At 73.5% G+C, this 57,671-nt stretch carries 41 protein-coding genes, 1 tRNA gene, 1 other RNA gene and 1 pseudogene (1 of these 44 running past the window's edge); 14 read left to right on the plus strand and 30 right to left on the minus strand.

Annotation, left to right across the window (positions count from 1 at the left end; genetic code table 11):
- Window positions 1-100: pseudogene (locus ACWDAS_RS33930) on the plus strand (IS481 family transposase); the annotation flags it as partial.
- Here the strand turns inward: ACWDAS_RS33930 and ACWDAS_RS33935 are convergent.
- From ACWDAS_RS33935 to ACWDAS_RS33960, 6 genes are all read right to left on the minus strand, one after another.
- Complete coding sequence (locus ACWDAS_RS33935) at window positions 97-885, minus strand: S16 family serine protease (protein WP_450398575.1); 789 nt, start codon at window positions 883-885, stop codon at window positions 97-99. The pseudogene ACWDAS_RS33930 and the gene ACWDAS_RS33935 overlap by 4 nt on opposite strands.
- A 104-nt stretch (window positions 886-989) precedes the next feature.
- On the minus strand, window positions 990-1,655 hold the full coding sequence (locus ACWDAS_RS33940) for an IclR family transcriptional regulator (RefSeq protein ID WP_450398576.1): 666 nt from the start codon (window positions 1,653-1,655) through the stop codon (window positions 990-992).
- Window positions 1,656-1,982: 327 nt separating this feature from the next.
- Window positions 1,983-3,791, minus strand: coding sequence for a DEAD/DEAH box helicase (locus ACWDAS_RS33945; protein WP_450398578.1), 1,809 nt, complete (start codon window positions 3,789-3,791; stop codon window positions 1,983-1,985).
- Window positions 3,792-4,007: 216 nt separating this feature from the next.
- Window positions 4,008-4,400 (minus strand): type II toxin-antitoxin system death-on-curing family toxin, encoded by a 393-nt coding sequence (locus tag ACWDAS_RS33950; RefSeq protein WP_450398580.1) that lies wholly within the window; start codon window positions 4,398-4,400, stop codon window positions 4,008-4,010.
- A 7-nt stretch (window positions 4,401-4,407) separates the two neighbouring features.
- Window positions 4,408-4,608: a hypothetical protein gene (locus ACWDAS_RS33955; RefSeq protein ID WP_450398581.1), complete on the minus strand. Its 201-nt coding sequence runs from the start codon at window positions 4,606-4,608 to the stop codon at window positions 4,408-4,410.
- A 31-nt stretch (window positions 4,609-4,639) separates the two neighbouring features.
- Window positions 4,640-6,046, minus strand: coding sequence for an MFS transporter (locus ACWDAS_RS33960; protein ID WP_450398583.1), 1,407 nt, complete (start codon window positions 6,044-6,046; stop codon window positions 4,640-4,642).
- A gap of 101 nt (window positions 6,047-6,147) precedes the next feature.
- Between ACWDAS_RS33960 and ACWDAS_RS33965 the strand changes: the two genes are divergently transcribed.
- From ACWDAS_RS33965 to ACWDAS_RS33975, 3 genes are all read left to right on the plus strand, one after another.
- Entirely contained in the window at window positions 6,148-7,008 is an 861-nt protein-coding gene (locus tag ACWDAS_RS33965; RefSeq protein WP_450398585.1) for an alpha/beta fold hydrolase, read from the plus strand.
- 91 nt (window positions 7,009-7,099) lie between these two features.
- Window positions 7,100-7,174, plus strand: a tRNA-Cys gene (locus ACWDAS_RS33970).
- A gap of 253 nt (window positions 7,175-7,427) precedes the next feature.
- Complete coding sequence (locus ACWDAS_RS33975) at window positions 7,428-8,135, plus strand: hypothetical protein (protein ID WP_450398587.1); 708 nt, start codon at window positions 7,428-7,430, stop codon at window positions 8,133-8,135.
- 140 nt (window positions 8,136-8,275) lie between these two features.
- On the opposite strand, the gene ACWDAS_RS33980 is transcribed toward ACWDAS_RS33975, so the two are convergent.
- The 8 genes from ACWDAS_RS33980 to ACWDAS_RS34015 form a co-directional block, all read right to left on the minus strand.
- Window positions 8,276-9,136 carry a hypothetical protein gene (locus tag ACWDAS_RS33980; RefSeq protein ID WP_450398589.1) on the minus strand — a complete coding sequence of 287 codons (861 nt, stop codon included), beginning with the start codon at window positions 9,134-9,136 and terminating at the stop codon, window positions 8,276-8,278.
- Window positions 9,137-9,488: 352 nt separating this feature from the next.
- Window positions 9,489-11,825 (minus strand): xanthine dehydrogenase family protein molybdopterin-binding subunit, encoded by a 2,337-nt coding sequence (locus ACWDAS_RS33985; protein WP_450398591.1) that lies wholly within the window; start codon window positions 11,823-11,825, stop codon window positions 9,489-9,491.
- 61 nt (window positions 11,826-11,886) lie between these two features.
- Window positions 11,887-13,188, minus strand: coding sequence for a (2Fe-2S)-binding protein (locus ACWDAS_RS33990; RefSeq protein ID WP_450398593.1), 1,302 nt, complete (start codon window positions 13,186-13,188; stop codon window positions 11,887-11,889).
- Window positions 13,185-14,108 carry an FAD binding domain-containing protein gene (locus tag ACWDAS_RS33995; RefSeq protein WP_450398595.1) on the minus strand — a complete coding sequence of 308 codons (924 nt, stop codon included), beginning with the start codon at window positions 14,106-14,108 and terminating at the stop codon, window positions 13,185-13,187. Before ACWDAS_RS33995 ends, ACWDAS_RS33990 begins: the two co-directional genes overlap by 4 nt.
- Window positions 14,109-14,369: 261 nt before the next feature.
- Window positions 14,370-16,004 carry a beta-N-acetylhexosaminidase gene (locus tag ACWDAS_RS34000; protein ID WP_450398597.1) on the minus strand — a complete coding sequence of 545 codons (1,635 nt, stop codon included), beginning with the start codon at window positions 16,002-16,004 and terminating at the stop codon, window positions 14,370-14,372.
- 88 nt (window positions 16,005-16,092) lie between these two features.
- Window positions 16,093-17,256, minus strand: coding sequence for a hypothetical protein (locus ACWDAS_RS34005; protein ID WP_450398599.1), 1,164 nt, complete (start codon window positions 17,254-17,256; stop codon window positions 16,093-16,095).
- A 64-nt stretch (window positions 17,257-17,320) separates the two neighbouring features.
- The gene (locus tag ACWDAS_RS34010; RefSeq protein WP_450398600.1) at window positions 17,321-17,605 is read right to left on the minus strand and encodes a DUF3039 domain-containing protein; all 285 of its coding nucleotides are present in this window, start codon (window positions 17,603-17,605) and stop codon (window positions 17,321-17,323) included.
- A gap of 11 nt (window positions 17,606-17,616) precedes the next feature.
- Complete coding sequence (locus ACWDAS_RS34015) at window positions 17,617-18,195, minus strand: YqgE/AlgH family protein (protein ID WP_450398601.1); 579 nt, start codon at window positions 18,193-18,195, stop codon at window positions 17,617-17,619.
- Between the two features lie 253 nt (window positions 18,196-18,448).
- Between ACWDAS_RS34015 and murA the strand changes: the two genes are divergently transcribed.
- A complete protein-coding gene (murA, locus tag ACWDAS_RS34020) occupies window positions 18,449-19,783 on the plus strand; it encodes a UDP-N-acetylglucosamine 1-carboxyvinyltransferase (RefSeq protein WP_450398602.1) in 1,335 nt (444 codons plus the stop codon).
- Window positions 19,784-19,866: 83 nt separating this feature from the next.
- On the opposite strand, the gene ACWDAS_RS34025 is transcribed toward murA, so the two are convergent.
- The 6 genes from ACWDAS_RS34025 to ACWDAS_RS34050 form a co-directional block, all read right to left on the minus strand.
- Window positions 19,867-20,148, minus strand: coding sequence for an HU family DNA-binding protein (locus ACWDAS_RS34025; protein WP_018564081.1), 282 nt, complete (start codon window positions 20,146-20,148; stop codon window positions 19,867-19,869).
- 195 nt (window positions 20,149-20,343) lie between these two features.
- Entirely contained in the window at window positions 20,344-21,765 is a 1,422-nt protein-coding gene (locus ACWDAS_RS34030; RefSeq protein WP_450398604.1) for a malic enzyme-like NAD(P)-binding protein, read from the minus strand.
- Between the two features lie 363 nt (window positions 21,766-22,128).
- On the minus strand, window positions 22,129-24,402 hold the full coding sequence (locus ACWDAS_RS34035) for a UvrD-helicase domain-containing protein (RefSeq protein WP_450398605.1): 2,274 nt from the start codon (window positions 24,400-24,402) through the stop codon (window positions 22,129-22,131).
- A gap of 235 nt (window positions 24,403-24,637) precedes the next feature.
- Entirely contained in the window at window positions 24,638-25,777 is a 1,140-nt protein-coding gene (locus tag ACWDAS_RS34040) for a uroporphyrinogen-III synthase (RefSeq protein ID WP_450398607.1), read from the minus strand.
- 161 nt (window positions 25,778-25,938) lie between these two features.
- Window positions 25,939-27,330, minus strand: a complete 1,392-nt coding sequence (locus tag ACWDAS_RS34045; protein WP_450398608.1) for a nitrate/nitrite transporter — start codon at window positions 27,328-27,330, stop codon at window positions 25,939-25,941.
- Between the two features lie 104 nt (window positions 27,331-27,434).
- The gene (locus ACWDAS_RS34050) at window positions 27,435-28,424 is read right to left on the minus strand and encodes a LysR family transcriptional regulator (RefSeq protein WP_450398610.1); all 990 of its coding nucleotides are present in this window, start codon (window positions 28,422-28,424) and stop codon (window positions 27,435-27,437) included.
- Window positions 28,425-28,522: 98 nt separating this feature from the next.
- Between ACWDAS_RS34050 and ACWDAS_RS34055 the strand changes: the two genes are divergently transcribed.
- A complete protein-coding gene (locus ACWDAS_RS34055) occupies window positions 28,523-29,773 on the plus strand; it encodes an MFS transporter (RefSeq protein ID WP_450398611.1) in 1,251 nt (416 codons plus the stop codon).
- A gap of 139 nt (window positions 29,774-29,912) precedes the next feature.
- Here the strand turns inward: ACWDAS_RS34055 and ssrA are convergent.
- The 5 genes from ssrA to ftsE all read right to left on the minus strand — a co-directional run bounded on the left by ssrA (window position 29,913) and on the right by ftsE (window position 33,838).
- Window positions 29,913-30,299: a transfer-messenger RNA gene (gene ssrA / locus ACWDAS_RS34060) on the minus strand.
- Window positions 30,300-30,416: 117 nt separating this feature from the next.
- On the minus strand, window positions 30,417-30,899 hold the full coding sequence (smpB, locus tag ACWDAS_RS34065; protein ID WP_450398613.1) for an SsrA-binding protein SmpB: 483 nt from the start codon (window positions 30,897-30,899) through the stop codon (window positions 30,417-30,419).
- 54 nt (window positions 30,900-30,953) lie between these two features.
- A complete protein-coding gene (locus ACWDAS_RS34070; protein WP_450398615.1) occupies window positions 30,954-32,084 on the minus strand; it encodes a S41 family peptidase in 1,131 nt (376 codons plus the stop codon).
- Between the two features lie 103 nt (window positions 32,085-32,187).
- Complete coding sequence (ftsX, locus tag ACWDAS_RS34075; protein ID WP_450398617.1) at window positions 32,188-33,105, minus strand: permease-like cell division protein FtsX; 918 nt, start codon at window positions 33,103-33,105, stop codon at window positions 32,188-32,190.
- 43 nt (window positions 33,106-33,148) lie between these two features.
- Complete coding sequence (ftsE, locus tag ACWDAS_RS34080) at window positions 33,149-33,838, minus strand: cell division ATP-binding protein FtsE (RefSeq protein WP_319137190.1); 690 nt, start codon at window positions 33,836-33,838, stop codon at window positions 33,149-33,151.
- Between the two features lie 275 nt (window positions 33,839-34,113).
- Here ftsE and ACWDAS_RS34085 point away from each other — a divergent pair, with 275 nt between their 5' ends.
- Window positions 34,114-34,305 (plus strand): hypothetical protein, encoded by a 192-nt coding sequence (locus ACWDAS_RS34085; protein WP_326575680.1) that lies wholly within the window; start codon window positions 34,114-34,116, stop codon window positions 34,303-34,305.
- Between the two features lie 186 nt (window positions 34,306-34,491).
- On the opposite strand, the gene ACWDAS_RS34090 is transcribed toward ACWDAS_RS34085, so the two are convergent.
- From ACWDAS_RS34090 to ACWDAS_RS34105, 4 genes are all read right to left on the minus strand, one after another.
- Window positions 34,492-35,316 carry a hypothetical protein gene (locus tag ACWDAS_RS34090; RefSeq protein ID WP_450398619.1) on the minus strand — a complete coding sequence of 275 codons (825 nt, stop codon included), beginning with the start codon at window positions 35,314-35,316 and terminating at the stop codon, window positions 34,492-34,494.
- A gap of 310 nt (window positions 35,317-35,626) precedes the next feature.
- The gene (gene prfB / locus ACWDAS_RS34095) at window positions 35,627-36,745 is read right to left on the minus strand and encodes a peptide chain release factor 2 (protein WP_450398620.1); all 1,119 of its coding nucleotides are present in this window, start codon (window positions 36,743-36,745) and stop codon (window positions 35,627-35,629) included.
- 83 nt (window positions 36,746-36,828) lie between these two features.
- Entirely contained in the window at window positions 36,829-38,979 is a 2,151-nt protein-coding gene (locus ACWDAS_RS34100; protein ID WP_450398622.1) for a protein kinase domain-containing protein, read from the minus strand.
- A gap of 360 nt (window positions 38,980-39,339) precedes the next feature.
- A complete protein-coding gene (locus ACWDAS_RS34105; RefSeq protein ID WP_450398624.1) occupies window positions 39,340-41,109 on the minus strand; it encodes a protein kinase domain-containing protein in 1,770 nt (589 codons plus the stop codon).
- Window positions 41,110-41,475: 366 nt separating this feature from the next.
- On the opposite strand from ACWDAS_RS34105, the gene ACWDAS_RS34110 reads away from it, so the two are divergent.
- From ACWDAS_RS34110 to ACWDAS_RS34130, 5 genes are all read left to right on the plus strand, one after another.
- Window positions 41,476-44,559 (plus strand): FtsK/SpoIIIE domain-containing protein, encoded by a 3,084-nt coding sequence (locus ACWDAS_RS34110; RefSeq protein WP_450398626.1) that lies wholly within the window; start codon window positions 41,476-41,478, stop codon window positions 44,557-44,559.
- A 208-nt stretch (window positions 44,560-44,767) separates the two neighbouring features.
- Window positions 44,768-46,150 carry an ABC transporter substrate-binding protein gene (locus ACWDAS_RS34115; protein WP_450398628.1) on the plus strand — a complete coding sequence of 461 codons (1,383 nt, stop codon included), beginning with the start codon at window positions 44,768-44,770 and terminating at the stop codon, window positions 46,148-46,150.
- 9 nt (window positions 46,151-46,159) lie between these two features.
- The gene (locus ACWDAS_RS34120; RefSeq protein WP_450398630.1) at window positions 46,160-47,509 is read left to right on the plus strand and encodes a carbohydrate ABC transporter permease; all 1,350 of its coding nucleotides are present in this window, start codon (window positions 46,160-46,162) and stop codon (window positions 47,507-47,509) included.
- Complete coding sequence (locus tag ACWDAS_RS34125; RefSeq protein WP_450398631.1) at window positions 47,506-48,426, plus strand: carbohydrate ABC transporter permease; 921 nt, start codon at window positions 47,506-47,508, stop codon at window positions 48,424-48,426. Before ACWDAS_RS34120 ends, ACWDAS_RS34125 begins: the two co-directional genes overlap by 4 nt.
- A 114-nt stretch (window positions 48,427-48,540) precedes the next feature.
- A complete protein-coding gene (locus tag ACWDAS_RS34130) occupies window positions 48,541-50,754 on the plus strand; it encodes a bifunctional glycosyltransferase/CDP-glycerol:glycerophosphate glycerophosphotransferase (protein WP_450398633.1) in 2,214 nt (737 codons plus the stop codon).
- Here ACWDAS_RS34130 and ACWDAS_RS34135 read toward each other — a convergent pair whose 3' ends face one another.
- Entirely contained in the window at window positions 50,755-52,851 is a 2,097-nt protein-coding gene (locus ACWDAS_RS34135; protein WP_450398635.1) for a bifunctional glycosyltransferase/CDP-glycerol:glycerophosphate glycerophosphotransferase, read from the minus strand.
- A gap of 138 nt (window positions 52,852-52,989) precedes the next feature.
- Between ACWDAS_RS34135 and ACWDAS_RS34140 the strand changes: the two genes are divergently transcribed.
- Both ACWDAS_RS34140 and ACWDAS_RS34145 read left to right on the plus strand, forming a co-directional pair.
- Window positions 52,990-56,673, plus strand: coding sequence for a CDP-glycerol glycerophosphotransferase family protein (locus ACWDAS_RS34140; protein WP_450398637.1), 3,684 nt, complete (start codon window positions 52,990-52,992; stop codon window positions 56,671-56,673).
- A gap of 24 nt (window positions 56,674-56,697) precedes the next feature.
- Window positions 56,698-57,671, plus strand: the beginning of a protein-coding gene (locus ACWDAS_RS34145) for a bifunctional glycosyltransferase/CDP-glycerol:glycerophosphate glycerophosphotransferase (protein WP_450398639.1). The gene runs 1,321 nt beyond the window's last position; 974 of the gene's 2,295 nt are visible here — the first part of the coding sequence; the start codon lies at window positions 56,698-56,700; the stop codon falls past the right edge of the window.

Consider the following 57,671-nt stretch of genomic DNA (forward strand, 5'->3'; position numbering starts at 1 on the left):
AGACTTCCTCCACACCTACAACCACCACCGCTGCCACACCGCACTCGGCGGCCACCCACCGATCAGCCGCGTGAACAACGCTGCGGGTCAATACATCTAGCAGCTGGGGACCCTGCCGCCGCTGCCGAGCGCGTCCAGGGCGTCGATCGCGCCGTCGAGGGTGGTGACCGGCACCAGCCGCAGCCCCTTGGGGAGTTCGGCCCTGGCGTCGGAGCACTCGGCCTTCGGGACGAGGAAGACGGTCGCGCCGTCGCGCCGGGCGGCCTGCTCCTTGAGAGGGACACCGCCCACCGGGCCGACCTTTCCGCCGGCGGTGATCGTCCCCGTACCGGCGATCCTGCGGCCGCCGGTGAGGTCGCCGCCGCTGCCGTTGCCGTCGATCTTGTCGATGATGCCCAGGCTGAACATCAGGCCCGCGCTGGGGCCGCCGACGTCCGCCAGGTGGAGCGTGACCTTGACGTCCGAGGAGGACAGCCCCAGCTGCCGGAGGGCCGCGGCGGTGGCGGCCTGCTGGGACTCGGTCATCTCCGCCTGGTTGTGCTGCTCGATCTCCTTGACCGTGCCGCCGGTCGGATAGACCGCGTCGCGCGGCATCACGGCCTGGTCGGTGGCGAACCAGGCCTTGAGAACATCGCCGAAACGGACGACGGCGTCGGGGTTGGTCGCCGCGATGGTGGTCATCCGCAGCTGCCCCGACGTCGCGCGGGTCTCGGTGCCGGCGACCGTGATCACCGGCTTGCCCTGGTCCTTGCCGAGGACGTCGGCCGTCAGTCCGGGCACGACGATCGAGATCGGCAGCGGCGCGAACAGGGCCACCGCCAGCAGTGCGGCCACGAGGGCGGCGCAGACGGCGAGGGTCCGGTTCCGGGCGGAGGCGAAAGGCATGGGGTGAATGTAGTTCACCGCGGCGCCCCGGACGTGCCGGGCCCCGGGCGCCCCACTGCCGGGGCGACCGGCGGGACCGTCCTCGCGGCACCCCGGCCGGCCCGTCAGCGCAGCGCGTCGGCGACCTCCAGCGCCGCCTCGACGACCCGGGGGCCGACCCGTTCCGGTATCGCGTCGGCGAGCATCACCACGCCGACGCTGCCCTCTATGCCGGGCACACCCACCAGCGGCGCCGCGGCACCGCTCGCCCCGGCCTCCAGCTCGCCGTGGGTGAGGACGTAACCGGGGCCCTCCGCGCACCGCGGATCGGGCTCGTAAGGCTGCGTGTTGCGCCCGGCGAGGATCGCCCGGCCCGCGGCGCCGCGGTCCAGGGAGTGCCGGAAACCGGTGCGGTAGGCGACGTGGTAGTCGGTCCAGCTGGGCTCGACGACCGCCACGGCGAGCGCCTCGCTGCCGTCGACCAGGGTCAGGTGGGCGGTGGCGCCGATGTCCTCGGCGAGGGAGCGCAGGGCGGGGAGCGCGGCCTCGCGCAGCAGCGGGTGCACCTGGTGCGCCAGGCGCAGGACGCCGAGGCCGACCCGGGCGCGGCCGCCGAGGTCGCGGCGGACCAGGGAGTGCTGCTCCAGTGTGGCCAGGAGGCGGTAGACCACCGTACGGTTGACGCCCAGTTTCGCCGCCAGCTCGGTGACGGTCAGTCCGTGGTCGGTGTCGGCCAACAGCTTCAGGACCCGCAGGCCCCGATCGAGCGTCTGAGAGGTCTCCGCGGTCACGACGCCCCCTTCTCGTGTGAGTGGCGGCTCATCTCTCACGGCGGGAGCACTGCCGGTCCCGCGGCAGAGCGCGGAGAGGCCACCGGTCTGGCGGTACCGGCTGCGCCCCGAGGCTGCTCTGCCACGGCGCGTTGCGTGACCGGAACGGTAGCGATGCGTACCGCTCAGCGGAAGACTTCGTCCACAATCCGGTCACACGGATGAGGTAGCGGGGCCGCGCGGCGTAAATCCTTCGCCGAACGGCCTCCCACACCGCAAGATTCACAGTCGCGCTGACGTACCATCAGCACCCTGGCCGGGCCCTCCCGATGCCGGCGGCGGCAGCGCTCAGCGCATCCGGGTGGCCCACTCCTGGATCTTCTTGATGCGCTCGTTGAGCTGCCCCGCCGAGGCCTCCGCGCTCGGCGGGCCGCCGCACACCCGGCGCAACTCGTTGTGGATGACGCCGTGCGGCTTGCCGCTCTGGTGGTTGTACGCGGCCACCATCGTGTTGAGCTTCTTGCGCAGCTCCAGCAGTTCCTTGTGCGTGACGATCGGGCGCCGCTCTGCGGGCAGTTCCAGCAGGTCCGCCTCCGTGTCCGGCTTCTTCCTGCTGTGCGCGATCTGCCGGGCCTGCCGCTTCTGCAGCAGCAACTGCACCTGGTCCGGCTCCAGAAGGCCCGGAATGCCCAGGTAGTCCTGCTCCTCCTCGCTGCCCGGGTGCGCCTGCATGCCGAACTCGGCGCCGTCGTACAGCACCCGGTCGAAGACGGCGTCGGACTCCAGCGCCTCGAAGGGCAGCATGTCCTGCTCGCCGGTGTCCTCGTCCTGCTGCTTCTCGGCCTCCGCCAGCTCCTTCTCGGACTCCGCGTACGGGTCCTCCTCGCCCTCCTTCTTCGGCTTGTCCAGGGCGTGGTCGCGCTCCACCTCCATCTCGCCCGCGAAGCCGAGCAGCATGGGGATGGTCGGGAGGAAGACCGAGGCCGTCTCGCCCCGGCGGCGGGACCGCACGAAGCGGCCGACCGCCTGCGCGAAGAACAGCGGCGTGGAGATGGTGGTCGCGTAGACGCCGACGGCCAGCCGGGGGACGTCGACGCCCTCCGACACCATGCGGACCGCGACCATCCAGCGCGAGTCGTTCCCGCTGAACTCCTCGATGCGCGCCGAGGCCCCGGTGTCGTCGGAGAGGACGACGGTCGCCTTGTGCCCGGTGATCTCCCGGATCAGCTTGGCGTACGAGCGCGCCGAGTCCTGGTCGGTGGCGATCACCAGGGCGCCGGCGTCCGGGATCGACTTGCGGACCTCCGTCAGACGCTGGTCCGCCGCGCGCAGCACGTTCGGGATCCACTCACCGGTCGGCGCGAGCGCGGTCCGCCAGGCCTGGCCGATCGCGTCCTTGGTCATCGGCTCGCCGAGCCGTGCGGAGATCTCGTCGCCGGCCTTCGTCCGCCAGCGCATGTTGCCGCTGTAGGAGAGGAAGATCACAGGGCGCACGACACCGTCGGCGAGCGCGTTGCCGTAGCCGTAGGTGTAGTCGGCGGAGGACCGGCGGATGCCGTCGTTCCCCTCCTCGTACGTCACGAACGGGATGGGGTTGGTGTCCGACCGGAACGGCGTCCCGGTCAGCGCCAGGCGCCGGGTCGCCGGCTCGAACGCCTCCAGGCACGCCTCGCCCCACGACCGGCTGTCGCCCGCGTGGTGGATCTCGTCCAGGATCACCAGCGTCTTGCGCTGCTCGCAGCGGTTGCGGTGCAGCATCGGGCGTACGCCGACGCCGGCGTAGGTGACCGCGACCCCGTGGTACTCCTTGCCGACCGGCCCCGCGCTGTACTCCGGGTCCAGCTTGATGCCTATCCGGGCCGCCGCCTCCGCCCACTGCTTCTTCAGGTGCTCGGTGGGGGCGACGACGGTGATCTGCTGCACGAGGTGGTTGTGGAGCAGGTACGAGGCCAGGGTGAGCGCGAACGTCGTCTTGCCCGCGCCCGGGGTCGCGACGGCCAGGAAGTCACGCGGCTGGGTCGCGATGTACCGGTCGAGGGCACCCTGCTGCCAGGCGCGCAGCTTGCCGGCCGTGCCCCAGGGGGCGCGGCCGGGGAAGGCGGGCGACAGGTGGTGCGAGTGCGAGTTGCTTGCGCTGTGCGGGGCGGTGGTAGTCACGGTCTCCGGTGACGGGTCGGGTACGACAACCGTCACAGCCTACTGGCGCGGGGCGGGGCGTCCCGGAAGGAACGGGGCGCGTTCGTCGCGGTGCGACGGGGGTCACACCGGGGGTCCCGTGCGGGTGCGTTGGGGTTGCCGTTGGGGGTTTCCCCGCCCCCCGCAGGCGCAACGGAGCCGCACACAACCACCAGCCGCAAGGGGCACCCGGGGCCCCTACGGGCCGCACCCCGCGGCAAGCGCCGCCAGCGCAGCCCCGATCGCCGCCGGATCGGAAACCGCACCGGAGGCGACCCCCACGACCAGCTCATAGGCCGCGTCCTGGTCGGCCGACCGCAGGTCGACCCCGTTGAGGGCGAGGAACACCACCGCCGCGAGCCACGCGGTCCGCTTGTTCCCGTCGACCAGGGGGTGGTTCGCCGCGATCGCGTGCAGCAGCGCCCCCGCGCCCGCGAAGACGTCGTCCCCGTAGGCCTCGACGCCGAACATCCGCGCCCGCGGCCGGTGCACCGCCGACGCGAGCAGCCCGGGATCGCGCACCGCGGGCGGTTCGCCGCCGCACGCGAGGCGGGCGAGATCGGCAACCTCGGCGAATGTGAGATGGCGCACGGTCACGTCACTCCCCCAGCCTGCGCAGCAGGTCCGCGTGGGCGGCGGCGTACGCCTCCCCCGCGGCGCGGACGCGCGCGGCCTCGGCCGCCTCGTACGCCCGCACCGCCGTGCGCACGAACTCCGCGACGGGCACGCCGTGCGCGTCGGCGAGGTCGCTCAGGGACTCCCACTCGGTGTCGGTGAAGACGACGGTCAGCTCTTTCACACCGGGACGGTAACCCCCCGGCGCACGCGACTCACCCGGTTTTCGGGCGGAGCCGGGCCGCGACGCCCACGCCCGCGAGGGCGAGGACGGCCATCGGGAGGAAGACGGCCGTGAACGCGCCGGCCGCGCCGCCGAGGGCGGCGAACACGGTGCCTGCGGCCGCGACCAGGACGACGCTGGACAGGGCGTCGGAGACCTGGAGGGCAGCCGAGTTCGCCCCTGCCTCCGCCGGAGGCGAGAGCTTGAAGAGGATGACGCTGAGGGAGGAGATGACCAGGCCCGCACCCAGGCCGCCCACGGCCCAGGCGGCGGCCGCACTCCAGGCGGGGGCGGCGTCGAGGAGCGGCAGGGCGGCACCGGCGATCGCCGCGGCCATCAGGAACATGCCGAGGACGACCATGCGTTCGCGGTACGGCTCGAGGCGGGGGCGGCCCTGGATCCACGAGCCGATGCCCCAGGTGATGCCGCCGCCGGCCAGGGAGAGCCCGGCGAGGGTGGGCGACATGTGCCGCTGCGTGACGAGCATGAGCGGGACGAAGCTCTCGGCGCCGAGGAAGGTGCCGGAGGCCACACCGCGCAGCAGCACCACGGACGGCAGGCCGCGGGCCGAACGGAAGGTGCCGCGGGGCAGCAGCCGCAGCGCGGCCGGGACGACGAGCGCGGCACCCGCGGCAGCGAAGACCAGGGACAGCGGCCGCAGGTCCTGCCCGGCGTACTGGAGCAGGCCCGCGCCGGCCGAGACGGCGAACGCGAGGCGCAGCCGGCGCCCGTCGGGGGCCGCGCGGTCGTCCAGGGGCCGCTGGAGGGGCGTACGGCGCAGCGCGGGCAGGCCCGTCAGCAGCGGCAGCACGACCAGGACGGGGATGGCGAGGAAGACCCAGCGCCAGCCGAACTGCTCGGTGACCGTCCCGGCCACGAGCGGGCCGACGATGGAGGGCAGCACCCAGGACGCGGCGAAGGCCGCCATCACCGCGGGCCGCAGCCGTTCCGGGTAGGCGAGGCCGACGACGACGTACAGGGCGACGATGACGAGCCCGCCGCCGATGCCCTGCACGGCGCGGCCCAGCACGAAGGGCCACATGGACTGGGCGGTGCCGGAGACGACAAGGCCGGCGGCGAAGGCGCCGATGCCTGTGACGAGCGGCGCCAGCGGGCCGGTGCGGTCGCTCCACTGGCCGCTGATGACCATCGCGAACAGCGAGGTGGTGAAGTAACCGGAGAACGCGAAGGCGTACAGCGGCAGCCCGTCCAGCTCCCGCGCGGCGACCGGCATGGCGGTGCCGACGGCGGTGGCCTCGAAGGCGATGAGCAGGACGACGGAGACCATCGCGAGGGTCAGCGCGCGGTAGCGGCTGCCCAGAACGGTGTCGGTGTCCGATCCGGCGAGCGTTATGCCTGTATTGCCGGAAACCGGCTCGGTGTCTGCGGTGGTCACCACGACAGGGTAAGGGGTCAATCCCCGTCTTGCCCCTGGCACCCGGATCGGCCTTTCGGCCTAGGCCCAGGAGAAGGGAGCCCGGGCCGGGGAAGGCGTAGGCCATGCCGCACTACACGTCGTACGACGGAACCGAGATCGCCTACCAGGACCGGGGAGAGGGGCCGGTGCTGCTCGCGCTCGCCGGGGGGCCGGGACGGGACGCCGCCTATCTGGGCGACCTGGGCGGGCTGGACCGGGGCAGGCGCCTGGTCGTCCCGGACAGCCGGGGCACCGGCGGCACCCCGCCGGCCACGGACCCGCTCGCCTACTCCTTCCTGCGGCTCGCACAGGACGTGGAGGCCCTGCGCGAGCACCTGGGTCTGGAGCGCTTCGCGCTGCTCGCACACGACGCCTCGGCCGCGACCGCCCAGGCGTACGCCGCCGCCTACCCGGAGCGGCTCACACACCTCGTCCTGGTCACCCCCGGCTCCCGCCTGCAGGGCGAGCTCCCCGACGACGCCCGCGAGATCTTCGAGAGCCGGGTGGGCGAACCGTGGTGGCCGGACGCGGTCGCCGCCCTGGCCGAACTCGAGACCGCCGACGACCTCGGCCGGGTCCGCGCGCTGCTGCTCCAGGTCGCGCCGATGGCGTACGGCCGCTGGGACGAGCCCCAGCGCGCCCATGCGGCCGCCGAGGGGAGCCAGTTGCACCCGGTCCCCCGGGCCGGCTTCTGGCAGGGCGTCGACGAACCCGCCCGGCTCGCCGTGCTGGCGCGGCTGCGCGAGGTGGCCTGCCCGGTCCTGGTCATCACCGGCGACCGCGACGCGATCACCGGCATGCGCGCGGGCGAGGTCGTCGCGGCCTCCTTCCCGCACGCCCGCCTGCAACCGCTGCACGCCGTCGGGCACTTCCCGTGGGTCGACGAACCCGGGCTGTTCCGCCCGGTGGTGGAGGAGTTCCTCGCGTCCCCCGGCGGTTCGTGAACGGCGTATGGCAGTCCCGTTGCGGGCCCCCGGAAAGCGTTGACCCGCTCCTGGGGGTCCCGCCTATGGTCGGGGTACGTCAACGACGCAAGGCCGTGTGCCCGAGTGGTTCAGGGGCTCGACTGCAAATCGAGTTACGTGGGTTCGATTCCCGCCACGGCCTCCACTGCCCTGACCAGGCAACACCGAAGGGCGGCCCCCTGGAGGTGCCGCCCTTTGGCCGTCCGTCTCAGTTGACCTGTACGAGTGCGTCGGCCGCGCCGTCGTCGTCATCGTCCGGCCGGCCCGTCTCCTCACTGGTCGCGGGGGCACTCAGATCGCGACGGACGGATGCCTCAACCGCAACGCCCGTCGGCCGGACAACCGGACTCGTCCGCCGCCCTTGGTCCTGCAACCCTCCGGGTACGAGACATGTCTGAGTGAACGTGGGATACGACGTGCGCCGACGGGTCTTCCTTCGGAGCGCGGGCTTCATCGCCCTCGCCGCACTGGGGGTGCTACTGACGGCGGGCGGTGTGTCCGCGCTGGTCGAGGATCTCGCGTTCTCACGGCACTTCCACTCGGCGGACCCCTGCGCCGGTGCCGACCGCGCCGATCTCCATGCGGCGTGCCTCCACACGGCGACGGCCGTCGTCACCTCCACCAGCACCGAGGGGCGCGGATCGCACGTCGTACGGATCGCCCTGAAGGGGCCCGATCCCATCGGCGGGGATGTCCGTCTGGACGACCCGCCCGACGTCTTCTACCGCTTGCACCACGGCGACCACGTCACGGTCACCGTCTGGTCGGGGACCATCACGGCAATGACCGTGCATGGCCGTACCCACCGGACCGAGGACGCTCCCGAATCCAACCTGCTGCTGGACGCGGCCCTCATCGTCGACGGCGCGGCGATGTCGCTGGGCGGCGCCTACATGATCTGGGCCTGGCGCTTCCGTCCGGAGGAACTCTCCGCTGACCTGCGCGAGTTGAAGGTGACCGGGAACTGGGTGGCGAGCCAGATCGTGCTGACCGTCCTCCTTGGCGTGCTCGCGGGATTCGGCAGTCTCACGCTTTTCCTGGCCCTCTGGGCGGTGTGCAGCGTTCCGATGAGCTACTGCTTCTGGCGCAAACTCCGCTACGGATGATCGCGATCTCGCGGGTATGGGCGTTCTGGGTGCCGTCTGCGTCTAGCGGGTCGCCGCAGACGATCGAGCCGAGCGGTTGGCGCGGCGGGAACGACTGCTGCCGGTGGAACGGGACGTTCCGGTGTTGCGTTGTGGGTGGCTCACCTGGGTCCCTTTGTCGATCCCTGGCCGTGGCCCGGGGGGTCGCCGGCGTTCCCCCTGCCCGGCGCGCCCGTGGTGGGGGCGGCTGCGGTCGTGGGCGCCTTGGTCGTGGGCGCCTTGGGCTCGCCACCGGTCTTGGAAGCGCTCACCGATGGACTCGGGGCCGCTGACTCCCCGGATGACTTCCCAGACGTGGCGGACGGATCGGCGGTGGGTTCGGCGGTCGAGCCGGGCTGGTTCGTGGCCGTCGACGAGTCGTCCTGCTTCTGCTCCTGCTCCTGCTCCTGGCCCCGGGGTAGCGGGCCGCCAGAGGGCTTCGAATTGAAGAGTCCGGCGATCACAGCGGCCATGAAGACGACGCAGACCGCCGCGACAGCGAGGCCCGCACGGCGGATCAGCCGGGTTCGGCGGCCCGATGCATCGACGAAGACCGAGCCGTCGTCGTGCTCGGCGTCGTTCTGGTCGTCGTCGGCGCCGGAGGAGTATGCGCCGTCCCGGTACGTGTGCTCATGCTCGGTGCCAGAGGCCCCATGGCCGGTCTCATGGGTGCCGTGGCCCCCCTCGTGGGCGTCGTGGCCGCCCCGGTACGTGTCGTGGCCGTCGACGTACGCGCCCTGCGGGTGGCCGTAAGCATCGCCGGGCGCAACCCCGTGACCAGTGGCCTCCGACTCGTGCCACCCGTGCGCCGCCGCCGGATCCGGGTATCGGTCGTACACCTGGGCCGTGTCGCCGTTCGGGTCGTAGATGACCCGCAGGCCCTGAATGTCGCCACTGTCCTGGTAGGCACCGTCCCCGGCATTCACGCCATCGGGGCCGCTCGCGCCATACGTACGGTTGCCGTGCTGAGGGTCCCAAGACATGGACGCAAAGTGTAGTTACTCGGGGGATCTGTGGTGCAGCGGGGGAGGATAGGCACGCGGGGCGAGGGCTGAGACGGTCCGATGACAGTCGCCGAAGGTGACTTCCGCTATCGCCCGCCGTCTCGGTCTCCGTCTCGTTCATCGCTGTGCGCGGCCGTCCAGGGCCGTTTGGTCATCTCCGGCACGCGAAGCGTCCGTACGGAAACGAACGCCGGCGAGCGCGGCCGGATCATGCCCTGACCAGCGCGGACACACCTGCGCATCGAGTTACGCGGGTTCGATTCCCGCCACGGCCCCCCTGCGAAGGGCCCGGTCCGCACGGACCGGGCCCTTCGGCGTGCATGACGGCGCGTCACGCCTGCGGGCGGGCCACCGCGTGCTGGGGGCGGATGGGGAGCCGGCTGACCGGGCGGCCGGTGGCGGCGCGGACGGCGGAGGCGACGGCGGCCGGGGAGACGACGACGGGGACCGCGCTGGCGGCCTTGGCGCCGAAGGGGGCGACCACGTCGCGTTCCTCGACCAGCCGCACGACGCGGATCGCCGGCGCGTCGAGCGCGGTGGGCAGCGAATAGCCGGTCAGGTTGGGGCGCTTGATGATGCCGCGCGGCGCGCGCAGGTCCTCCATGAGGGCCATGCCGACGCCCTGGGTGACCCCGGCCTCGATGCGGGCCCGCAGTTGCGCGGGGTTCAGGACCCGGCCGACGTCCTGGGCGACGGCCATCTCCACGACCCGGATCGCGCCGAGTTCGATGTCGACGTCGACCACGGCGCGCACGGCGCAGAAGGCGAGGCCCACGAACGCGTCGCCCTGACCGGTGTCGTCGAGCCTGTCGGTGGGGTGCGGGCGGCACTGGGCGGTGGCCCACAGCTCCTTGCCGGCCAGCTCCTCCTCGACGGTGGTGGACAGCACCCCGTCGTACGAGGTGATCTTGCCGTCGGCGATGGAGAGCAGCTCGGCCGACATGCCGAACTTCCCGGCGAGCGGCTGCAGCAGCTGGGTGCGCACCATCTTGGCGGCGCGCTCGACCGCGCCGCCGGAGACCCAGGTGTGACGGCCGCGGGCGGCGGCGCCGGCCGGGGGCTGGTCGGTGTCGGAGGGCAGGACGCGGACCTCCTCGATACCGAGGACCTCCTGCACGATCTGCCGGGCGAGGGTGGCGAAGCCCTGGCCGGTGTCGACGGCGGCGCAGATGACGGTGGCGGAGCCGTCGTGGACGCGCACCGTGGCGGTGGAGACCTCGTCGGTGCCCTCGGCGCCGAGCATGTGCACCATGCCGAGCGCATAGCCGACGCCGCGGCGCACCGCGCCCGGCTCGCCCGCGCCCTCCAGGCCGCCCGGGAGCAGCCACTCGGACTCGTCGTCGTCCATCGGCAGCGGCGGCAGGTCGGCGTCGCGCACGGCCTTGAGCAGCTCGCCGACGGGCGCCGGGCAGGTCACCGTCTGCCCGGTGGGCAGCAGGTCGCCGGTGGCCAAGACGTTGCGCATGCGGATCTCGGCCTGGTCCAGGCCCAGCTTCGCCGCGAGTTTGTCCATCTGACCCTCGTAGGCCGCGCAGACCTGCATCGCGCCCTCGCCCCGGACGTGGCCGGAGGGCGGGTTGTTGGTGCGCACCGCCCAGCCTTCGACGAAGACGTGCGGGACGACGTAGGGGCCGGCGGCGAAGGCGACGGCCGCGGCCAGGGCGTCGGAGGAGGTGTCGGCGTACGCGCCCGCGTCCAGCAGCACCTGGGCCTCGACCTTGACCAGCCGGCCCTCGGCGTCGGCGTGGTGGCGGTAGCGCAGCAGCGTGGGGTGGCGGTGGCTGTGGCTGAGGAAGGACTCCTCGCGGGTGGCCACGAACTTCACCGGGCAGCCGGTCTTCAACGCCAGCAGCCCGAGCGGGATCTGCACGCCGGAGTCCTCGCGGTCGCCCATCGCGCCGGGCACGCCGGTGACGACGACCTTGACGCGGTCCTGCTCCAGGCCGAAGCAGGCGGCGGCCAGGTCGCGGTCGGTGTGCGGGTCGGTGGAGGCCACGTACAGCTCCACGCCGCCGTCGGGGCGGGGCACGGCGAGGCCGGCCTCGGCGCCGACCGGGGCCGGGTCCTGGCGGCCCACCCGGTACAGGCCCTCGACGATGACCTCGCCGACCGCGTCGGGGTCGCCGAACTGCAGCGGGATGTGCCGGATCAGGTTGCCGTCGGGGTGCAGCGGGGGCGCCGAGAAGGCCCTTTCGGGGTCGATGACCGGTTCCAGGACCTCGTACTCGACCTGGATCGCCGCGGCGGCGAGCCGGGCGGTGTCGGGGTGGTCGGCGGCCACGGCGGCGATGGCCTCGCCGTGGTGCCGGACGGTGTCCTTGGCGAAGACCGGGCGGTCGGCGACCCGGCGGCCGTGCATGGCGTCGCCCGGGACGTCCTCGTGGGTCACCACGGCGCGCACGCCGGGCAGCGCGGCGGCCTCGGCGGTGTCGATGGACAGGATGCGGGCGTGCGGGTGCGGGGAGCGCAGCACGGCCGCCCACAGCAGGCCCTCGGCCCACAGATCGGCGGCGTAGGGGTACGTCCCCTGGGCCTTGGCGATCCCGTCGGCGGCGGGCAGGGAGGCGCCGATGCCGTGCGGCACGGACTGCTGCTCGGCGGCGCCTGTCGCGACCGTCGCGGGGGTGCCCATGGCCGGGGTGGCCGTCGCGGCGTCGGGGCCCGTCATCGCGCGTACCTTTCGCTGCCGCGAGGGGGGAGGTGGTGCTGGGTGAGGCGGTTCGGGGTGCTCACGCCGGGCCTCCGGAGGAGGGGCGCGGGTGCGGGACGCGGGCGCCGTCGGCCTGGTCCTCGGCGGCTTCGTCCGCGGCGGCGCCGGCGGTCTCCTCGCGCTCGGCCACGACCTGGCGGACGGCCTCCAGGACGCCCTGGTAGCCGGAGCAGCGGCAGAGGTTGCCGCTGATGGCCTGCCGGGTCTCCAGTTCCGTCGGGCTGTGGTTGCCCTCCAGCAGGTCGTGCACGGTCATCGCCATGCCGGGGATGCAGAAGCCGCACTGCACGGCCCCGCACTCGGCGAGCGCGCGCTGGACGTCCGAGGGCCCGCCGCCTGCGGACAGCCCCTCGACCGTACGGATGTCGCTGCCCGCGGCGGTCGCGGCGGGCACCAGGCAGGAGGCGACGAGGCGGCCGTCGACCTTGACCGAGCACGCGCCGCACTCGCCCTGCTCACAGCCGTCCTTGGCACCGGCGAGGCCGAGGCGCTCGCGCAGCACGTACAGCAGCGACTCGCCGAGCCAGGCGTCGGTGACGGGGCGGTCGGTGCCGTTGACGTTGAGGACGTACGAGGCCAGCGGGTGCTCGCTGTGAGCGTCCTCGTCGGGCTCGGCGGCGTCCTCCCGCGCGGTCCCGTCGTCCTCCCCGGCGAAGGCCTCTTCGGCGTCCCCGGCGTGTCCGGCGCCCTCTCGGGGGCCGGCCTCGGGCCGCGGCTCCTCCGGCGCGTCGGCGGCGGCCGGAGCGGGTGCGGGCGGGAAGCGGTACTCACCGGACTCGTCGCCGGCGCCGTCCGGGGCGAGGGGCAGCGTCCACTGGCCGGTGGCGTCCGCGGGGAGCGCCCAGCCGCCGTCCGCGGCGACGCCGGGGTGCGGTGCGGAGGGCGCCTGCGGGGCTGCCGGGGCGGACCAGGGTGCCGGGTCGGGGGTGGGCACGAAGGCGCTCACCGAGTACTCGCCGGAGTCGTCGGCGGCGGTGTCGTCGCGCACCACGGGGATCGTCCACGTGGTGGCCGCGTCGTCACGGGAGCCCGTGGCGGCGGACGCGTCGGCGGGGGCGACCGTTGTCGGCACGGCGGGCGGCTCGGGCGCGTAGCCGTGGCCCGGGGCGGCGAGCGGGTCGGCGCCGGGCTCGGCCATGGAGAGCTGCGCCGCGAAGGAGACGTGCATGGTCTGGTCGGCGTCGTACTCGCCGTGGGGCAGGGGCTCCCACACCCCGTGCCCCGGGGTGAATCCCCCGCCGTGCGGCATGGGGGACCCCGCCTGCGGCTGGTCGGTCATACGCCCGTCCGGTGTCCTGTCGTCGTACACGTCGTCACTCATGCCAGTGCCCTCCCCAGCGCGCGGCGGGCCAGTGCGGCAACCGTACGCCGCAGCTGGAGGGCCGCGGCGGGCAGTTCGGGGGCCGATGGGGGTCCCCCCACGCCGTCAGTGCCTAGGGGGCCGTCCGGGGCCGGCGCGGGGTCGGGGATGCAGGCGGCGGCGACGTACTCGCCGAAGGCCGTGAGGGCCTCGGGCGCCAGCGTCCGCTCGCCGTCCCAGTCGATCAGCCCGGCGACCCAGCGTTCGGCCTCGAGCGGCCGCAGCGGTACCGGTGCGACAGCTCCCACCGCGCAGCGTACGCCCCGGCGGGCCGGGTCGAGGACGACGGCGACGGAGGCGATCGCGCGGCCGGGCCCGGTGCGGCCGGTGGCCTTCAGGAAGGTCTGCGGCGCGTGCAGCAGCGGGACCCGGACGTAGGCCAGGATCTCGCCCGGGCGCAGCGGGTCCATGCCGGTGAGCAGGTGGCTGACGGGCAGCTCGCGGTTGCCGTCCGGGCCCGCCACGACGACGGAGGCCTCGAGGGCGGCCAGCACCGGCAGCGAGTCGCCGGTGGGGGCGGCGCCGGCGATGTTGCCGCCAAGCGTGCCCGCGTTGCGGATCTGCGGGGGCCCGGCGGCGCGGGCGGCGGCGGCCAGGGCCGGGATGAGCGCGGCGAAGTCCGGGCGGCCCATGCGGGCGTGGGTGAGTCCGGCGCCAAGCAGCGCCGCGCCGTCCGCGTACTGCCAGCCGCGGATCTCGCTGATCCGGCCGAGGCCGACCAGTCCGGCGGGGCGCAGCAGCCCGGAGTTCACGGCGGCCATGAGGTCGGTGCCTCCGGCGACGGGCACGGCGGTGGGCGTGGCGGCCAATGCCGCCACGGCCTCGTCGAGCGAGGTCGGCAACGCCACATTGCGCGCTGCCTGCCGTGCGTACGTGCTCACGCAGCTGCCCCTTCCCCGGCTGTCCGCGGTGCGGTAGCCGTACGGTACGTGCTGACAGCCCGGACGTGGCAACTCTGGCACATCTTCCGGGGTGATCAACGCGAGGGTCGCAAAGGAGAACCCGCCTTCCGGATGGAACTCCGTCCGGTTTGCGCCTTTATCCAGCTTGCGACGGGAATGGCCTCCTTCACGCGTCTTGCCGTGATTGGCCACACCACCTTGCCATCTCCCGCATTGACCGGCCCCGGGTTGTGGCACGCCTCACACGATCGGGGGCGGCCCCTCGATCGGGCGTCCGATGACGCCGGGACGCCGCTGCCACGGCAGCGGGCCGCCCGGCGGCCGGTATTCGACCCCCAGTGCGTCAAGTCGCCCGTAGTGGGTGACCATTCGCGCGGCGAAGCCCTCGTGGTCGCGGGCGGCGGGCGCGGGCAGGCTGCTCCACACCGTCTCGGCGAAGGCGGCGAGCCGCGGGAAGGCCATGTAGTCCACCGCGCGGACCGAATCCATCGTCTCCGTCCAGATGTTGGCCTGCGCGCCGATGACGTGGGCGGCCTCCTCGGCGGTGAGGCCGCCGGGGACCGGCTCGAATCGGTAGACGTCCTCCAGGGTGCGGACGTGGGCGATCGGCACGGGCTCGTCCTCGCGGTCCGACTGCCGCCAGTCCAGGTAGACCTGGCTCTGCGGGCACATCACGACGTCGTGGCCCGCCCGGGCCGCCGCGATCCCTCCCGCGTACCCGCGCCAGGACGAGACGGCGGCCCCGGCGGCCGGCCCGCCCTCCAGGATCTCCTCCCAGCCGATCAGCCGGCGGCCGCGCGCGGTCAGCCAGTCGTCGAAGTGCCGGACGAACCAGCTCTGCAGTTCGTCCTCGTCCCGCAGACCCAGCTCCTTGATGCGGGCCTGGACGGTGGCCGAGGCGCGCCACTGGTCCTTGGGGCACTCGTCGCCGCCGATGTGGACGAACTCCGAGGGGAAGAGCTCCAGGACCTCGGCGAGGACGTTCTCGTAGAAGCGCACGGTGGCCTCGGTGGGCGCCAGCACGTTCGGGTTGATGCCCCAACCGGTCAGCACCGGGAGGGCGGTGGTGTCCACGACATCCGTGTTGCCCAGTTCCGGGTACGCGGCGATGGCGGCCTGCGAGTGGCCGGGGATGTCGATCTCGGGGACGACGGCGACGTGCCGCTCGGCGGCGTACGCCACGATCTCGCGGAGGTCGTCCTGGGTGTAGTAACCCCCGTGCGGGCGCTCGTCCCACAGCGGCGACTCCCGCAGCCCGACCTTGGTGCGGGTGCGCCACGCGCCGACCTCGGTCAGGCGCGGGTATCGGCGGATCTCCACCCGCCAGCCCTGGTCGTCGGTGAGGTGCAGGTGGAGCACGTTGAGTTTGTGCGCGGCCAGCAGGTCGACGTAGCGCAGGACGACGTCCTTGGGCATGAAGTGCCGTGCCACGTCCAGAAGTACGCCGCGCCACGCGAAGCGCGGGGCGTCCTCGACGGCGCAGTGCGGCAGGCGCCACGTCCGCCCCGGCAGCGGGGCGCGCCGGAAGGCCGCGGCGTCGCCCAGCAGCTGGCGGAGCGTCTGGGCGCCCCAGAACAGCCCCGCCGGTCCCCCGCCGTCGATGTGCACGCCGTCCCGCGCGGACACCGTGAGGCGGTACCCCTCGGCGCCGAGGCGGGCCGTCACCTCGGGGTCGAGCGACAGCGTGATCGTCCCTGGCGTGCCCGCGGGCGGCGGGGGCAGCGGGAGCCCGGTGGCCGCGCCGAGCGTCGCGCGCAGCCAGTGCGCGGTCCGTTCGGTCCCGGGGCCGGCGGCCAGGGTGGTGCCGGGGCCCAGTTCGTGGTGACCGCCGTCGCCGTGCCGGTGCGCCTCGACGGGCGCCGGAATGAGGTCCATGGCGCCCATCCTGCCGCTGTGGGGGCAACTGGAGTAGACCAATCGCCGTTTTCCGGCCCGCCCGCCTGCCGCACGCGACGCCCGCCGGTCAGCCGCCCGTCCGGCGGACGCGCCCCAGGAGGACGGCGGTGACCAGCAGGCCCGTGACGCACCACAGCAGGTGGGCGGCGGTCACCACGCCCCACAGCACCGGCGAGGTGGCGTGCGCGACGGACAGGGCCAGGGTGGTGCCGATGAGTCCGGCGACGGCGGTCAGCTGGACGACGGCGTGCCGGCTGGTCAGGAAGTCCCGCTGCAGGAACACGTCCCCGTACCACCACCGCACCGCGCGGGCGCCCGCGAGAAGCACCGCCACGGCGGCCGCGGCGGCGCCCAGGACGGCGGGGAGCGGCCAGGGGCTGCCGTCGGCCGCGGCGGCCCCCGCGAGGCCGGTGGCGGCGAACGGCAGCGCGGGCAGGAAGGCCCCCGCGGTCAGGACGGCGGCCCGGGTGCGCGCGGGGTCCCCGGTCAACTCGGCGCGGGCGAGGGCGCGGACGGTCTGCAGGCGGCCCCTCCCGGTGCTGCCGGAGCGGCGGGCCTGGAGCAGCCACAGCCAGCCCGCCAGCGCCACCAGGACGGCGAGCGCGACCGCCAGCGTCCAGCGGCCGGCGAACAGCACGAGCGGGCCCACCAGGAGGACGGGTACCAGCCGCGGCCACCGGCGCCGGCCCGCCACGTCGGCGGGTGAGGCGCCGAGCTCCAGCGCCCGGGCCACGACCGTCCGGCGTTCGGCACGGGCCGCGGGCCGGGCGGACAGGTCCAGCGCCCGCGCCAGCGCGACCTGCGCCTCCGCCTCCCGGGGGGCGATCAGGACCGCGCGCCGGGCGGCCGCGAGGGCGTCGGGGCCGCGGGAGAGCATCCGGCAGGAGTCCGCGATCAGTACCTGGGCGCGCCAGTCGCGGGGGTCGGCGGCGGCGACCCCCAGCCCGAGCCCGAGGGCGGCATGGGCGTCACCGAGCATCTGCAGCACGAGCCCGGCCAGCAGCGGCGCGTCCGGGTCGCCGGGCTCCGCGTGCGCCAGCGCCCAGTCGACGGCCTCCCGGGCCCGGTCGGCCCGCCGCTCGTACGCGAAGATCCTGGCCCGTACGAGATAGCCGAAGCTGCCGTTGCGGGCGACGAAGGCGTCGTCGACGAGCGAGTGCGCCATCGCGAAGCGCCCCCGCTCGCACAGCCCGAAGACCCGCTCCGCCGTGAAGGCGTCGTCCTGTGCCATGTCTCCTCAAACGCGCGAGGCACGGCCGCGGTGCCGCGACCGTACCCGCCCGCCATGGAGGCGGCTACTTCTTGCCGCTCTTGTCCTTGTCCCCGCCACCGGAGGGCATGGATTCGAAGATCTCCTTGCACATCGGACAGACCGGGTACTTCTTCGGGTCCCGCCCGGGCACCCAGACCTTGCCGCACAGCGCGACGACCGGCGATCCGGAGAGCGCGCTCTCCATGATCTTGTCCTTCTGTACATAGTGCGCGAAGCGCTCGTGGTCGCCATCGCCTTGCGACACCTGCGGGGTCGGCTCGACGAGGGTGCCGGTGCCCGCCCCGCGCTCGGGCTCGAGAGTGCTCATGGCACGCAAGCCTAATTCAGAGACGGATCGTCCGGATACGTGGCGACCATCGCGAGTTCGCTGCGCTGCCTGCGCAGCACGGAGCGCCACAGCTGCTCGGGGTCCGGGGAGAAGACGTCCCCCGGCTCGGACTCCACCACGTACCAGGCGCCCTCCACGAGCTCGTCCTCCAGCTGCCCCGGCCCCCATCCGGCGTACCCGGCGAAGATGCGCAGGGAGCCGAGCTCGGCCGCCAGGAGCTCCGGCGGCGCCTCCAGGTCCACCAGGCCGATCGCGCCGTAGACCCGGCGCCAGCCCAGCGGCTCGGCGTCCTCGCCGTCCCGGGGCTCCCCGGGCACCACGGCCAGGCCCAGCGCGGAGTCCAGCGAGACGGGGCCGCCCTGGAAGACCACCTGGGGGGCGCCGGCCAGCCCGGCCCAGGACTCCAGGACGTCGCCGACCCCGACGGGCGTGGGGCGGTTGAGGACGACGCCGAGCGACCCCTCCTCGTCGTGGTCGAGGAGGAGCACCACCGCCCGGTCGAAGTTCGGGTCCGCGAGCGCGGGCGTCGCGACGAGCAGCCTGCCGGTGAGCGATGACACTTCGGTCATGGTCAACATAATCCCGCATTCCGCCGCCGCGCGGGGTGGCAACGATGCCCTTTTCCCTCCCGGGACCCGGTCGGAGGCGGCCGCGGCGGCGACCCTCCGAGGCCGCGCGAACGCGCAGGGTGCTGTAGCGAAGCCATTACATGAGTGGGACCTCACAGGCCTCCACCGGGCCACGGAAGGCCGATTACCATTTCCCCTTGGTGCCTGCGGGGACCCAGCTTCTTTTCTGCCCCTCTCCAGGAACGCGAGAGCAATGACCGGCCTTAACGATGTACTGCTCGTCCACGGCGGCACCCCGCTCGAGGGTGAGATCCATGTCCGCGGCGCGAAGAACCTCGTGCCCAAGGCCATGGTGGCCGCCCTGCTCGGCAGCGAACCGAGCCGGCTGCGCAATGTGCCCGACATCCGCGACGTGCGCGTCGTACGGGGCCTGCTGCAGCTGCACGGGGTGACGGTGCAGGCCGGCGACGAGCCCGGTGAACTCGTGCTCGACCCCTCCAAGGTGGAGAGCGCGAACGTCGCGGACATCGACGCGCACGCGGGCTCCTCCCGGATCCCGATCCTGTTCTGCGGCCCGCTGCTGCACCGCCTCGGCCACGCCTTCATCCCGGGCCTGGGCGGCTGCGACATCGGCGGCCGGCCGATCGACTTCCACTTCGACGTGCTGCGCAAGTTCGGCGCGGTGATCGAGAAGCGCCCCGAGGGCCAGTACCTGGAGGCCCCGCAGCGGCTGCGCGGCTGCAAGATCGAACTCCCGTACCCGTCGGTCGGCGCGACCGAGCAGGTGCTGCTGACGGCCGTCCTGGCCGAGGGCATCACCGAACTGCGCAATGCCGCGATCGAGCCGGAGATCGAGGACCTCATCTGCGTCCTGCAGAAGATGGGCGCCATCATCACGATGGGCACCAACCGCACCATCCAGATCACCGGTGTGGACAAGCTCGGCGGCTACAACCACCGCGCCCTCCCGGACCGCCTGGAGGCGGCCTCCTGGGCCTGCGCGGCCCTGGCGACCGAGGGCAACGTCTACGTCCGCGGCGCGAGCCAGCGCGAGATGATGACCTTCCTGAACGTCTTCCGCAAGGTGGGCGGCGCGTTCGAGGTCGACGACGACGGCATCCGCTTCTGGCACCCCGGCGGCCCGCTGAACGCCATCGCCCTGGAGACCGACGTCCACCCCGGTTTCCAGACCGACTGGCAGCAGCCGCTGGTCGTCGCCCTGACCCAGGCCTCCGGCCTGTCCATCGTCCACGAGACGGTGTACGAGTCCCGGCTGGGCTTCACCTCGGCCCTGAACCAGATGGGCGCCCACATCCAGCTCTACCGCGAGTGCCTGGGCGGCACGCCGTGCCGCTTCGGCCAGCGCAACTTCCTGCACTCCGCGGTCGTCAGCGGCCCCACCCGGCTGCAGGGCGCCGACCTGGTCATCCCCGACCTGCGCGGCGGCTTCTCGTACCTCATCGCGGCCCTCGCGGCGCAGGGGACCTCGCGGGTGCACGGCATCGACCTGATCAACCGCGGCTACGAGAACTTCATGGGCAAGCTGGAGAAGCTCGGCGCCAAGGTCGAGCTGCCCGCCGGGGACTGACCGGACGGACCCGCAGGACACGCCGAAGGGCGGCCTCCCCGCACGGGGAGGCCGCCCTTCGCATGTCGCGACAGGTCGCGGAATTACTTGCCCTTGGCGGCTTCCTTGAGCTTCGAGCCCGCGGAGACCTTCACGCTGTAGCCGGCCGGGATCTGGATCGGGTCACCGGTCTGCGGGTTGCGCGCGGTGCGCGCGGCGCGGTGGCTGCGCTCGAAGGTGAGGAAGCCGGGGATGGTGACCTTCTCGTCGCCCTTGGCGACGATCTCGCCGACGACCTCGGCGAACGCGGCCAGAACGGCGTCGGCGTCCTTGCGGGTCACCTCGGCGCGCTCGGACAGCGCGGCCACCAGCTCACTGCGGTTCATCTAAGTACTCCTTGCATGGAAACCCCAACGTCGACAGTCGGGGAAGACGCATTGAAGACGCTACTCGCGCTTCTGCGGTGCGGCCCTCACCGCCCAGGTACGCATCCTGCCCCTATTTCTGGGGGAAACGCCAATCCGGCACCCGGGAGAGTCACACAAAAAGCGGGTCGTGTACGGCTCGATGACGCTCCGTCGTCACGACGTCGCGGTGAGGCCCTGCGACTTGGCCGCCTCACGGACGGCGCCGGCGACGGCGCCCGCGACCTTGTCGTTGAAGACGCTCGGAATGATGTAGTTCGGGTTGAGCTCGTCCTCGCTGACCACGTCCGCGAGGGCGGTGGCGGCCGCGAGCATCATCTCGGTGTTCACCGTACGGCTCTGGGCGTCCAGCAGACCGCGGAAGACGCCCGGGAAGACCAGCACGTTGTTGATCTGGTTCGGGAAGTCGCTGCGGCCCGTGGCGACCACCGCGGCGGTCTCGCGGGCGACCGCCGGGTCCACCTCGGGGTCGGGGTTGGCGAGCGCGAAGACGATGGCGCCGTCGGCCATGGCCGCGACGTCGTCGCCGTCCAGGACGTTGGGGGCGGAGACGCCGATGAAGACGTCGGCGCCGCGCACGGCGTCCTTCAGAGTCCCCGTGATCTCATCGGGGTTGGTGTTGTCGGCGATCCAGCGCAGCGCCGACCCGGAGCCGGCCGCCACGAGGTCCTCGCGGGCGCTGTGCACGACGCCGTGGATGTCGGCGACCACCGCGTGCTTGACACCCGCCGCGAGCAGCAGCTTGAGGATGGCCGTACCGGCGGCGCCGGCACCGGACATCACGACCCGTACGTCACTCATCTGCTTGCCGACCACGCGCAGCGCGTTGGTGAGCGCGGCGAGCACGACGATGGCGGTGCCGTGCTGGTCGTCGTGGAAGACCGGGATGTCCAGGGCCTCACGCAGCCGGGCCTCGATCTCGAAGCAGCGGGGCGCCGAGATGTCCTCCAGGTTGATGCCCGCGAAACCGGGGGCGATCGCCTTGACGATCTCCACGATCGCGTCGGTGTCCTGGGTGTCCAGGCAGATCGGCCAGGCGTCGATGCCCGCGAAGCGCTTGAAGAGCGCCGCCTTGCCCTCCATGACCGGCAGCGCGGCCTTGGGGCCGATGTTGCCGAGGCCCAGCACGGCCGATCCGTCGGTGACGACCGCGACGCTGTTGCGCTTGATGGTCAGGCGGCGGGCGTCCTCGGGGTTCTCCGCGATCGCCATGCAGACCCGGGCCACACCCGGGGTGTAGATCATGGAGAGGTCGTCCCGGTTGCGGATGGGGTGCTTGGACGCCATCTCGATCTTGCCGCCGAGGTGCATCAGGAACGTACGGTCGGAGACCTTGCCGATCGCGACGCCCTCGATGTGGGCCAGCTTCGCGACGATCTCGTCCGCGTGGGCGGTCGACGTGGCCGCGATGGTGACGTCGATGCGCAGCTTCTCGTGGCCGGAGGCGGTCACGTCCAGGCCGTGGACGGCTCCGCCGGAGGCTTCGACGGCCGTGGTGAGCTGGCTGACCGCGGATCCGCTCGCGGGCACCTCCAGCCGCACCGTGATTGAGTACGAGACGCTCGGCGCCGTTGCCATGGCCGCTGTTCCTCCGCTGTCGCTGTTCGTGCGCCCTCGATGCTGCCACCTACCGGCCGGTACGCGTAAACCCGGGGGCCCTACAACAGAATGTTGAGTAGCGATGGGAGTCAACGGAAGCTTGTGTGCTTAATGTTCCCCGAGCCGCCACCGAAACGGCGGACGCGCACGGAATGACAATCGCGGATCGTTTGTTAGCCTGGGTGAGGCACCGGCTCGATCCAAGCCCCCGGGCCCAACCTTAGGCGCTTCGAGCGCCCACTTGCCGCGAGGCGAGCATGGCGGGTCGGTGTCACATACGTCCGGCGGGGCGCCCTTCGATGAAGGGCGCCCCGCCGTCGTCATGGGGGCCGGTCCAGGGGGTCAGTCCCGCAGCAGGTCCGGCACGCCGGCGGCGTCCGGCAGGTCGCGCTTCCCGGAGAGCACCGTCAGCCGCTGCGTGGCCCGGGTCAGCGCCACGTACAGCACTCGCAGCCCCGCCGGGGACTCGTCCGCGATCTCCGCGGGCGAGACGACCAGCGTCGCGTCGTACTCCAGGCCCTTGGCCTCCAGGCTGCCCAGCGCCACGACGCGCTCCCCCAGCCCCGCCAGCCAGCCCCGGGCCTCCTCACGGCGGCCCATGGCCACGACCACGCCCACCGTGCCTTCGACCTCGCCCAGCAGCCGCTCGGCCTCAGCGCGCACCGCCTCGCCCGGATTGCCGTCGGCGGCCACGACGAACTGCGGCACGATCCCCGTGGAGCGCACCGCGCGCGGCGACTCGCTGCCCGGCATGGCCAGGGCCAGCACCTTCGCGGCCAGGTCGGCGATCTCCGCCGGGTTGCGGTAGTTCACGGTGAGCGTGAAGCGGCGGCGCGGGCGCGTGCCCAGGGCCTCGTCACGGGCAAGGGCCGCCTCGTCGGGATCGGTCCACGAGCTCTGCGCGGGGTCGCCGACGACCGTCCAGGTGGCGGCACGGCCCCGGCGGCCCACCATGCGCCACTGCATCGGGGTGAGGTCCTGCGCCTCGTCGACGATCACGTGCGCGTACTCCGTGCGCTCGGCGTCCAGCCGCTCCTGGCGGCTGCGCCGCCCGCCGGCCATCCGGTCGGCGTACGTGGTGACCTCGTCCAGACCGGTGAGTTGGTCGAGCGGGTCCGCCTCACGGGTGCGCACCCTCGGCGGCGGGCCGAGCAGCGCCTCCAGCTCGTCGAGCATCGCGACGTCGTGCACGGACAGCGCCCCGCTGCCCGTGGCGTCCAGACGGCGCAGCGAGCGGGCCACCCGGCGCACCTCGGGCGGGGTCAGGACACGCCGCGCCCAGCGGCCGAGCCGCTTCTCGTCGGCGAGCGCCGCCAGCACTCCGCGCGGGGTCAGCACCGGCCACCACGCGGCCAGGAAGTCGATGAACTCCTGCTCGGTGGAGATGTCCTCGTCGAAGCCCTGCCGCTCCTCCGCGGCCAGCTCGGGATCGTCGAAGCGCCGCCCCGCCTTGCGCCACAGCGCGTCCAGCAGCAGGCGGCGGGCCCGGGGCCGCAGCAGGTTGACGGGCGCCGTACCGCCCAGCACCGCGTGCCGGATCGCCGACAGCTCCTCGGCGCCCAGCTCCAGCCGCCGCCCGAACGCCACCACCCGCAGCCGGTCCGGGCACTGCCCGTGCTCCGCCCCGTGCTCCAGCACGCCGCGGGCCGCCTTGCGCAGCACCTTCAGCATCCGCAGCGAGCCCTTGATCCGCGCGACGGCCGGATCGTCGTACGTGGTGGCCTCGGCACCGTCCACGAGCGAGCCGACCGCCCGGATCGCGACCTGCCCCTCCTCGCCCAGCGACGGCAGCACGCCCTCGGTGTACGCCACCAGCAGCGGCGTCGGGCTGACCACCAGGATCCCGCCCGCGTACCGGCGCCGGTCCTGGTACAGCAGGTACGCGGCCCGGTGCAGGGCCACGGCCGTCTTGCCCGTGCCGGGACCGCCGGTCACCTCGGTGACGGAGGCGGCGGGGGCGCGGATGACGACGTCCTGCTCGGCCTGGATGCTGGACACGATGTCCCGCATCGTGTGACTGCGGGCCTGGCCGAGCGCCGCCATCAGCGCGCCGTCGCCGACCACGGGCAGCCCGGTGGTCAGCTCCGGGCGCAGCAGGTCGTCCTCGACGCCCAGAACCTTGCGGCCCTTGGAGCGGATGACGCGCCGGCGCACGACCCGGCCGGGGGCGACCGGGGTCGCGCGGTAGAACGGCGCGGCCGCGGGGGCCCTCCAGTCGATCACCAGCGGCGCGTAGTCGGCGTCCAGCACGCCGAGCCGGCCGATGTGCAGCGTCTCCGCGACGTCCGCCGTGCCGTCGGCACGGACGGCGTCGTCGGCGGGCTCGACGGAGGTGTAGGCGCCGTCCGGGCCCTTCTTGCCGTCCTTGCCCAGCAGCAGGTCTATCCGGCCGAAGAGGAAGTCCTCGAACTCCGCGTTCAGCCGGTTCAGGTGCAGCCCCGCCCGGAACACCTGCGCGTCGCGCTCCGCGAGCGCGCCCGGTGTGCCGACCTGGCCGCGCTTGACGGCGTCGTCCATGAGGAACTCCGCCTCGTGGATCTTCTCCTCGAGCCGGTCGTACACCCGGTCCAGATGCGTCTGCTCGACCGCGATCTCCGTGTCCCGGACCGCTGCCACGCAGGCCCCCTTCTCTTCTTTCCGTACGTCACACGCTGCGCGTGCCGCCCCCGCGAACGGGGCAGCCTGCCACCGTACGCCAACCAGGCGTTTTCCGCCCACTCGGCAGGTGCCCCGCAGGGTCCGGGGTGCCCCGCGCCGCCGCGCGCGGGCGCGCTGCGCTTCGCGGACCGGGGGTTCGCGGCACGGCCCGGAGGTTCGCGGCACGGCCCGGGGGTTCGCGGCACGGCCCGGGTCACGCGGAGGCGTACTTCCCCTCCGCGGCCGGGTCCAGCGCGAGGCGGTATCCCCGCTTGACCACCGTCTGGATGAGCTTCGGCGCTCCCAGCGCCGCCCGCAGCCGCGCCATCGCCGTCTCGACGGCGTGCTCGTCGCGCCCCGCCCCCGGAAGGACCCGCAGCAGGTCGGCGCGGGAGACGACCCACCCCGGGCGCCGGGCGAGGGCCCGGAGCAGGGCCATCCCGGCCGGGGGGACCGCGCGGAGCTCGCCGTCGACGACGACCGCGTGGCCGCGGATCTCGACGCGCCGTCCGGCGACGGGAAGGGGGCGCACCCGCCCGGGGAGTTCCGCGGCGAGCAGCTGGACCAGCGGCCCGAGGCGGAAACGCTCGGGCTGGGAGGTGGGCACCTCATGGGCCTCCAGCGGAAGCGCCGTGACGGGGCCCACGCAGGCGGGGAGGATGTCGTGCCGCAGGGCGTCGAGCAGCTCGCCGCGCAGACCGCGCCGGTCGGCGCGCTCCAGCAGCGACGCCGCCGCCGGGGCGCTGGTGAAGGTGACCGCGTCCAGCCCGCGGGCGACGACCGTGTCGATGAGCCGGTCGACGGGGCCGATGTCCTCCGGCGGCATCCAGCGGTACACCGGGACGCCCACGACCTCCGCGCCCGCCGCGCGCAGTGCCTCGCTGAAGCCGGGCAGCGGCTCCCCGTGCAACTGGACGACGATCCGGCGGCCGGCGACGCCCTCGTCCATCAGCCGGTCGAGGACCTCCGCCATCGACTCGGACGCCGGCGACCAGGACTCCTTGAGCCCGGCGGCGCGGATCGCGCCGCGCACCTTGGGGCCGCGGGCGAGGAGTTCGACGTGGCGCAGCCGTTCCAGCAGGGGCTCGCCGAGTCCCCAGCCGTCGGCGGCCTCGATCCAGCCGCGGAAGCCGATCGCCGTGGTGGCGATCACGACGTCGGGTCCGCGGTCGAGCAGCCGCTTGGTCGCGGCGAGCAGTTCCGTGTCGTCCGGCAGCGGGACGATCCGCAGCGCGGGCGCCCGCATCACGGTGGCGCCGCGCCGCTCGAGGAGGGCGCACAGTTCGTCGGCGCGGCGGGCCGCGGTGACACCGACCGTGAAGCCCGCCAGGGGAAGGACGTCTGCGTGTCGCACTTGCATGGCTCTTGCCTCGCTCCGCCGGAGGTGAACGTGCACGGAAGGCCCGGGACCGTCCCGGGTCCCGGAGTCATGCGCCCCGTTCCGCGCATGGTTCCAAGGCCCGGTGACGGTCTCGGTTCACCGGCATTTCCCCGTTGTTACACAGTTCGCCGGAGCTACACCTCGACGTAGGAGAGCTGCGGCTCCGATGCGGCCCCGGCACCGGGCCCGGCCGCCGGGGCGGGGGCCGGCGCGGGCCTGCGCAGGTATACGGCCCAGGTGACCGCGAAGCACACCGCGTAGACGGCGAGGAAGGAGACGAAGGCCGGGGTGCCGGTGCCCTGGGTGAGGAAGGACTGCCGGAAGGCGAGGTTGATGCCGAGGCCGCCGAGCGCGCCGACCGCGCCGATCAGGCCCATCGCGGCGCCGGACAGCCGGCGTCCGTAAGCGGCGGCGGCCTCGCCGGTCAGGCCCTTGGCGGCGGCCTTGGCGGCGTAGATGCCCGGGATCATCTTGTACGTGGAGCCGTTGCCGAGCCCGGTCAGGATGAACAGGGCGACGAAGGCGGCGGTGAACAGCGCCAGCGACTTCTGCGCGGAGGCGACGACGATCACGGCGGTCGCGGCGGCCATCGCCAGGAAGTTCCACAGGGTGATCCGCGCGCCGCCGAAGCGGTCTGCGAGCCGCCCGCCGACCGGACGGATCAGCGAGCCCAGCAGCGGGCCGACGAAGGTGATGGACGCGGCCTGCAGCGGGGTGCGGGCGAACTGGTTCTGCAGGACGAGGCCGAAGGCGAAGCTGTAGCCGATGAAGGACCCGAAGGTGCCGATGTAGAGGAAGGACATGATCCAGGTGTGGCCGTCCTTCACCGCCTCGACGGCCGCCCCGGTGTCGTTCCGCACGGGCGCCAGGTTGTCCATGTAGAGGGCCGCGAGCGTCGCGGCGATCACGATCAGCGGGATGTAGACGGCGAGCAGCAGCCGCGGGTGCCCGGCGCCCGCCGTGCCGATGACCAGCAGGCCGACGAGCTGGATTACGGGCACGCCGATGTTGCCGCCGCCGGCGTTGAGGCCGAGCGCCCAGCCCTTCCTCCGGAGCGGGAAAAAGGAGTTGATGTTGGTCATGGAGGAGGCGAAGTTGCCGCCGCCGACCCCGGTCAGCGCCGCGACGGCGAGGAAGGTCTTGTAGGAGGTGCCCGGCTCCATGACGATCGCCGCGGCGATCGTGGGCAGCAGCAGAGTCAGCGCGCTGACGACGGTCCAGTTGCGGCCGCCGAAGCGGGCGACGGCGAAGGTGTACGGGACACGGACCACGGAGCCGACCGCGGTGGCCGTGGCGACCAGGAAGAACTTCCCGGCCGGGTCGATGCCGTACTCCGGGCCCATGAAGAGCACCATGACCGACCAGAGCGTCCAGATCGAGAAGCCGATGTGCTCGGACAGAACGGAGAAGACCAGGTTCCGGTTGGCGACGCGCCTGCCGCCGTTCTCCCAGAACTCCTCGTTCTCGGGGTCCCACCGCTCGATCCAGCGGCCCCCCTTGCGTGCTGTGGTGCTCGCGGCGGTCATGACGCCTCCAGGCCCTGATGTCGCGTGTCGGGTGATGCCCCACGACAGTAGGAACGGTGCGTTTCCGCCCGATGGCCTGAGGTGACCGCCAGGCAACCTTGCTCTCACCCCGCGCGCGGCCCCCCTGTGAGCGCCGGGGGCGCCATCAGACGGGCGTCCGGCTCCGGCAGCCAGGCACCGTCCGGGCGGGTGAGCCAGTCGCCCTCCGCGGCGAGCCGGTGCGCGGCCGAGCGCAGGGCGTCCAGCCCCGGGTGCCGCAGTCCGCGCCGCCACACCACGGAGACCGGGGCCAGCGGCACGGGGCCGGTGAGCGGCCGCAGCACGAAACCGGGCAGGTCGATGAACTCGGTGCTGGCCAGTACGGGCCAGCGGTGCTTGCGCACCAGCCGGACGAACTCCTCCGGGCCGTCGATCGCCGGGAAGGGCGCGGCGACGGCGATGCCCCGGCCCCGGAAGAGCCGCTCGGCCAGGTCCGTCCACTCGGCGGTGTCCGGGTTGCCGGCCGCGGCGTACAGCGCCTCCCCGGCCAGTGCCGCGAGCGGCACCTCGGCGAGCGCGGCCAGCCGGTGGTCCGCGGGGAGCAGCACCGCCATCCGCTCGTACCGCACGGGCCGGTGCTCCAGCCGGTCCAGCACCGCGGGGGCCAGGCCCGCGGCCCGGCCGAAGGAGACGTCCAGGCGGCCGGCGAGGATCTCGGCGGCGGCACCGGTCAGCCCGCTGTGGAAGCGCGCGGTCAGTTCGAGCTCCGGCGCGGCGGCGCGGGCGGCGGACAGCACCCGGTGCCCGGTGCCGACCGGCGCCCCGGTGTCCACCAGCAGCGGGCGGCCGGCGGGCGCGAAGGCGGCGGCCAGTTCGTCGTGGGCGGCGAGCACCCCCCGGGCGTACGGCAGCAGCCGCTCCCCCTCGGCGGTCAGCCGCACCGAGCGGGTGGTCCGCACGAACAGCTCGGCCCGCAGTTCGCGCTCCAGGCGCCGCACGTCCCGGCTCAGCGCCTGCTGGGCGATGTGGAGGCGGATGGCGGCCTGCGTGAAGTGCAGCTCCTCCGCGACGGCGGTGAAGGCCCTCAGCAGGCGCGGGTCGATGTCGTGCGGCATCCGTCCATTGAACACGTCCGCGATTCACAACGGGACCGCGTCAATGGGCGCTGATCAGGTGTTGGACCGCTCCCGGGGCGGACCGCGAGGGTGATCGCATGACCGCGTACGCCTTCGCCGCCCCCTACCGGCGGCTCTTCTCCCTGCCCGGCACCAGGGCCTTCGCCACCGGAAACCTCCTGGCCCGGCTCCCGATGGGGATGTTCGGCGTCAGCGCGGTCATCATGATCGCCGCGGGGTACGGCTCGTACGCGCTGGCAGGCGCCGTCACCGCCACCGGGCTCGCCGCGACGGCCGTGGTGGCCCCCTGGACCGCGCGCCTGATCGACCGGCACGGCCAGGCCCGGGTCGCCGTGCCCGCGGCCGCGCTGGCCGCGCTCGGCTCGCTCGCGCTCGTGCTCTGCGTCCATCTGCACGCCCCGGCCTGGACCCTGTTCGCCGCGTACGCCGCCACTGCGACGACCCCGAACACCGGCGGCATGGCGCGGGCCCGCTGGGCGCACCTGTACCGGGACGACGAGCGGGCCCGGCACGTCGCCAACTCCTTCGAGCAGGCGGCGGACGAGGTCTGCTTCATGCTCGGCCCGGTCCTCGGGGCCTTCCTGTGCACCTCGCTGTTCCCCGAGGCCGGCACGGTGACGGGGGCGGTGCTGCTGTTCGGCGGCATCCTGCTGTTCGCCGCGCAGCGCGGTACCGAGCCGCCACCCGTGCCGCGTGCCGCGGCCGGCCCGGCGGCGGGCGCGGGGCGCGCCGCGGTGCCGGCCGTGCTGCTGACGTTCCTGGCGACGGGGGCCGTCTTCGGCGCCCTGGAGGTCACCACGATCGCCTTCGCCGACGCCCGGGGGCATCGCGGCGCCGCCGGGGCGGTCCTCGCCCTGCAGGCGGCGGGCTCCTGCGCGGCGGGCCTGCTGTACGGGCTGCGCCGCCCTCGCGGGACGGCGGGCGGCCGCTTCGCCGCGAGCGTCGCGCTGATGGCCGCGCTCATGCTCGGCCCGCTTCCCGCCGCCGCCCTGGGCGGCCTGTGGCTGCTCGCCCCGGCGCTGCTGGTCGCGGGGATGGCCACCGCGCCCACGATGATCAACGGCATGGCCCTGATCCAGCGGCGGGTCCCGCCGGGCCGCCTGAACGAGGGCATGACCCTCGCCGTCACGGCCCTCCTCGGCGGCATCGCGGCGGGCTCCTTCGCCGCGGGCTCGGTCATCGAGAACTGGGGTCCCGCCCCCGCGTTCGCGATACCCGCCGCCGCCTCCGCCACCGCCGCTCTGATAGCGGCGGCCTCCCTCCGGACGGCCCGGGAGCGGGGGCGGACCCGTCCGCCGGTCCCTTCGTCGTCCCTGACAGATGGGTGAACTGCGCCAGCCGAATTGCTCGTTACCGTTCACGGCATCTCGCCGCCATGACAATGACGCGGGGTGACGAACGAACCCGGAAACGACGGAAGGCGATGCCCGCCGCGCAGTGCGCGGCGGGCATCGCCTTCCGTTGGGTCAGTGGAGATGGCGGGAATCGAACCCGCGTCCTGTGGTGCGGAATCAGGGCTTCTCCGAGCGCAGTCCGCTGTGCTTTTCTCGGCCCCGGCAGTCACGCGGACAAGCCGCCGACGGGCCCAGCCACTGTTTGGTTTCCCACCGAGCCCCGTGGCCGGGCCCAGTGGTTTAGTCCCCTAGCTGATGCCAGGATCCGGGTCGGGAACAGCCCCGGGCTGACACTCCGCGGAGTCTTCGCTAGCTGCTAATTAGGCAGCGAGGGCGAAGGCGGAGGAATCGCTCTTGGAATTGGCGATTATTGTTTTCGGCATATGGTTTACGAGATCATTGCCGCTTCCTCGGCTCGCTTCCCCTGCTTCGACATCCCCAGTCGAAACCGATCATCCCCTTGTTGATTTTTCAAGCTGCTCACCGGACGGTCACCGCCCGGTGGTGCTGGAACCATCGTACGTGACCAACGCGCACGGTGGCCAGCGCATTCCCGCGCGTGCGGCGCGGGCGGCGTTCACTGCCCGCGCTGCCGGCGGCGCGCCGCGGAGATGGCGCGGTCCGCCTCGCGGCGGTCCTGCTTCTCCCGCAGGGTCTGCCGCTTGTCGTAGTCCTTCTTGCCCTTGGCCAGCGCGATCTCGACCTTCGCCCGGCCGTCCTTGAAGTACAGGGCGAGCGGCACGATCGTGTGGCCGGTCTCCTGCGACTTCTGGAAGAGCTTCTCGATCTCCGCGCGGTGCAGCAGCAGCTTGCGCTTGCGCCGCGCCGAGTGGTTCGTCCACGTCCCCTGGGTGTACTCGGGGATGTGCACGTTGTGCAGCCACGCCTCGCCCCCGTCGAGCTGGCCGAAGCCGTCGACCAGGGAGGCACGTCCCTGGCGCAGTGACTTCACCTCGGTGCCGGTGAGCACCAGGCCCGCCTCGTAGGTGTCGAGGATGTGGTAGTCGTGCCGCGCCTTCTTGTTCTGCGCGATCAGTTTGCGACCCGTTTCCTTTGCCATAGCGCGGCCATTCTCGCACCTCGGCGGGGCCGGGGGTACCGGTTTGCGCCCCGGTCAGCGGGCCGGCGTGCCGAGGCCGTCCAGCACCTGGAGACCCTCGGCCTCGGCGTCCGCGCCGCCGGAGACCTTGAGGTCGGGCTCGACCCCACGGCCGTCGACCCCGCGGCCCGCGGGCAGCCGGTAGTGGCCGACCGTGAGCTCGGCGACGGAGCCGTCAGAGAGCCTGCTGGGCATCTGCACGGAGCCCTTGCCGAAGGTGCGCGAGCCCACGACGACGGCTCGGCCGCGGTCCTGGAGGGCACCGGCCAGCAACTCGGCGGCGCTCATCGTGCCGCCGTCGACGAGCACGACGAGCGGGGTCTCGGTGTCACCGGCCTCGTCCGCGTAGAGCGCCTGCTGCTTGCCGTGGACGTCGTACGTGGCGACCAGGCCCCCGTCCAGGAGCGCGGAGGCGACGCCGACGGCCTCCGTGACGAGACCGCCGGAGTTGCCGCGCAGGTCCAGGAGTATGCCCTCGCCCCCGGACCGCTCGGCCAGGACGTGGCGCACCTGCTCGGCGACGCCCTTGGTGAAGGCGTCGATCTTGACGTCGGTGACGCCGCCGGCGAGGTGCCGGACGCGCACGGACTCCGTCGGCAGCAGGGCGCGCCGCGGAGCGGCCTCCCAGGAGCGCGCGCCGCGCCGCAGACCGAGGCTCACGGCGGTGCCGGTGGCGTTGGAGCCGCGCAGCCGGGCAACGACCTCGGTGACGGGACGGCCGGTGACCTCCGTGCCGTCGATGCTCAGCAGCCGGTCCCCGGCGTGGATGCCGGCCCGGGCGGCGGGGCTTCCGAACTGGACGCGGTCGATCTCGATGCGGCCGCCCTCGGTGCGCCGGACCCAGAGGCCGACCCCCACATACCGGCCGTCGAGGGACTGCTGGAAGCCCTCGTACTCCTGGGCCGTGTAGAAGGAGGACCAGCGGTCGCCGCTGCGGCTGACCAGGGCCTCCGCGGCCTGCGGGCCGACCTTGCCCTCCGCGATCGCCTCGGCGATCTCGTCGGTGTCGGCGACGGTGCCGGCCGGGATGCGGGAGCCGCTCGACGTCCCGCGGTCACCGCCGAGTACGTCCCCGAAGGAGCCCGCCGCCGCGCCGGTGGCCAGGACCGCGCCGAGGACCAGCGTCAAGGCCGCGACGCGGCGCATGCGGCGTGGTCTCCCGGGCGGACAGTGGCTCAGCACGTCGGGCAGTCTAGGCGAGAAGCGGGCGCTGTACGGAAAGTTGGCCGTGCAGCGCCCTTGGCGCGAATCACACCTTGAGGTATTTGCGCAGCGCGATGAGGGCCGCCATCGCGGGCATCAGCATGCCCACCACCAGCACCAGCGGCAGCACCTGTGCCACCTCGCCCCAGCCCAGGAAGTTGATCAGCGGGACCTTGGTCTGCAGCGACAGGCCGTGGTCGATCAGGAAGTAGCGGCCCACGAGGAGCATCAGACAGGCCAGGCCGCCGCCGACCAGACCGGCGAACGCGGCCTCCATGATGAACGGCATCTGGATGTAGAAGCTCGACGCGCCGACCAGCCGCATGATCCCGGTCTCACGGCGCCTGCTGAACGCCGACACGCGCACGGTGTTGACGATCAGCATCATCGCCACCGTGAGCATGAACGCCAGCACCACCAGCGCCGCCAGCGTCATGCCGTTGAGCAGCCCGAAGAGGTTGTCGAGCAGGGCCTTCTGGTCCTGCACCTCCTGAACGCCCGGACGGCCCTGGAAGGCGCTCGCGACCACCTGGAACTTCGTCGGGTCCTTGAGCTTGACCCGGAACGACTCCTGCATCTGGTCCGGGGTCAGCGAGTCGGCCAGCGGCGAGTCGGAGAACTGCTCCTTGTAGTGCTTGTACGCGTCCTCCGCGCTCTCGTGGAAGTACTTGTCCACGAGCGGCAGCGCCTTGAGCTGCTTCTCGATGTCCTGCTTCTGCTCCTCGGTGACGGCGCCCTTGGTGCAGTTGGGGTCGGTCTTGGCGTCGTTCTTGTTGCAGAGGAAGATCGACACCTGGACCTTGTCGTACCAGTAGCCCTTCATCGAGTCGACCTGCTCACGGGCGAGCCACGAGCCGCCGGCGAGCGCGAGCGAGAGGGCCACGGAGACGATGACCGCGAAGGTCATGGTGAGGTTCCGGCGGAGGCCGACGCCGATCTCCGAGAGCACGAACTGGGCGCGCATGTTGTCCTTTCAGAAGGCCGCGGTGTGCAGGGCGGGGTCCGGCTCAGTGCTGGTAGCCGTAGACGCCGCGGGACTGGTCGCGGACCAGTCGCCCCTTCTCGAGCTCGATGACGCGCTTGCGCATCTGGTCGACGATGTTCTGGTCGTGGGTGGCCATCACCACGGTGGTGCCGGTCCGGTTGATCCGGTCCAGCAGGCGCATGATGCCAACGGAGGTCTGCGGGTCGAGGTTTCCGGTCGGCTCGTCCGCGATCAGCAGCATCGGGCGGTTGACGAACGCCCGGGCGATCGCCACGCGCTGCTGCTCACCACCGGACAGCTCGCCCGGCATGCGGTCCTCCTTGCCGCCGAGGCCGACGAGGTCCAGCACCTCGGGGACCGTCTTGCGGATGGTGCCGCGCGGCTTGCCGATCACCTCGAGGGCGAACGCCACGTTCTCCGCGACCGTCTTGTTGGGCAGCAGGCGGAAGTCCTGGAAGACGGTGCCCAGCTGCCGGCGCATCTGCGGCACCTTCCAGTTGGACAGCCGCGCGAGGTCCTTGCCGAGCACGTGAACCACGCCGGTGTCAGTCCGCTCCTCGCGCAGGATCAGCCGCAGGAAGGTCGACTTCCCGGAGCCGGAGGAGCCCACCAGGAAGACGAACTCGCCCTTCTCGATTTCCAGCGAAACGTCCCGAAGTGCAGGACGGTTCTGCCGGGGGTAGGTCTTGGAGACGTTGTCGAATCGGATCACGGTCGCACTCCGGATACAGGGGATCGGAGGCGACCTTACGCGAATGGCCGCGGCCCGCGCAGTCCGCGGTCCGGGATGACGGGTTTATTCACCGACCACCGGGGGACAAAGCAGGCATTGGCCACATGGTTCACTCTTCGGAGTCGCAGGAATCGCGCGGGGCGCGCCGAGCGTCCCGGAAACTGGCACAGTGGTCGGGGGGCTCGGGAACGTACCATCCCTGTCGCGCGTTGTTCATGGAGCGGCCGCCCGGCCGCCTGGGAGGAGGCGACCGCATGACAGTCGACCGACTGGTGTGCGCCAATTGCGCCGGCCCCGTCAGCGAGGGCCGCTGTGCGGTCTGCCGCGCCCACCGCGCCCGCATGCAGCAGGAGAACCCCTTCGCGGCGATCTCCCCGGCGGCGCTGATCGCCCTGCTGGTGGCACTGCTCGCGGTGGCGTGGGTGGTGCACGAGGCGGCCGTGTAGCGGCACGCACACAAACGGCAAGTACAAGGGGCCCGGAGCGTACGACGCTCCGGGCCCCTGTCGCGTCTCCCGGCCACTGCGGGGGCCCGCATACGCCCGGGGACGCGCGGGGGCCCGCAGCGCATGTGGCGCATGCGCTGCGGGCCCCTTGCGCGTTCTCGCGTCTGGGCGCATGGGCCCCGGACGTCAGACGGCGGTGTTGCGGCCACCGCCGACCAGGCGCGGCATCACGCGGAAGCCGATACCGCCCGCGATCATCGTGGCGGCGCCGACCAGCAGGAAGAGGGTCTCGCCGGCACCGGTCTCGGCCAGCTCCTCCTTGGTGTCACCCTGGGTGACGACCTCGCTGCTGCCGGCGTTGTCGGTGTTGGTGTTGTCGGCGCAGGTCACGCTGTCACCGTCGAGGGTGCAGGTGGTGCCGCCGTCGGAACCGCCGGTGCCGCTGCCGCCACCGTTGCCGTTGCCACCGCTGTTGCCATTACCGCCGCTGTTGCCGTTGCCACCCGTGCTCGGGTCGCCGGTCGTGGGGTCGCCCGTCGTCGGGTCGCCCGTCGTCGGGTCGCCCGTCGTCGGGTCGCCCGTCGTCGGGTCACCGGTCGTCGGGTCACCGGTCGTCGGGTCACCCGTCGTCGGGTCACCCGTCGTCGGGTCACCCGTCGTCGGGTCACCCGTCGTCGGGTCGCCCGTCGTCGGGTCACCGGTCGTCGGGTCGCCCGTCGTCGGGTCACCGGTCGTCGGGTCGCCCGTCGTCGGGTCGCCCGTCGTCGGGTCGCCCGTCGTCGGGTCACCGGTCGTCGGGTCGCCCGACGTGGGGTCACCCGAAACTCCAGAGGTGGGATCTTCGTCGCCGGTCACAGAGGCGGAGATGCCGATCTCGTCGGAGCCGGCGCTCAGGCCGAGGTTCACACCGACCGCCTGCGCGGCACCGGCGGCGGTCAGCGAGGCGCCGGCCGCGATCACCGCGGCGGCGGCTATGCGGGCCACTCGCAGCCGCGTGTTCTTCTTGCTCATCTGGCAACTACCCCCAGTAGCTTCTCGTCAATGGAGCAGCGTGCGGAGGGGGAGCGTCCTGAGGGGCGTTGAGAATCCAAGGTCGTGGCCTGGGCCACCGACCGCGCTCGCCCCCGTTCGCTCACGCCCCAGTCATGCGCATGCCGCGCATCACCATTCCCAGAATTCACAGCGTCGTCAAGGCCGTTCCAAGCGCAATGCCGGGATTGGCCGACTATGCCGCCCAGTTGGTTGTGCGGCTGTGACCCGAAACGCACAACTGCCACCCATCGGGCGGCAGTTGTGAGAATTCTGGAGAGAGGGCGGAGCGTCAGACCCCGGCGCCCTGCTCCTGCTGCTTGCGCCAGCGGATGCCGGCCTCGAGGAAGCCGTCGATGTCACCGTCGAGGACACCCTGCGGGTTTCCGACCTCGTAGTCCGTCCGCAGGTCCTTGACCATCTGGTACGGGTGGAGCACGTAGGAACGCATCTGGTTGCCCCACGAGTTGCCGCCGTCGCCCTTGAGGGCGTCCATCTTGGCCTGCTCCTCCTGACGGCGCCGCTCCAGCAGCTTGGCCTGCAGCACGTTCATGGCGCTGGCCTTGTTCTGGATCTGGGAGCGCTCGTTCTGGCAGGAGACGACGATGCCGGTCGGGATGTGGGTGATCCGGACCGCGGAGTCGGTGGTGTTGACGCCCTGGCCACCGGGGCCTGAGGCGCGGTAGACGTCGATGCGCAGCTCGGTCTCGTCGATGTCGACGTGGTCGCTCTGCTCGACGACCGGCAGCACCTCGACACCCGCGAAGGAGGTCTGGCGCCGGCCCTGGTTGTCGAAGGGGGAGATGCGGACGAGCCGGTGCGTGCCCTGCTCGACCGAGAGGGTGCCGTAGGCGTACGGCGCCTTCACCACGAAGGTCGTGGACTTGATGCCGGCCTCTTCCGCGAACGAGGTCTCGTAGATCTCCGTCGGGTAGCCGTGCCGCTCGGACCAGCGCAGATACATGCGCTGCAGCTGCTCGGCGAAGTCGGCGGCGTCGACGCCGCCCGCCTCGGCGCGGATGTTGACCAGCGCCTCGCGCGCGTCGTACTCACCGGACAGGAGGGTGCGCACCTCCATCTCGTCCAGCGCCTTGCGGACCGACTCCAGCTCGGTCTCCGCCTCGGCGCGGGTGTCCGCGTCGTCCTCGGCCTCGGCCAGCTCGAAGAGCACCCCGAGGTCGTCGATGCGGCCACGCAGCGCCTCGGCCTTGCGGACCTCGGCCTGCAGGTGCGACAGCTTGCTGGTGATCTTCTGCGCCGCCTCGGGGTCGTCCCACAGTGACGGCGCCGCCGCCTGCTCCTCGAGCACGGCGATGTCGGCCCTCATCTTGTCGAGGTCCAGAACGGCCTCGATCGAGGCCATGGTCGACGAGAGGGACTTGAGCTCTTCGGATACATCCAGGACTGCCACGTCCCCCAGCGTACCGGCACGCCGAGCATTGCTGCGCCGGTGAGCCGGGGCGGGCGGTACGGGGGCGGGGAGTCCCCCGGTGTTCAGGCGGGGACGGGGGCCGACGCGTGGGCGAGCGTGCCGTCGGCGCGGCGCAGGTAGAGGGTCAGGGTGTCGCCCGCCGTGGTCAGGGCCGGGTGGGAGGGGGTGGAGGCGGACAGCGGCACGGGTGTCCAGTCGGCGCCGTTCGAGACGGCCGCGGCGAGGGCACCGTCGTCGGCGGGGGCGAGGACGAAGAGCCGGCCGCCGGAGACGGCGGGCTCGGGACGGCCCGCGGCGTCGAGCCCCATGACGATCTCGGAGGGGCGCCAGGCGCCGTTGACGTACGGCAGGCGCAGCACGGCGCCGTCGGCCTTGCGGACGGCGAAGGCGTCGAGGGTGCCCGGCGCCGCCGAGACCAGGCCGGGGGCGGCGGTGACGCGGCCCGCGGTGGGAACCAGCGCCCAGGCGTTCCAGCGGCCGTCGACCCAGGAGGAGGTGACCAGGTCCCCGCCGGAGCGGCCGACCAGGTCGATGCGGCCCGGCGCGGAGGAGGCGGCCGCGGGCGTCGTGGTGAAGGTGGCGGGCTGGTCGACCTGGTACCAGTCGCCCCAGGCGCCGCCGCTCAGAGTGCGGCGGTAGACCTTGTGGTCGGTGCCGAGGGCGAAGACGTCCAGCTGCCCGGCGCGTGAGGAGACGACCGAGGGGTCGTCGGCGACGCTTATGCCGGTCAGCCGGTGCCAGGCCCCGGACACCAGGTACCAGATGTTCTTGTCGCTGCCCCGGGTGAAGACGTACGTCGTCCCGGACAGGGAGATCGCGCGGGGGCCGCCGATCGGCCGGACGCCGTGGCCCGGGAAGGCGGGCAGCGCGGTGTAGCCGGACCAGCGCAGTCCGGCCTCCTCGGCGGTGCCGGCCGGGCTGCTGACGGCGCCCTGCGGGGAGGCCGCGGCGCCGGTGGGGGCGGTCGGCGTGGTCGAGGCATCCCCGGACGGCTTGTCCTCGCGGCTTGTGGAGCCGCCGTCGTCGTCGGAGCCGGAGGCCGCGATGGCCCAGCCGCCGAGTCCGGCGACGACCAGCGCGGCGGCCGCCGCGGCGCCGATCCTGGCGCGGCGCCGCTGGAGCGCGTCGGGGACGGCGCGGTGGCGGTGCCGGGGGCCCTGGCCGGGCACCGCGGCGGGCCGGGCGCCGGCCAGCTCCTCCGCGGTGGGCAGTTTGATGCTCGTGTGGGTGTCGCGGGTGGAGTCCGGGGCGGAGCCGCGGACCAGGGGCACCGCACCGCGCGGGCGGCCGGCCGGCGGGTCGTACGGCTCCCCGACGGAATCGGGGTCCTGGTCGTAGGCCTCCTCGCCGTGGTGGTCGCCGGGCGCGTCCACCTCCAGCGGGGGCAGCCCGGCGAGCGAGGGGAGCAGCTCGCGCAGCCGCGCGCCGACCTCCGCGGCGGTCAGGCGGGAGGCGGGGGCCTTGGCGAGGCACTGGGAGAGCAGCTGCCACAGCTCGTCGGGCAGGTCGGGCAGCGGCGCCACGGACTCGGTGACGTGCCGGCGCAGCACGGCGCCCGGGTGGCCGCCGCCGAAGGGGGTGAAGCCGGCGAGCAGCTCGTACAGGACGGTGGCGAGCGCGTAGATGTCGACGGAGGCGCGCGGCGGGAGACCCTCGATGATCTCGGGGGCCAGATAGTCGGGGGTGCCGATGATGCGCGTGGCCCGCGTGCGGCGCGGTGAGTCGACGAGCCGGGCGATGCCGAAGTCGGTGAGGAGCGCCGGGGGCGCTCCGCCCGGTCCGGGCGGGGCGGCGGAGTCCAGCAGGACATTCTCCGGCTTGACGTCGCGGTGGACGACGCCCGCGGCGTGGGCCGCGGCCAGGCCGTCGGCGACGTCCGCGGTGATGGAGACGGCGGCCTCGGGAGCGAGCCTGCGTTCGCGCTCCAGGCGTGAGCGCAGGTCCGTGCCGCGGACGAGGTCCATGACGAGGGCGAGGTCGGTGCCGTCGACCACCAGGTCACGGATGCCGACGATGTGCGGGTGGTGCAGCGCCAGCAGGGCCGTGCGCTCCTGGACGAAGCGGCCGACGAGGTCCTGGTCGGAGGCGAGGTCCTCGCGCAGCAGCTTGATGGCGACCGGGCCCTCGGGGCCCTCGCCCAGCCACACCGTGCCGGCGGAACCCCGCCCCAGCACCTGGTGCGCGGTGTACCGGCTGCCGATCTTCCGTCCCAAGGCTGCTCCGACTCCTCCGACGTGCCGTCGTGTTGGCGACAAAGCTACGCGGATGCGAGCCGCTTGGGGGAACCTGTCGGGGGTGAGTGCGGCTTCTCCGGGAGAAATCACCCTCCAGAAGTCGACAAATCACCAACACCGGCCCCACCGGGCGGTGATGGCGGACCGGCCGGCGTTGACGGAGCCGCACCGTCGCAACGTCCCGTAGGGCGGGGCGCAGTGGCTGTGGCTGGACGTCTCGGCGCGGGTCGCCGCGACCGCGCGGGGGGCGTTTCGCGCGGCGGCCCGGGCGGTTCGACACCTGCCCGGGCCACGCATCGCCGGAGTCGGTGCTCGTGAGGCTCTCCGGACGTCCTGTCGCTACTGGGTGCCGCCGGTGGCCCCCGTGCCGCCCGAGGAGCCGCCGAGGCCCGAGACCCAGTCCCAGAAGTTCTGAACGCCGTCGCTGACGGTGCCCCACAGGCTCTTGCCGGTGTCCAGCCACTCCGGGACGGGGGTGAGGTACCAGACGAGCACGACGATCACGATCAGCACGACGATCATCGTGAAGCAGCCCTTGAGGCACCCCAGACCCGGGATCTTCATGGGGTTGGCGCTGCGCTGCCGCGGCTCCCGGTGCGGGGCGGGCTCGGGCGCGGGCGGGCGCTGGGGCTCGTACCGCTGGTGCTGCGGCTGCTCGTAGCGCGGTGCGGGCTGCTGCGGCCGCGGGGCGTACTGCTGGGGCTGCTGCGGCTGCTGGGCGTACTGCTGCGGATGCGGCTGCGGCGCGTAGGCGGGCTGCGCCGGCTGTCGGTACTGGGGCTGCTGCGGCCGCTGCTGGTACGCCTGCGGGGGTTGCTGCGGCGGCTGTTGCTGCTGGGCGGCCTGCCGGCGCGGCCGGCGGCGCAGCGGGTCCTGGTCCGGGTCCAGGTACTGGATCTCGGTCTGCTCGGCGCGCGCACGGGCGCGGTTGAGCTGCGACTCCCACGGGTGCGGGCCCTGCGGGGCACCGGCGTCCGGCGGCCCGTCCGGCGTCGGCGGCATCACACGGGTGCCGTCGCCGGACCCGGCCGGTGCCGAGCCGCCCGGGATCACCCGGGTCGCGTCGGCCGCTCCCGCCGCGGAGGCGGGCAGGACGCTGGTGGCGGCATTGGGGTCGTACGGGTCGTACGCGCCGACGGGCGACCGGTTCGGCAGCACCTGCGTGGGGTCTGCGGTGCCCGGCGGGACGAGCGGGGTGTCCGGGACGGTGGCCGGGGCCGGGTCCGGCGCGAGCAGCGCGGCGACGCCGAGCGCCGCCTCGGCCTGCGACGGCGAGGCGTGCACGCCCACCCCGGCCGCCACCACGCGCAGGGCGCGGGCCAGGTTCTCGGCGCTCGGCCGCTCGCCGGGCTCCTTGCGCAGGCAGCGCTCTATGACCGTCCACATCGGCTCGGGCACCGTGGTGGGGCGGCGCGGCTCCTCGCTCAGGTGCTGGTGCAGCACTTCGAGCGCGCTCTCGCCCCGGAAGGGCGGGCGGCCGGTGACCAGCTCGTAGAGCAGGATGCCGGCGCCGTAGATGTCCACCGCCGAGGTCTGCGGACGGCCCTGGGCGGACTCAGGCGCTATGTAGGCGGGCGTCCCGACGAACTCGTGGGTCCGGGTGACGCCGGGCGAGTCCGCCAGCCGCGCGATGCCGAAGTCGGTCAGCATCGGGTGCATCTGCTGGGTGCCGTCCGGGCCCGCGACGGTGGCGAGCAGGACGTTGGCGGGCTTCAGGTCGCGGTGGACCACGCCGTCGGCGTGGCTGGCGGCGAGCGCGTCGGCCACCGCTGCGGTCAGCAGGGCGCCGCCGACCGGCGAGAACGGGCCGTTCTCGCGCAGGTAGCGGTAGAGGTCGGGGCCCTCGACCAGGTCCATCACCAGGGCCAGCAGTTCACCCTCCACGACCAGGTCGCGGACCCGGACGATGTGGGGGTGGCGCAGTCGCAGCAGCACCGAGCGCTCCCGGAGGAAGCGCATGACGATGTCGGGATCGCCGGCCAGCTCCTCCTTGAGCACCTTGATGGCGACGGTCTCGCCGGTGTCCCGCACCTGGGATCGCCACACGGTGCCCGTGGCTCCGCGCCCGAGCGGCTCCACCAGTTCGTATTTGCTGCCTACCGGCCGCACGTTCGCGCTCCCTGGATCTTGGCCTGGTCCCTGGCCTGTTTCGCCCACTGTAGTGCCGCCACGTGAGAGCGGGGCGGGTTCCGGTACGGGGCGGGTGTGGGGTTAGGACGCGGGGTACGGTCGTTTGGTTGCTCTTTCCGCCCAATGCTGACCATTCAAGATCGCAAAGGTGGGCACCGGCGGCGAGCTGTCGGCGGCGAGTGGGAGGATGCGTCTCGCGGACCGCGCATCGCCGAGCAAGCTGACCGAGCTGAGCAAGGGGAGCCTGCCGGTTCGCTCTTGTACGTGTCGACGTCCCGGGCACGGCGGGGTGGGGTCGGGGGCCCGCGCCGCGGTGGATCCGGGCAGAAGGGACCGTGGACGGAGATGCAGATCCGGCTGACCGTTCTCGGGCCGCGCGGCGGCCGCGCGGCGCGCTCCTGCGACGTGCTCGTCACCGCGCCCGCGGGCACACCCCTGGGTACCGTGGCGGGCGCGCTCGCGTCCGGCTCGGGCGGCTCCGGGCAGCCCGCGCGGTCCTCGAAGTCCACCCCCCCGCTCTATGCGGGCGCCGAGCGGCTCGATCCGGCCACCGCCGTCCTCGGGGTGCCGCCGCTGGTCGACGGCGCGGTCCTCTCGCTGCACGCGCCCGCCGACGGGCACGGCTCCGGCCGCCCGACGGCCGCCGCCCGGCTGCACGTCGTCGGCGGGCCCGACGCCGGCGGCGTCCACCTGCTGCAGGGCGGCCGGATCCGGGTCGGCCGGTCCGCCGACGCGGACGTGCCGCTGGACGACCCGGACGTCTCCCGGCTGCACTGCGCCATCACGGTGGACGGGGAGGGCCGGGTCACCGTCGCCGATCTCGGCTCCACCAACGGCACCGCCCTCGACGGCCGTCCCGTGGGCGAACGCGCCGTCCCCTTCCCGGCGGGCGCACTGCTGCGGATCGGCGAGTCGACCCTCCGGCTGGAACCGACGCCCCCGGGCTCCGCCGTCCCGCCGCCGCCCGCCTCCATCCCCGCCATCCCCGACGCCGAGGGCCACCTCCACGTCACCCTCCCCCCCACCTCCTGGCCCGACAGCGGCCCCGTGGCGACCTGGCGTCCCGCGCGTCCGGCATCCGGCGGGCAGGACGCCCGGCCCCCCGCCGGGGCCGCCGCGCCCGGCGGCGGCCCGACGACCACCGGCACCGGGGCGGGCAGCGTCGGAGCGGGCACGCCGGCCCCGGCCCCCGGGGACGAACCCGCACCGGTCGCCCAGGGCACCCCCGCCCGGCGGGACACCCCGCAGCGCGGCCTGTCCGAGGAGACCCGCACGGTCGCGCTGCCGCAGGGCCGCCGCGGCGGCGGGCGCGCCGCCGAGGCCGGCAGCCGGATGGCCGGGGCCATAGGGAGCTGGGCCAAGCGCCTGGCGGCCGGACGCGGCGTTCCCGGCGCCGCGGGCCCGGAGGGCGGCGGGCCGCACGACCCGGCCGACGCCGCCGCGCTGCGTGACCGCTGGCCGGATCCCGCGGCCGTCCTGCTGACCGCGCTGGGGCCGGGCCCGCGGCTGTGGGAGCGCGCCCCCGGGCATCCGGACCTGCTCACCGTGCGGCTCGGCACCGCCGACCTGCCCGCCGAGGACGGCTACCGGACACTGCCCGCCGTGCCGTTCACCATCGATCTGCGCGACCCGCACACCCATGTGCTCGGCCTCGCCGGTCCGCGCCCCCGGCTGTCCGGTCTGGCCCGGGCGGTGATCGCCCAGCTGTGCGCCCTGCATGCGCCCGGCGTGCTGGAGGTCGCCCTGATCAGCGCCGACCGCTCCCGCCCCGCCGAACAGCGGGCCGAGGAGTGGGAGTGGCTGCACTGGCTGCCGCATCTGCGTCCCGCGCACGGCCAGGACTGCCGGCTGCTCACCGCGGTGGACCGCGAGCAGGCGGAGGCCCGTGTCGCCGAGGTGGTCCGGCGCATCGAGGAGGGCCCGCTCGGCTCCGGCTGGGCGACGGCCTCCCCGGAGGAGGTGGCCGAGGCCGCGGCGCACCGCGAGGGTCCGTACACCCTGCTGGTGATCGACGGGGATCCGGGCTCCGCCTATCTGCGCGAGGCCGCCGACCGCATCGCGGCCGCGGGGCCGTCGGTCGGCGTGCACCTGCTGTGCCTGGCCGAGAACCCGGAGCGGCTGGCCGCGCGGTGCGGCGCCGTCGCCGTGCTGGAGGGCGACGTCGCCACGACGCTGCGGATCGCTCCGCACGGCCCGGAGCACCTGACGATGGAGGCGGTGTCCGCGGCCTGGGCCGAGCGCTTCGCGCGGGCCCTCGCCCCGCTGCGCGAGGGGGACGCCGCGGCGCCCCGCCGTACGCGCTCCGCGCTGCCGCCCACGGCCCGGCTGCTCGACGAACTGGACCTGGCGCTCGCCACCCCGGCGAAGATCGCCACCCGCTGGGCCGAGCCCGCGCCCTCCGGAGGTGCCGCCGCGGCCGTCCTGGGCGCCGGACCGGAGGGCCGGGTCCTGGTCGACCTGGTCGCCGAGGGGCCGCATCTGCTGGCCGGTGGCGCCGCGGGTTCCGGCAAGACCGAGCTGCTCCGCTCGGTGGCCGCCGCCCTGGCCGCCGCCGAACGTCCGGACCGGCTTGCCCTCGTCCTGGTCGACGGCGCCGGCGCGGAACGCGGAGAGGGGCTGCGCGCCTGCACCGATCTGCCGCATGTCTCCACCTATCTGTCCGCCTCCGACCCGGTGCGGATGCGGGAGTTCGCACAGGCGCTGGCGGCGGAGCTGAAGCGCCGTGACGAGCTCCTGGACGGGGCGGACTTCGGGCAGTGGCACGAGCGGCGCCGCGTGCCGGCGGTGCCCCGTCAGGCAGAGCCCGGCCACGTACCGGCGACCTCCGCGGACCCGCAGGTGCGCGGGGCGGTGCGGGTGCGGACCCGCACCACGGAGCCGCTGCCCCGGCTGGTCGTCGTGGTCGACGACTTCGACGCCCTGGTCGCCCCCGCGCTCGGCAGTCCCGGCCGCCCCGCCGCCGGTTCGGTGGTCCGCGCCCTGGAGAGCGTGGCGCGCGACGGCGAGCGCCTCGGCGTCCACCTGGTCGCCGCGACCGGCCGCCCGGAGCGCACCGCCGGCACCGACACCGACGACGCGGCACGGCTGCGGATCGCGCTGCGCACGGCGGAGCCGGAGTCGGCCGCGCTGCTGGTCGCCGTCGAGGAGCCGGCGGCCCTGGACGACTCCCTGCCCGGGCGCGGTTATCTGCGCCGCCCGGACGGCGCCGTCACCGCCTTCCAGGCGGGCCGGGTCAGTGGCCGGATCCCGCGTACGGCGACACTGCGCCCCACGGTCGTCCCGCTGGAGTGGGACCGCATGGGCGACCCGCCGACCCGCCGCCCGGTCCGCGAACTGGGCAACGGCCCCACGGATCTTGCGCTGTTGGCCAGTGCCCTGCAGCGAGCCGCGGAGTCCGCGGCGGCCGATCCGGCGCCGCCGCTGCTCTGATCGGCGCCGCGTCCCGTACGCCGGTCACATGAAGGTCACGATCCAACCCCCGTGCGCTGAGGCGCTATTGCGGCGGTTATCGGACAAGGCGTAGGACTGAACGCGGAACAGCGGATGACGCGGGGACGGGACGCCCGGCGCAGCTGCCACGGCCACAGGGCGGGCTGCCACCGCGGCGTGGGTCCGCGCTGAGGGGATGGGCAGGCAGATGCGGACATCCAGCAGGCGCACGCGACGTACACGCGAAGTGGTCGTCGCCACGGTGGCGACGGCCGCCCTGGCGCTGACGGCGGCCGGTTGCGGAGGCGACGGCGACAAGGGGACCCCGGACGGGGGCAAGGGCGGTTCGGGCCAGAGCGGCAGTGTGTCGCTGCCGGACCTCAAGGGGCAGAAGCTCGAGGTCGCGGCGGTGTGGACCGGACCGGAGCAGAAGCACTTCCAGAAGGTGCTGGACGAGTTCGCCAAGCGCACCGGAGCCGAGGTCGGTTTCGTGCCCACCGGTGACAACGTCTCCACCTTCCTCGGTACGAAGATCGAGGGCGGCCGGCCGCCGGACGTGGCGTTCCTGCCGCAGGTCGGGGTGTTGCGGCAGTTCGCGCAGAAGGGCTGGCTGAAGCCGCTCGACGCCGGCGTCCAGGACCAGTTGGACAAGAACTTCTCGCAGGGCTGGAAGGACCTGGGCGCGTACGAGGGCAAGCAGTACGGCGTCTACGCCAAGGCCGCCAACAAGTCGCTTGTCTGGTACAACACCACGGCCTTCGAGAACGCCGGGATCGCCGAACCGCCCAAGACCTGGGACGACTTCCTCCAGACCGCCGAGACGGTCTTCGAGTCCGGCACTCCCCCGGTATCGGTCGGCGGTGCGGACGGCTGGACCCTCACCGACTGGTTCGAGAACGTCTACCTCTCCCAGGCCGGGCCGGAGAAGTACGACCAGCTGGCCGACCACAAGATCAAGTGGACCGACCCCTCGGTGAAGGACGCGCTCACCACCCTCGCGCAGCTCTTCGGCAGGAAGGACCTGATCGCCGGCGGCCAGAACGGCGCCCTGCAGACCGACTTCCCCAAGTCCGTTACCCAGACCTTCACCGGCAACCCGCCGAAGGCGGCGATGGTCTACGAGGGCGACTTCGTCGGCGCGTTCATCGGCGACAACACCAAGGCGAAGGTGGGCGAGGAGGCCAAGGTCTTCCCCTTCCCCGCGGTGGGCTCCGGCAAGGCGCCGGTGGTCAGCGGCGGTGACGTCGGCGTGGCGCTGAAGGACTCCAAGGGCGCGCAGGCGCTGCTGACCTTCCTCGCCTCCACCGACGCGGCACAGGTGTGGGCCTCCTCGGGCGGCTTCGTCTCCCCGAACAAGTCCCTGGACCTGTCGGCGTACCCCGACGAGGTCTCGCGGTCGATCGCCCAGGGCCTGGTGGCGGCGGGCGACGACTTCCGCTTCGACATGTCCGACCAGGCCCCGGCGGCGTTCGGCGGCACCGCGGGCAAGGGCGAGTGGAAGGATCTCCAGGACTTCCTGAAGAACCCCTCCGACGTGGCGGGCGCGCAGGCCAAGCTCGAAGCGGACGCCGCCAAGGCGTACGCCGGATAGGCGGCCGCGATGGCGACGGCGGCCACGGCGAAGGGGCCGGCCGCCCCCGGCGGCGCGCCCTCCGCGCGGGGCAGGAGCGTCATGGGCACCCGGCGCTGGGTGGCGGGGCTTTTCCTGCTGCCCGCGCTGGTGCTGCTGGGCGCGCTGGTGGTGTACCCGATCGGCTACACCACCTGGCGCAGCCTGTTCGACAGGGCCGGCTCGGGTTTCGTCGGGCTGGACAACTACGGCTCGGTCTTCAGTGACGACAGCACGCTCACGGCGCTGCGGAACACCGCGATCTGGGTGGTCGTGGCGCCGGTGCTGGCCACCGCCCTGGGGCTGATCTTCGCGGTGCTCACCGAGCGGGTGAGCTGGGGCACCGCTTTCAAGCTGGTCGTCTTCATGCCGATGGCGATCTCGATGCTGGCGGCGGGCATCATCTTCCGCCTGGTGTACGAGCAGGACCCGGCGCGCGGGGCGGCCAACGCGGTGGTGGTCGGCGTCCACGACACCTTCGCCGAGTCCTCGGCCTACCCGGGGGCGCGGCCACGGCCGAACGGCTCGCTGACGGCCTCGGGCGGCGGCTCGTACACCACGCGGGACGCCGCCCGGGAGGGGACGGCGGTCGGGCTGCCGCTGATCGGCGTACCGGCGGCGAAGCTGCCCGCGGGCACCGCGGACGCCCGGCAGGCGGCCCCGGGGCCGGGGGTGACCGGGACGGTGTGGCTGGACTTCAAGCCCGGCGGCGGCGGTTCGGCCGGGGTCATCGACGCCGGCGAGAAGGCGCTGAAGGGCGTACGGGTCGAGGCCGTGAAGGACGGCCGGGTGGTCGCCTCCGCGACGTCCGGCGGGGACGGCACCTTCTCGCTCCCCGACTCGGCGGCCGGCGCCCGGCTGCGGCTGCCCGCCTCGAACTTCGCGGAGCCGTACAACGGTGTCGACTGGCTCGGCCCCACGCTGGTGACGCCCGCCATCATCGGCTCGTACCTGTGGATGTGGGCGGGCTTCGCCATGGTGCTCATCGCGGCGGGCCTGGCCGGAGTGCCGCGTGAGCTGATGGAGGCGGCCCGCATCGACGGCGCCAACGAGTGGCAGGTCTTCCGCAGGATCACCGTGCCGCTGCTGGCCCCGGTGCTGGTGGTGGTCGTGGTGACTCTGATGATCAACGTGATGAAGATCTTCGACCTGGTCTACATCATCGCCCCCGACACCTCGAAGGACGAGGCCAACGTGCTGGCCCTGCAGCTGTACCTGTCCTCCTTCGGGGCCGGCAACGACCAGGGCGTGGGCAGTGCGATCGGCGTGATCCTGCTGCTGCTCGTCGTCCCGGTCATGGTCTTCAACATCCGCCGACTGCGCAGGGAGGCCCGCCGATGACGACCGTCGCAGGCACAGCCGAACCGGCGGGCCCGGCCGAGGCCCGGGCCACTCCGGCCGCCGTCAGGGAGTCCTTCGCCTCGCGGGTCGCGGCCGGTGCGAGCGGCGGGGTGCTGAGGGTCTTCCTCGTCCTGGTGGCGCTGTTCTGGCTGATGCCGACCGTGGGGCTGCTGATCTCCTCCTTCCGCGGGCCGGTGGACATCGCCGGCTCCGGCTGGTGGAAGGTGTTCACCACCCCTTCCCAGCTGACCGTCACCAACTACAAGGAGCTGCTGAGCAACGACACCGTCACCTCCTCGCTGGTCAACACCGCGCTGATCACGGTGCCGGCCACGCTGCTGGTGGTGGTGATCGGGGCGCTGGCCGGGTACGCCTTCGCCTGGATGGAGTTCCCCGGCCGGGACTGGCTCTTCCTGGTCGTGGTCGGGCTGCTGGTGGTGCCGGTGCAGATCGCGCTGATCCCGGTGGCGAAGCTGTTCGGGGAGATCGGCATCTTCGGCGACATCATCGGCGTGGTGCTCTTCCACGTCGGCTTCGGCCTGCCGTTCGCGGTCTTCCTGCTGCGCAACTTCTTCGCGGAGATCCCGCGGGAGCTGCTGGAGGCGGCACGGCTGGACGGCGCCGGCGAGCTGCGGCTGTTCGCCACCGTGATCATGCCACTGGGCGGCCCGGCGATCGCCTCGCTCGGCATCTTCCAGTTCCTGTGGGTGTGGAACGACATGCTGGTGGCCCTGATCTTCTCCAACACCGGTTCGCAGCCGATCACGGTCGCGCTGCAGCAGCAGGTCCGGCAGTTCGGCAACAACATCGAGATCCTGGCGCCGGGCGCCTTCGTCTCGATGGTGATCCCGCTCGTCGTCTTCTTCGCCTTCCAGCGCCAGTTCGTCTCCGGCGTCATGGCGGGCGCCGTGAAGTAGGCCGCCGCAGGTCAGCGGGGCAACACTCCGTCACCGGAGGGGTCGCCGTACGCGGCGTACGCCCGGGATATAACGGGCATACGCCGCGTAAGCCGACATTACGGATGTGCTGCCTTGCCCCGGTTCAGCGTCATCGTGCCCGTATACAAGGTGCAGGCCTATCTGCACGAGTGCCTGGAGTCCGTGCTCGGGCAGAGCTTCTCGGACTTCGAGGTGATCGCCGTCGACGACCGCTCCCCCGACGCGAGCGGTGCCATCGTCGACGCCTTCGCGGCCCGCGACCGCCGGGTGACCGCCCTGCACCTGAAGGAGAACGTGGGTCTCGGCCCGGCCCGCAACGCCGGCATGGCCCGCGCCACCGGCGACTACCTGCTCTTCCTCGACAGCGACGACACCCTCGCGCCCGGCGCGCTGCAGGCCGTCGCCGACCGCGTCAAGGAGACCGCCGAGCCGGACGTGCTGGTCTACGACTACGCCCGCACCTACTGGGACGGCCGCGTCGTGCGCAACCAGCGCGCCCATCTGCTCGCCCAGGACGGCCGCCCCGCCGGCCCCCTCGACGACCGCCCCGCACTGCTGCGACTGCTCCCGGTCGCCTGGAACAAGGCGTACAAGCGGGACTTCGTCGAGCGGCGCGGCTTCGCCTTCCCGCCCGGCTGGTACGAGGACGCCCCCTGGACCTACCCCCTGCTGCTCAGCGCCCGCGCGATCGCGGTGCTCGACCGGGTGTGCGTGCACTACCGGCAGCGCCGCCGGGGCAGCATCCTCGCCACCACCAGCAGCCGGCACTTCGACATCTTCGAGCAGTACGACCGGGTCTTCGCCTTCCTCGACCGCAACCCCGCACTCGACGGCTGGCGGCCCGCGCTCTTCAGCCGGATGACCGACCACCTGCTGGCGGTCTACAACACCCCGGGCCGGCTGCCCCGCTCCGCCCGGGCCGTCTACTTCAAGCGCTGCACCGCCCACTTCCGCCACTACCGCCCGCAGGAGCCGGCCGCCCGGCCGCGCGGCATGCCCGGCGGAACACGGCGGCTGCTCGTCCGGCTCGGCGCGCGGCACGTCTTCGACGCCGTGCGCACCGTCAACGCGCTGCGCAGGAGGCTGCGACGGCTCGGCAGGGACACCGCCCGGGCGGTCCGGGAGGCGGGTCTGCGGCTGCACTACCGGATCCAGCGGCACCGCTCCCTCGACCCGGACCTGGCGGTCTTCGCGTCCTGCCGCTACGGCGGCTACGGCGGCGACCCGGCCGCCCTGGAGGCCGCGGTCCGCGACCTGGCCCCGCACATCCGCACCGCGTGGATCACGACACCGGCGTACGCGCGCACCCTGCCGCACGGCGTACGCCGGCTCCAGCCGGGCTCACCCGCCTACTGGACGGCGCTGGCGCGCGCCACCTACCTGGTCAACGACGTCAACTTCCCGCACGCCTACCGCAAGCGGCGCGGCCAGGTGAACCTCCACACCCACCAGGGCACCCCGCTCGGCCGCATGGGCCTGGACGTCCAGGGGCATCCGGCGGCCTCGGCCGGCCGGGACTTCGCCCGCATGCTCGCCCACACCGACCGCTGGGACTTCTGCCTGTCCGCCAATCCGCACTCGACGGTGGTGTGGGAACGGGCCTACCCCGCCGGCTACACCACCCTGGAGCACGGCCAGCCCCGCAACGACGTGCTGCTGCGCGCCGACGCCGACGACGTGCGGCGGATCCGGGCCCGGCTGGGCATCCCGCCGGAGTCCACCGCGATCCTGTACGCCCCGGCGCACCGCGACTACCGGCGCGGCTTCCACCCGCCCGCCGACCTGGCCCGCATGGCCCGCGAACTCGGCCCCGGGCATGTGGTCCTCTACCGCGCGCCGCACGGGTACGAGGGCACGGCCACCCTGCCCGAGGGGCTGCCCGACACCGTGCTGGACGTCTCCGCCCACCCCTCGGTCCAGGATCTGTGCCTGGCCGCGGACGCCCTGGTCACCGACTACTCGCCGCTGATGTTCGACTACGCGGGCCTGGACCGCCCGATCGTGGTGCACGCCGAGGACTGGACGGCCTACCGGGCCGCCCGCGGCACCTACTTCGACATCACCGCCGAGCCGCCGGGGCCGGTCGCCAGGAACGAGGACGAACTCCTGGACATCCTCACCACGGACGCCTGGCGCGGCCCCCGCTCGGCGGAGCTGCGGGCCGCGTTCCGGGCGCGTTTCTGCCCGTACGACGACGGCCACGCCGCCGAGCGGGTGGTGCGGCGGGTCTTCCTGGGCGAGGACGGCGGCCAGCCCTCCGTGGTCCCGCCGGAGCGGCGCACCCCGGCCCCGGCGGCCCGGCCGTAGTCACGGCGGCGGGGCGGGGGTCCGCTCGTCCGGTTTGAGCACGGGCAGCAGATCCGGCTCGCCCAGCAGCACGCGCCGCACGGCGCGCTCCGCCGCCCGTCCGTCGTCCCAGGGGCAGAAGCGGGCCCGGAAGGCCGCCCGCAGCTCCGCCGCCTCGGGCGAGGCCCACGCGCCGGAGCGGAAGGCGGTGGCGATCCCGGCCTCGTCGCGGGCGACCACGCCCGGGGTGTCGCCGGGCCTGCCGGACAGCAGGTCGAAGTAGGTGCCGCGGGCGGCCCGGTAGACCTCCCAGTCGGCGGCGTGCACCACGATCGGGCGGTCCAGGTTCGCGTAGTCGAACATCACCGACGAGTAGTCGGTGAGCAGGGCGTCGGAGGCCAGGCACAGCTCCTCCAGCGGCATGTACGCCGACACGTCCAGCGCGCCCTCGGGCAGCTCCGCCGGGCCCGTCCCCGGGTAGAAGTAGTGCGCGCGGACCAGCACCAGGTACTCCGGCCCGAGCGCCCGGCACAGCCGTGCGAGGTCCAGTAGCGGGACGAACTCCCGCTGGTAGTCGCGGTGCGTGGGGGTCCACAGGATCGCCCTGACGCCGTCCGGGATGCCCAGGCGGGCCCGGATCCGGCGCACGTCGGACGCGCCGGCGGTGAAGTAGGCGTCATTGCGCGGGTAACCGGTCGGCAGGGTCAGGTAGCCGCCGGGATAGACCCGCTCCCAGACCTCGCTGGAGTGGGGGTTGGCGGACAGGGAGTAGTCCCACTGGTCGGCGTGGTCCAGCAGCCGGCGGAAGCTCATGCCCTTGGCCACCGCCGGGTGGGCGCGCAGGTCCATGCCCATGTGCTTGAGCGGGGTGCCGTGGTGGGTCTGCAGGTAGACCTGGCCGGGGCGCTTGACCACTTCCCCGGTGAAGTTGGCGTTGTTCACCAGGAAGCGGGCGCGGGCCAGCACCTCCCAGTAGCGGCGGGAGTTCACCTCGACCCGGTCGACGTCGTCGGGGACCTCGGCGTGCTCGCCCCGCCGGACCACCCACACCCCGTGCAGGTGCGGGGCGAGTTCGCGGGCCTTGTGGTAGATCGCGGCGGGGCTGCACAGCACCCCGCGGTTCCAGTACGCCGCGTACACCACGAGGTCGTCGTCGAGCGGACGGCGCCGCTCCAGGGCGTACCAGCGGCGGTAGGCCTCGCGGGCGGCCGCGTGGCGGTGCGCGCGCAGCCGCCGGGCAGCGGCGGCGCGCAGCTCGGCGGCGCGGTGGGCGGTGAAGGTGCCGGGCAGTCCGGCCCGGCGGAAGAAGGCGGCGCGGTCCTGCGGGCGCAGCCGCCCGGGGTCGTCCAGGACGGCACGCAGCCGCCGCTCCCGCTCGGCGCGCAGCACCGGCAGGTCGTGCCGGGCCAGCAGCGTGTCGTACCGGTCGATCAGCGCGAGGTGCTGCGGACCCGGTGTGCCGGAGAAGCTGCCGCGGCGGCGCCTGCGCCACGTGACGCAGACCCGGTCCAGGCAGGCGATCCGGGGGGCCGCGAGCAGCATCTCGTACGCCACCGGGACGTCCTCGTACGGGCCTGTGCCGAAGCCGAAACCGGCCCAGTAGTCGCGCCGCACGGCCCGGTTCCAGGCGGCGGGCAGCACGGTCAGGCAGTCGGGGCGCTCGGTGGCCCGGAAGACGGCGTGCCCGGCGAGGGCGGCCGCGTGCAGGAAGGCGCCGTCCTCGCTCTCGGCGCGGTGCTCCCACACGTCCAGGACGTCGTGGTCGAAGAGCAGCACCTCCGGGTCGCCGGTGGCCCGCAGCCGTGTGTCGAGGGCGGTCAGGGCACCGGGCGCGAGCAGGTCGTCCGCGTCGAGGAAGAGGAGGTAGTCGCCGCTGGCGCGGGCCGCCCCCGCGTCCCGGGCCGGGCCCGCGCCGCCGTTGCGGGGCTGCCGCAGCGGGAGCACCCTGGTGTCGGCGGCCGCGACCTCCTCGACGACGGCCGCCGATCCGTCGGGCGAGCAGTCGTCGACCACGATGAGCTCCAGGTCCGCGTACCCCTGCCCGAGCACCGACTCCAGGCAGGCGCGGACGTACCCCTGGGCCTTCCACACCGGGACGATCACGCTGAACCGAGGCATAGCGCCGAGCGTATGCAGGACCGGCCCCCGGCGCCCGGTGGATCACCCGAAAGGCGCAGGCGAGGTGACCGTGGCGGCGGTGACGAGTTGAACCCCTCGTCCCCCTGTCGCCCTCATCCGGAAAGGGCCACGTCACCGATGTCATCGTGCACGCCCCGCCTCACTGTCGTCGTTCCGGTCCACAACGTCGAGAGCTGGCTGGAGGAGTGCCTGCGCTCGGTGGCCGCCCAGACCTTCGACGCGCTCGACGTGGTGATGGTGGACGACGGCTCCACGGACTCGGGTCCGGAGATCGCCCAGGGCTTCGCCGACCGCGACCCGCGCTTCAGGCTCGTCCGCCAGGACAACGGCGGACTGGGCCACGCCCGCAACACCGGCACCCGGCACGCCGACCCGCGCACCGAGTACCTGTGCTTCCTGGACAGCGACGACATCCTGCCGCCGCGCGCCTACGAGATGCTGGTGGGGCTGCTGGACGGGTCCGGTTCGGACTTCGCGACCGGCAACGTCTGGCGGCTCACCGCCGACGGCCGCAGTCAGGCCTGGCAGCACCGCGACATGACCCGGACCGTGACCGGCACCCACATCACCCGGGACCTGAGCCTGCTCTCCGACCGGGTCGCCTGGAACAAGGTCTTCCGCCGCTCCTTCTGGGAGCGGCACCGGCTCGCCTTCCCCGAGGGCGTGCTCTACGAGGACACCCCGCTCACCATCCCCGCGCACTTCCTCGCCGAGTCCGTCGACGTACTGCACGAGCACGTCTACTACTGGCGCATCCGCGAGGGCTCCATCACCCGCCGCCGCACCGACGTGAAGGGCGTGCGCGACCGGATCGCCGCCGTCGACCACGTCAGCCGCTTCCTCGCGGACCCGGTCCGCACCCGCTGGACCTCCTACAAGCGGGCCTACGACCGCTCGGTCCTCACCGACGACCTGCTGTACTTCATCGACGCGCTGCCGATGGCCGGCCCCGAGTACCGGCGGGTCTTCATGGACCGCTGCCGCGACTGGCTGACCCGGGTCGACCCCACCCTCTTCCCGGAGCTGCCCGCCGGACTGCGCATCAAGTGGCACCTGATCGTCAAAGACCGCCTGGACGACCTGCTGGCCGTGCTCGACCACGAGCAGCGCAACTCCTCCGGCTTCTCCGTCGCCGGACCCCCGCTGCGCAAGCGGGCGGTCCTGCGCGGCCCGGACGGCGGACGGCTCGCCCTGCCCGCCTCGGCCGCCCGGCTGCGGCGCTCCGACTTCCCGGTCCGCGCGCGGGTGCGCGAGGTGGTGCGGGAGAACGGCCGGCTCGTCCTGCGCGGCTACGCCTACCTGCGCAACATCGACGCGGACCGCAAGGGCGCCGCGCACATCACCGCCGTCGCCGTCCACGGGCACGGCCGCCGGGCCAAGGTGGTGCTCCTGCCGGCCAGGATCCGGCAGGAACCCGCCGCGACCCTCAACTCCCACCAGGAGGAACACTGCTACGACTGGTCAGGTTTCGAGATCACGATCGACCCGGCCCGGCTGACCACCGGCCGCCGCCAGGGGGAACCGCGGGCGGGCCGCTGGCGGCTCGGTGTGATCGTCGCGGCCAGAGGGGTGATCCGCAGGGCGGCCCTGCGCGCCGCGGACGCGGGCTCGGGAGCGTCCCCGCCCTCGTACGCGACCGGCGGCGGGATGCGGCTCGTGCCGTACTACCGGCAGGGGCGGCTGCACCTGTCGGTGGAGCCGGAGGTCCGGCGGCTGACCGGCCACCGGGCGACGGGCGACGGCAGCGCGGTGGAGCTGGACTTCACGGGCGCGGAGCAGGCGACGGCAGTGCGGCTGTCGCACTCCGCGACCCGCACGGTGTTCGAGTACCCGCTGGAGCCCGCGAACCCCGGGGACGCGGACGACGGCGCCCGCCGGGCCCGCGTGCCCCTCGCCGACCTGGCGGGCGCCCGGCCCGCGCTGGAGGCCGGCCCCAAGGAGGTCCGTCCCGAGGACACCGACAGCTGGGACGTCGCGCTGCTGCGCGCCGGGCACGCCGATCCCGTCCACCTCGACGCCTCGCTGCCCGCCGGGCACTACGACCTGGGCACCGACCCCCGCCTCGGGGGGACGCCGCGGCGGCTGCTGGTCGAGGCGAAGGCGTCGGGGAAGCTGGTGCTGCGCGACCGCACCCCGCAGCCCGTCACCGACGCCATCGGCTGGACCGCCGAGGGCGCCCTGGTCGTGGCCGGCAGGCTCGCGCCGGGCTCCGCCCCGGGTCCCGCGGAGCTGGTGCTGCGGCACGGCACGCACCGGGTGGAGCACGCCGTCCCGGTCCAGGCCGACGGCGTCCCGGGGCGCCGGCCCGGGTCCCCGCTGCCGTCCAGCGCCATCCCGCCGATGCCGCCGGCTCCGGAGGACCCGGCCGGGCCGGGCCCCCACGAGGGGCGCCGCTTCACCGCCACCCTGCGCCCCGGCGCGCTGGAGTCGCTCGCCGGGCCCGTGCCGCTGCCCGCGGGCCGCTGGTACCTGTACCTGCGCGACGGCGCCGGCACGGAAGCGCCGGTGCGGGTCGCGCCCGGGGTGTTCGAGGCGCTGCCGATGGCCGCGGAGGCGGGCGGGAAGGCGTTCACCGTCGACCGGCGCTTCCACGACCGGCTGTTCGTGGAGGCCCGGCCGACCGTGCCGGAGCCGCAGCGCGGCCCGTACCGGCAGCGGGTGCTGCGCGAGAGCCACTACCCCCGCACCCGCGGGCTGCCGCGCCGTGAGGCGGTGCTGTACAGCGCCTTCGACGGGCGGGCGTACGGGGACTCGCCGCGCGCGGTCCACGAGGAGCTGCTGCGCCGCCGCGCGGCGGACGGCCTGGAGCACCTGTGGGTGGTCAGGGACGGCCAGGCGCCCCCGCCGGCCACCGCGCGGCCGGTCGTACTGCACAGCGCCGCCTGGTACGAGGCGCTCGCCCGCAGCCGCTTCATCGTCACCAACACGCACCTGCCGCAGTGGTTCGTGCGCCGCCCGGACCAGACCGTGCTGCAGACCTGGCACGGCACCCCCCTCAAGCGGACCGGCCGGGACCTCGCCGGGACGCTCTGCGCGGACCTGGTGCACCTCCCCCGCCCGCCGCGCGACCCGGGCGGCCAGTGGAGCCTGCTGCTGTCGCCGAACGCGTACAGCACCCCCCTGCTGCGCACCGCGCTCGGGTACGACGGCCCGGTCGCCGAGACGGGGCTGCCCCGCACCGACGTGCTCTTCGCCGACGACCGCGACAAGGTGGCCGCCGCGCTGCGCGACCGGCTGCGGATCCCCGGGGACCGCACGGTCGTGCTGTACGCGCCGACCCGCCGCGACGACCTGGCGTACGACGCCGAGCACTACCGCATGTCCCCGTACCTGGACCTGGCGGAGGCCGAACGCGCCCTGGGCGCCGACCACGTGCTGCTGTTCCGGTCACATCCCCTGGTCGCCGACCGCGTCCGCACGCCGCGCTCCGGCTTCGTGCGCGACGTGTCCTCCCACCCGGACGTGGCGGAGCTGCTGCTGATCGCGGACGTCCTGGTCACCGACTACGCGTCACCGGCGGTCGACTTCGCCAACACCGGCCGCCCGATGCTCTTCCTCGTCCCCGATCTGGAGCACTTCCGCGACACCCTGCGCGGCTTCTACCCCGACTTCGAGGCCCAGGCCCCGGGCCCGCTGCTGCACTCCACCGCCGACCTGGCCGGCGCGCTGCGCGACCTCGGCACCGTGGCACGGCACAGCGCCGACGCGTACGCGCACTTCCGCACGACGTTCTGCCACCTCGACGACGGCGGCGCGGCGGCCCGCGCCGCCGACCGGCTGCTCGAACCCGACCGTCACTGACCCCCCAGGGAACCCAGGATCCACATGCCCCGCTTCTCCGTCATCGTCCCGGTCCACAAGGTGCAGGGCTATCTGCGCGCCTGCCTCGACTCGGTGCTGTCGCAGTCACTGCCCGACATCGAGGTGATCGCGGTCGACGACCGCTCGCCGGACCACTGCGGCCGCATCCTCGACGAGTACGCGGCCCGCGACTCCCGGGTGATCGCGCTGCACCACGCGGAGAACCTGGGCGTGGGGCGGTCCCGCAACACCGGTGCCGAGCGGGCCACCGGCGACTACCTGCTCTTCCTCGACGGCGACGACACCCTCGCCCCCGGCTCCCTGGAGGCGGTCGCCGAACGCCTGAAGCAGGACGGCGACCCGGACATCCTCTACTTCGACCATGTGCGCACCTACTGGTGGGAGGCGGCCGAGAAGAGCGTCTTCGGGGAACTGCTCGCCTCGGCCGGCACCGACGTCTTCCGGATCACCGAACGGCCCGAGTTCCTGAAGCTCTTCGCGATGACCTCCAACCGGGTCTACCGCCGCGCCTTCTACCGTGGGCACGGCTTCGCCTTCAGTGACGGCATCTACGAGGACGCCCTCGTCTCCTATGTGACGATGCTCAGCGCCGAGCGCATCTCGTGCCTGGCGCGCGTGGTGCTGGAGTACCGGCAGCGCCGCAGCGGCGCCAGCACCCGCAGCCCGGGCCGCAACCACTTCGTCATCCTCGACCAGTACACCCGGCTGTTCGACTTCCTCGACGGGCCGGGCCGCGAGGACCTGGCGCCGCTGCGCCCGATGCTGTTCGAGCGGGCCGTCAGCCACTTCCTGTTCTGCCTCGGCAACCCCGACCGGATCCCGCCGCGGCTGCGCGGCGAGTTCTTCCGGCTCGCCGCCCGCTGGTACGCCCGCCACCTGCCGGAGGGCTTCACCGCCCCTGAGGACAAGGCCGTCGGCTACCGGCGGCTGGCCCGGGGCAGCTGGGCGCTGGCCCGGCTGGGCGACATGCCGGGCAA

It is taken from the genome of Streptomyces sp. NPDC001070 (assembly GCF_053598835.1).

What these genes read in the sequence shown, in the direction of transcription:
- ACWDAS_RS34055 (WP_450398611.1), top strand. Translation starts at nt 28,523, where the DNA reads ATGACCGCGTACGCCTTCGCCGCCCCCTACCGGCGGCTCTTCTCCCTG.
- ACWDAS_RS33980 (WP_450398589.1), bottom strand. Translation starts at nt 9,136, where the DNA reads ATGTCTTGGGACCCTCAGCACGGCAACCGTACGTATGGCGCGAGCGGC.
- ACWDAS_RS34120 (WP_450398630.1), top strand. Translation starts at nt 46,160, where the DNA reads ATGGCGACGGCGGCCACGGCGAAGGGGCCGGCCGCCCCCGGCGGCGCG.
- murA (WP_450398602.1), top strand. Translation starts at nt 18,449, where the DNA reads ATGACCGGCCTTAACGATGTACTGCTCGTCCACGGCGGCACCCCGCTC.
- ACWDAS_RS34005 (WP_450398599.1), bottom strand. Translation starts at nt 17,256, where the DNA reads ATGGCACAGGACGACGCCTTCACGGCGGAGCGGGTCTTCGGGCTGTGC.
- ACWDAS_RS34025 (WP_018564081.1), bottom strand. Translation starts at nt 20,148, where the DNA reads ATGAACCGCAGTGAGCTGGTGGCCGCGCTGTCCGAGCGCGCCGAGGTG.
- ACWDAS_RS34045 (WP_450398608.1), bottom strand. Translation starts at nt 27,330, where the DNA reads ATGACCGCCGCGAGCACCACAGCACGCAAGGGGGGCCGCTGGATCGAG.
- ACWDAS_RS34000 (WP_450398597.1), bottom strand. Translation starts at nt 16,004, where the DNA reads ATGGACCTCATTCCGGCGCCCGTCGAGGCGCACCGGCACGGCGACGGC.
- ACWDAS_RS33985 (WP_450398591.1), bottom strand. Translation starts at nt 11,825, where the DNA reads ATGACGGGCCCCGACGCCGCGACGGCCACCCCGGCCATGGGCACCCCC.
- ACWDAS_RS33990 (WP_450398593.1), bottom strand. Translation starts at nt 13,188, where the DNA reads ATGAGTGACGACGTGTACGACGACAGGACACCGGACGGGCGTATGACC.
- ACWDAS_RS34010 (WP_450398600.1), bottom strand. Translation starts at nt 17,605, where the DNA reads ATGAGCACTCTCGAGCCCGAGCGCGGGGCGGGCACCGGCACCCTCGTC.
- ACWDAS_RS33965 (WP_450398585.1), top strand. Translation starts at nt 6,148, where the DNA reads ATGCCGCACTACACGTCGTACGACGGAACCGAGATCGCCTACCAGGAC.
- smpB (WP_450398613.1), bottom strand. Translation starts at nt 30,899, where the DNA reads ATGGCAAAGGAAACGGGTCGCAAACTGATCGCGCAGAACAAGAAGGCG.
- ACWDAS_RS34015 (WP_450398601.1), bottom strand. Translation starts at nt 18,195, where the DNA reads ATGACCGAAGTGTCATCGCTCACCGGCAGGCTGCTCGTCGCGACGCCC.
- ACWDAS_RS34050 (WP_450398610.1), bottom strand. Translation starts at nt 28,424, where the DNA reads ATGCCGCACGACATCGACCCGCGCCTGCTGAGGGCCTTCACCGCCGTC.
- ACWDAS_RS34070 (WP_450398615.1), bottom strand. Translation starts at nt 32,084, where the DNA reads ATGCGCCGCGTCGCGGCCTTGACGCTGGTCCTCGGCGCGGTCCTGGCC.
- ACWDAS_RS34115 (WP_450398628.1), top strand. Translation starts at nt 44,768, where the DNA reads ATGCGGACATCCAGCAGGCGCACGCGACGTACACGCGAAGTGGTCGTC.
- ACWDAS_RS34090 (WP_450398619.1), bottom strand. Translation starts at nt 35,316, where the DNA reads ATGAGCAAGAAGAACACGCGGCTGCGAGTGGCCCGCATAGCCGCCGCC.
- ACWDAS_RS33935 (WP_450398575.1), bottom strand. Translation starts at nt 885, where the DNA reads ATGCCTTTCGCCTCCGCCCGGAACCGGACCCTCGCCGTCTGCGCCGCC.
- ACWDAS_RS34140 (WP_450398637.1), top strand. Translation starts at nt 52,990, where the DNA reads ATGTCATCGTGCACGCCCCGCCTCACTGTCGTCGTTCCGGTCCACAAC.
- ftsX (WP_450398617.1), bottom strand. Translation starts at nt 33,105, where the DNA reads ATGCGCGCCCAGTTCGTGCTCTCGGAGATCGGCGTCGGCCTCCGCCGG.
- ACWDAS_RS34030 (WP_450398604.1), bottom strand. Translation starts at nt 21,765, where the DNA reads ATGGCAACGGCGCCGAGCGTCTCGTACTCAATCACGGTGCGGCTGGAG.
- ACWDAS_RS34125 (WP_450398631.1), top strand. Translation starts at nt 47,506, where the DNA reads ATGACGACCGTCGCAGGCACAGCCGAACCGGCGGGCCCGGCCGAGGCC.
- ACWDAS_RS34110 (WP_450398626.1), top strand. Translation starts at nt 41,476, where the DNA reads ATGCAGATCCGGCTGACCGTTCTCGGGCCGCGCGGCGGCCGCGCGGCG.
- ACWDAS_RS34085 (WP_326575680.1), top strand. Translation starts at nt 34,114, where the DNA reads ATGACAGTCGACCGACTGGTGTGCGCCAATTGCGCCGGCCCCGTCAGC.
- ACWDAS_RS34135 (WP_450398635.1), bottom strand. Translation starts at nt 52,851, where the DNA reads ATGCCTCGGTTCAGCGTGATCGTCCCGGTGTGGAAGGCCCAGGGGTAC.